Raw genomic sequence first — 42,157 nt, forward strand, 5'->3', positions numbered from 1 at the left:
TATAACAGTGATTGTTTTATCCATCTTGTCAGATACGACACGTCCAACAAGGGTTCTACGTTGATTACGTTCCATTATTAGAATTTCTCCTTTCCCAATCTATTATTTCATTTCAGATTGCACTGTTTTGATACGTGCAATTTGTTTTTTAACTTCGTTTAAGCGAGCAGTTTGATCAAGTTGACCCGCTGCAGCTTGAAAACGAAGGTCGAAAAGTTCTTTCTTGAGTTCGTTTTCTTTTTTAGCAAGCTCTTCTTGAGACAAGCCACGAAGCTCAGCAACAAACTTTTTGATTTCTTCAAGTTTCATGTCTTCTCCTTATTCTGCTTCGCGTTTCACGAATTTAACTTTAACTGGTAATTTGTGTCCAGCAAGACGGAATGCTTCACGTGCAACTTCTTCAGATACACCGGCAATTTCGAACATTACTTTACCACGTTTAACTGGCGATACCCAACCTTCAGGTGCACCTTTACCAGAACCCATACGAACCCCGATAGCTTTAGCAGTGTAAGATTTGTGAGGGAAGATTTTGATCCAAACTTTACCACCACGTTTCATGTAACGCGTCATAGCGATACGGGCAGCTTCGATTTGGCGGTTTGTGATCCATGAGCTAGTTGTAGCTTGAAGACCGTATTCACCGAATGATACTTCTTTTCCACCTTTTGCTTCACCGCGCATTTTTCCACGGAACTCACGACGGTGTTTAACACGTTTAGGTACTAACATATGTTATTTGCCTCCTTTAGTGTTTTTACGAGCTGGAAGAACTTCACCACGATAGATCCAAACTTTAACACCAAGTTTACCATATGTAGTGTCTGCTTCTTCCCAAGCGTAATCGATATCAGCACGAAGTGTATGAAGAGGAACAGTTCCTTCTGAATAACCTTCTGCACGAGCGATATCAGCACCGTTCAAACGACCTGAAACTTGGGTTTTGATCCCTTTAGCTCCAGCACGCATTGTACGTTGGATAGCTTGTTTTTGTGCACGACGGAAAGCAACACGTTGCTCTAATTGACGAGCAATGTTTTCACCAACGAGGTGAGCATCAAGATCTGGTGATTTGATTTCAATAATGTTGATGTGTACTTGTTTTCCAGTTAATTTATTAAGTTGAGCACGAAGCGCATCAACGTTTGCTCCACCTTTACCGATAACCATACCTGGTTTTGCAGTGTGAAGTGAAACAATAACTTTGTTGATAGCACGTTCAATTTCGATAGTTGAAACTGAAGCTTCTGCTAATTCTTTTTGAACGAATTTACGGATTGAAAGATCTTCATGAAGGTAATCCGCGTATTCTTTTTCAGCATACCATTTCGCATCCCAGTCACGGATGATACCGACACGCATACCAATTGGATGTACTTTTTGACCCACGATTTTACCTCCTTATTTTTCTGATACAACTACAGTTACGTGAGTTGTACGTTTGTTGATTGGTGAAGCTGAACCTTTCGCACGTGGACGGAAACGTTTCATTGTTGGTCCTTCGTTTGCGAATGTTTCAGATACTACCAAGTTAGCTTTTTCCAAACCAAAGTTGTTTTCTGCGTTTGCAATTGCTGAGTTAAGAGTTTTCTCAATAACACGAGCTGCTTTGTTTGGAGTGAATTTTAAGATTGCGATTGCGTCAGCAACGTTCTTACCGCGGATAAGATCAAGTACTAAACGTGTTTTACGAGGTGAAACACGCACTGTACGAGCCATTGCTTTAGCTGAAGTAATTTCTGCCATTGTGTCCTCCTCCTATTAACGACGTGTTTTCTTGTCGTCAGCTGCGTGACCTTTGTAAGTACGAGTTGGTGCAAATTCACCAAGTTTGTGACCTACCATGTCTTCTTGGATGTAAACAGGTACATGTTTACGTCCATCATAAACTGCGATTGTATATCCGATGAAACTTGGGAAAATCGTTGAACGACGTGACCAAGTTTTAATTACTTTTTTCTTTTCGTCTTTAGCTTGAGCTTCAACTTTTTTCATTAAATGCTCATCGACGAAAGGTCCTTTTTTAAGACTACGTCCCATTTTGTAGTTTTCTCCTTTAAATGATGTACCACAACGGCTTGCCTAGAAGGCTACCGAGTTGGCGGAAGGTTAATAAGATTTTAGCTAATCGATTATTTAGCGTTACGACGACGTACGATAAGTTTGTCTGATTTAGCTTTCTTATTACGAGTTTTAAGACCAAGAGCTGGTTTGCCCCATGGTGTCATTGGTGATTTACGTCCAACTGGTGCTTTACCTTCACCACCACCGTGTGGGTGATCGTTAGGGTTCATTACAGAACCACGAACTGTTGGGCGGATACCTTTCCAACGGTTACGTCCAGCTTTACCAATGCTAACAAGCGATTGTTGTTCGTTACCAACTGAACCGATTGTTGCACGACAAGTTCCAAGAATCATACGAACTTCGCCTGATTGAAGACGAACAAGAACGTATTTACCTTCTTGACCAAGTACTTGAGCAGAAGCTCCAGCAGCACGGACAAGTTCTCCACCTTTACCAGGTTTCAACTCGATGTTGTGAATAACTGTACCAACAGGGATGTTAGCAAGTGGTAATGCATTACCAATTTTGATGTCTGCTTCTGGTCCAGAAACGATACGTTGACCTACTTCAAGACCTTTAGGTGCAATGATGTAAGCTTTAACACCATCAGTATAGTTTACTAATGCAATGTTAGCAGTACGGTTTGGATCATATTCGATAGTTTTAACAACTGCTTCAACGCCATCTTTGTTACGTTTGAAGTCAATTACACGGTAATGACGTTTGTGACCGCCACCTTGATGACGAACAGTGATGCGACCATTGTTGTTACGACCAGCTTTGTTTTTAAGAGAAACAAGCAATGATTTCTCAGGTGTGCTTGTTGTGATTTCAGCGAAATCCAAAGAAGTCATGTTACGACGGCCATTTGTCGTTGGTTTATAAACTTTAATACCCACGTTATTTCCTCCTTAGATTATTCAGCTTCAGCTGCGTACAACTCGATTGCTTTAGAATCAGCTGTAAGAGTGATGATAGCTTTTTTTGTTTTAGAAGTGAAACCTGTATAACGACCAACGCGTTTAGCTTTTGGTTTAACGTTAACAGTGTTCACGCTAGCAACTTTAACTCCTTCAAACGCAGCTTCAACAGCTTGTTTGATTAAAAGTTTATGTGCACGTGTATCAACTTCAAATGTATATTTGCCTTCTTCAAGAGCAATCATAGATTTTTCAGTGATAACTGGTTTTTTAATTACGTCGTACAAATTCATTATGCAAGAACCTCCTCAATTGTAGAGATTGCTTCTTTAGTAACAAGAAGTTTATCGCTATTTACAATATCAAGAACACTTGCAGTTGTTGCAGTAGCAACTTTAACGTTTGGAAGGTTGCGAGCAGATAATGCTGCAAATTCATTTCCTTCTTCAACGATAACAAGTACTTTTGAATCGATACTTAGCGCTGAAAGAACTTTTGCAAATTCAGCAGTTTTTGGCGCTGCAAATGAAAGGCCTTCTACAGCTACAAATTTATCATCAGCAACTTTTGCTGAGTAAACTGATTTCAAAGCAAGGCGACGAACTTTTTGTGGAAGTTTATATCCGTATGAACGAGGAGTTGGTCCGAAGACAACACCACCACCACGCCATTGTGGTGAACGGATAGAACCTTGACGAGCACGTCCAGTTCCTTTTTGACGCCATGGTTTGCGTCCGCCACCTGATACTGCTGAACGGTTTTTAACCGCGTGAGTACCTTGACGAAGGCTAGCACGTTGGCTGATTACAACATCAAAGACAACTGATTCGTTTGGTTCGATACCGAAGATAGCGTCGTTTAATTCAACTGAACTAACTTCTTTACCAGTTTGGTCAAATAGTTTTACGTTTGCCATTTTAACTGTTTTCTCCTTTCTGATTATTTAGCAGCTTTAACTGCTGATTTGATAGTGATAAGAGATTTCTTAGCACCTGGTACGTTACCTTTAATAAGGATAACGTTCTTTTCTGGGATAACTTGTACAATTTCAAGATTTTGAATTGTTACACGGTTTCCACCCATACGTCCTGCCAAGTGTTTGTTTTTGAAAACACGGTTAGGCGCAACAGGTCCCATTGAACCTGGACGACGGTGGTAACGAGAACCATGGGCCATAGGGCCGCGTGATTGACCGTGGCGTTTGATAACACCTTGGAAACCTTTACCTTTTGAAGTACCCGTTACATCAACGACATCTCCAACTCCGAATGATTCTACAGTAATTTCTGATCCAACTTCTAAGCCTTCAATGTTTTTGAATTCACGAATGAAGCGCTTAGGAGCAGTGTTAGCTTTCGCTACATGGCCTTTGGCAGGTTTGTTGCTCAATACTTCGCGTTTGTCATCAAAACCAATTTGTACTGCTTCGTAACCGTCTGTTTCAACAGTTTTAACTTGAAGCACAACGTTTGGAGTCGCTTCGATGACAGTTACAGGGATAAATTCGCCTGATTCAGTGAAGATTTGAGTCATTCCCACTTTTTTCCCTAAGATTCCTTTTGTCATGAGAAAATATTTCCTTTTCTTATTTTTTTCAAAAAGTTTTTTATGAGCGTTTTTCGTGCTCAAAAAAGTTTTTTACGAGCGTTTTTTGTGCTCAGAAATCAAATTATAATTTGATTTCTACGTTTACACCACTTGGAAGATCCAATTTCATAAGAGCGTCAACAGTCTTTTGAGTTGGGTTCACGATGTCGATAAGACGTTTGTGAGTACGCATCTCAAATTGTTCGCGAGAATCTTTATATTTGTGAGTCGCACGAATAATTGTGTAAAGACTACGTTCTGTTGGAAGTGGAACTGGTCCAGCTACAGTAGCACCTGTACGTGTTGCAGTTTCAACGATTTTTTCTGCCGCTGTGTCAAGTGTACGGTGTTCGTACGCTTTCAAACGGATACGGATTTTTTTATTTGCCATCTTTTCTCCTCTCGTCTATTTACGATAATAGGCTAGCTCCCCGAGAAAACCAACACGTGTTGCGTGGCAATGCAACCGAGCGTGTCGCAACCTCTCGTATCATAGCTACAGCTGTAATTTTTACAGCACCATAGTATAATAACAAATTTGTATTCCCATTGCAAGTCTTTCTGCAAAATAATTTAAAAAAATTTCACCCTATAGTGAAATTTTTCTTTTCTTATTATAAGCGCTTTTGAGAATCAACCACCGAGTTAAATTATCTAGGGCTGTCGCCAACCAAACCCCTTCCAAACCAAGCTTGAGCAGGACACCCAGAAAGTAACCAGCTAGAATCCGAATTAACCACATACCAATACTAGTCGCATAGAATGGTAGCCTTGCATTCCCCAAACCTTGCCAAAGAGACGTATAGACTAAAGTCCCTGACGTAGCAGGTACACTAATCAGGGAAAAGAGCAAGACCACTTTTGCTGCTTCAATGGCTTCAATATTATTAGTAAAACCAGCAATCAACCAAGGACTTGAAATAAAAACGAGGAAACTAAAACAAAACATGAGTAGCGTTGAAAGAAGAAAGGACTCTTTAATAAGTTTATCTATTTCCTGATGTTCTTGCCTACCCAAGTGGTTAGCCACTAGAATAACTGTTGCAGTTGAAATCCCTAATCCCGGCATATAATTAAATTGACTGATGGTCTCACCAATAGCATTCCCGGCTAAAACTTTTTCACCAAAATGAATGACAATCATTAAAATCAATAAATCACCTAGACGCATCATCAAACGTTCACCCGCAGCTGGAAGACTTAAAGAAAGAATTTCTGGATCCAATTTAAAACGCATCTTAGTCATAATTCTTTTAATAGGAAGAAACTTAACTAAAATAACAATACCAATCAGACGAGCTAAGACTGTCGACCCAGCCACACCAAGGACTCCCAAGTGAAACACTTGAATCGAAGTAAGGGAAAAAACGGCATTCAAAAAAGTCGTCAGAAAACTGACATGCATGGGCAACTTGCTGTAACCACGCGCCCGAAGAATGGCCCCAAAAGTCGTCAAAAGCCCCAGACTAAAAATCAGACCCCCAACAATCAGCAAATAGCCGTAAGCCTCAGCTACAACCTCCGGACCTGCACCAAGAGCAAAAAGCAAGGGGCAGCCAAAGACAATACTAAAAAAACCCAAAATTAGTGACAAGAAAAGCGTCACCATCAAGGCGTCGGCCATATAGCCCAACTCTTTTTCGTCATCCCTCTCCCCAATACTTCTGGCTAGGAGGCTGGAAATAGCTGAGCTGAGAGCAATAAACAGGGCTTGGTAAACCGTAATCAGGTTATTGGCAATAGTCACGCCTGAAACCGCTAACAATGAGATTTGTGCAACTAAAAAGTTATCAACAAATCCCATCAGCATTTGCAAGACATTCTCAACCATGGCCGGCAAGGCCAGACTTAAAATCTTCTTTCTATTTAATAATTTCATATCAACCAAAGAAAGGAGCCAAAGGCTCCTTTTTATACTCCTAAATAGTTCTCAACGGCTGCTTGCATCTGATCGCTTGCAACTGCTGTCTTATGTAAAACAGGCGCTTCCTGCAGACCATCTAGCGCTGCTGGAATAGCAACCTTAGATAGCTCCTGCAATTCTGCAACAGCCTGGAAGTCATCAGCAATTTGTTGGCCCTTAATGGCTTCCACCACCACTCTCGGGAATTTATATGGGCTTGCAGTAGACACAATTACCGTTGGCTTAAGATTACCAGATTCTTGTCGGTAACGACGATAAACTGCCGAAGCGACAGCCGTATGAGGATCTAAGACATAAGCGTCAGATTCATAAACAGCCTTGATTTCTGCTTCCGTTTCTGCTTCACTGGCAAAACCTGCTGCAAAGAGGTCTAATATCTCAGGACGAACTGCCTCTAAGTGGTATTCTCCCTTAGCCCCTAAGTCCGCCATCAAAGCTTTAGTCTTAGCAGCATCATTACCCACCAAATGGAAAATCAAGCGTTCCAAGTTTGAGGAAACCAAAATGTCCATGGACGGACTGCTGGTCACCTTGAAGTCGCGCTTCTTATCGTAGACCTGGTTAGCAAAGAAGTCAGTCAGAACATTGTTTTCGTTAGAAGCACAGATGAGCTTAGCCACCGGAAGGCCTATTTCTTTAGCATAATAAGCTGCTAAAATATTCCCGAAGTTACCAGTTGGAACCGTGATATTAATCAAGTCCCCATCAGCAATGCTGCGCTTTTTCACCAATTGGGCGTAGGCATAAACATAGTAAACAACCTGAGGAATTAACCGCCCGATATTCATGGAGTTAGCCGAAGACAATTGCATTCCATTAGCTAACAATTTGTCCGCCAAGAGCTTGTCATTGAACATGCGCTTAACATCTGTTTGGGCATCATCAAAATTACCATCGATAGCCACAACATGCGTGTTAGCCCCTTTTTGTGTTGTCATCTGCAACTCTTGAATCTTGCTGACACCATCTTTAGGGTAGAAAACTATAATCTCAGTCCCAGGAACATCCGCAAAACCAGCCATTGCTGCCTTACCAGTGTCCCCAGAAGTAGCTGTCAAAATAACAATCTTATTAGTAACACCCTGTTTCTTAGCCGCTGTCGTTAAAAGATGAGGCAGAATAGATAAAGCCATATCCTTAAAGGCAATCGTTGCCCCATGGAATAATTCTAAATTATAATAATCCTTAAGTTCTACAAGAGGTGCAATGACCTTAGTATCAAACTTCTCATCATAAGCTTGCGCAATACAATGGTCCAATTCTTCATCCGTAAAATCATCAAAGAAAGCTGACATGACCAACTTAGCAATCTCTTGATAAGTTGCATCCTTCAAACGGTTAAAATCCAAGTCAATATTAGGCATTGAAAGCGGCGTAAAGAGACCACCATCACTGGCCAAACCACTTAAAATAGCCTGACTGGCACTAACACGATTCTCAGCATCACGAGTTGATTGGTAAATAATTCCCATAAATATTCCTCATCCTTGCATGTCTTTTTGATATTGTACCACAAAATAAGCAGAGCTGGAAAGGCGAGCTCAAAAAAAGAGTAGCTCTTTAAATAGAACTACTCCATAGGATCTTAATTGACCCAGTTAGAATCCACTCCTGCTAGGCTAATCCAGACCAAAGCTAACAAGTCATAAATTCTTTCAGCCATCGCTTTTTATCCTCCTAAAGCTAACCTTTAATGTCAATTTTATTATATTACGTCACATCTGTCTTGTAAAGATGAAAAATGGAAATTCCTTTAATAAAATAGAAGTGATCGAAATATTAGAAATACAAAATAGAAATGCCCAGAATAAGGAAACTGGGCATTTCATATTACAGAAACAATTTTAGGTGATTGAATAGGTCTTATTTAAGACGACCTGGTCTTTCAGCATAACCATAGTAAGCATCAGCCATGATTTCTTTCATATCAGCAACTAATGGCAAGCGTGGGTTAGCAGGTGAACATTGGTCTTCATAAGCAAGAAGAGCAATTTCATTTAAGCTATCCATCCATTCTTTTTCATCGATACCTTGATCTTTAAAGTTCATCTTGATACCAACTTTAGTACCCAAGTCATAGATGGCTTGTGCATATGAAGCAACTGCTTCTTCTGGAGTTGAGCAAGGTAAACCTAACATACGAGCGATATCTTGGTATTTTTCATCAGCTTTCCAGTAGTTGTATTTAGGCCAAGTAGCTGTTTTAGCTGGACGAGTACCATTGTAACGAACCACATATGGAAGAAGGATAGCATTGGTACGACCGTGAATAGTGTGGTGTACCCCGCCAATTTTATGCGCCATTGAGTGGCTCATTCCGAGGAAAGCATTAGCAAAGGCCATACCCGCCATGGTTGATGCATTATGCATTTTTTCACGAGATTCGAAATCAGCTTCTTTAACAGAACGTTCTAAGTTTTCAAAGACAATCTTAATAGCTTGAAGAGCAAGTCCGTCAGTAAAGTCGTTAGCTAATTGAGAAACGTAAGCTTCAGTCGCGTGAGTCAAGACATCCATACCAGTATCAGCAGCGATAAAGCCTGGAACTGTAAGTACTAATGATGGGTCAACAATGGCAATTGTTGGTGTCAATGAGTAGTCAGCGATTGGGTATTTACGGTTGTTTTTCTTATCAGAGATAACTGCAAAAGGTGTTACTTCAGAACCAGTACCTGATGTTGTAGGGATAGCAATGAATTTTGTTTTCTTACCAAGTTCAGGGAATTTGAAGGCACGTTTACGGATATCCATGAATTTTTGAACGAGGTCACGGAAGTCAACTTCTGGTTGTTCGTAGAATAACCACATCACTTTAGCAGCATCCATTGGAGAACCACCACCAAGTGCAATGATTGTATCTGGTTCAAATGAACGCATTAATTCAGTACCTTTTTGAACAGTTGTGATATCTGGATCAGGCTCAACATCTGCAAAAATTTGGTAAACAACTTTGTTACGACGAAAGTCTAATTGTTCAATAATTTTATTCAAGAAACCAAGTTCAACCATGGCATGGTCAGTAACGATCATAACACGTTCAACATCACGAGCTTTTTGTAAGTATTGAATAGAATCACGTTCGAAGTATGTTTTTGAAGGAACTTTAAACCATTGCATATTATTTCTACGTCTTCCTACTTTTTTGATATTTAAGAGGTTGATAGCACTAACGTTATCACCTACAGAGTTACGTCCATATGAACCACATCCTAATGTTAATGATGGGATAAATGCATTATAAACGTCACCAATACCACCAAATGTTGAAGGTGAATTCCAAATGATACGCATTGCTTTCATTTCAGTACCGAAACGTTTAGCAAGTTCTTCATCTTTAGTATGGATCGCAGCTGAGTGACCAAGTCCGTTAAATTCAACCATTTGACGCGCTTTTGTAAGACCATCTTCAGTTGAATCAGCTTTAAGAACAGCAATGACTGGAGAAAGTTTTTCACGTGTTAACGGTTCTTTAACACCAACTTCAGCACATTCAGCAGCTAAGATATTAGTTCCTTCTGGAACTGTAAAGCCAGCTTGTTCAGCAATCCAAGTTGCTGGTTTACCAACAATGTCAGCATTCAATTTAGCACCAGCACAGTTTTTGCTGTTAGCTTTCGCACCAAAACAGAATTCTTCAAGAAGGGCTTTCTCTTTTTTATTAACAAAGTAAGTTTTATATGATTTGAATTCTTCAACAAATTCATTGTAGATTTCTTTATCAATGATAACAGCTTGTTCAGAAGCACAAACCATTCCATTATCAAATGATTTAGACATAACGATGTCATGAGCCGCTTGTCGGATATCAGCTGATTTTTCTACGTAAGCAGGAACGTTACCAGCACCAACCCCAAGGGCAGGTTTACCACAAGAGTAAGCTGCACGAACCATTGCATTACCACCAGTAGCAAGGATAGTTGCAATACCATCATGGTTCATCAAGGCTCCAGTTGCTTCCATTGAAGGTTTTGTAATCCATTGGATACAGTTTTCAGGAGCACCAGCGGCAATCGCTGCATCGCGAACAATTTGAGCTGCGTGAGCTGAAGATTCTTGAGCTGATGGGTGGAAACCAAAGACAATTGGATTACGTGTTTTCAAAGCAATCAATGATTTAAAGATTGCTGTTGATGTTGGGTTTGTTGTTGGTGTAACCCCACAGATAACGCCGACAGGTTCAGCAATTAAGGTTAAACCAGTTGTATCATCTTCTTCAATAATACCTACAGTTTTTGTATGACGCATGTTGTTAACAACGTGTTCACAAGCAAATAAGTTTTTAGTTGCTTTATCCTCAAAGACTCCACGTCCAGTTTCTTCAAAAGCATGCATTGCAAGAATACCGTGAGCATCTAAAGCAGCAACAGAAGCTTTAGCAACAATATAGTCAACTTGTTCTTGATTTAATTGACGAAATTCTTCTAAGGCAACAAGACCTTTTTGAACAAGCTCATCAACATGTTTTTGAGCTTCTTCCATTTTTTGTTCTGGTGTTAATTTAGCTTCAACCATTAATATTTTCTCCTTAAAAGTAACTTGTTAAAAGTTTCACAATTTATTTACATGATTTATTATAACATAAATCGAAAGTTTGTAAATAGTTTCACAAGAAAATTGTGAACTTTTTTTCAAACTTTTTTGTGCAAAAAAATAAGACCCTTTAAAGGCCTTATTTTGCGTGCTTTTTAGCAGCTTTTTCAATAGACGATTTAATAGTATTTACATAGAGATCTGCTCCCTTTGTATCTGCATCGCTATAATGGACCCCATCAGTTCCAACCCAAATATCTGGATTTGAAACAGCAACTTGATACCAGTCAGCAATCGTCACATAAGAATATTTCTTAGCCAAACGCAATTCATAATTCCGAACTTCTGCTACCTGAGCCAAGTTATTAGCGTTGTATGGTGACACAATAATCAAACGACTACCTTTTGGTAAATCTTTAATAAACTCTTGCAAGTCTGACTTGTAATTATCAAGCGAGTTAACCCCTACAGCTAATACTGTTGTTTTGGATAAAGAATTGCTCTTTATACGATTGTCATAAATCTCATATGCAAGCGAGAAATTACGACTAACGGCAGCATCAAGCTGCGCTGCTGGCATAATTTTAGCGAAAGCCGCTTGCGATCTCAAGGCAACAGAGTCCCCAATAATGCTGACATCACTAAGCGCATTAGCATCCCCCGCAGCCAGCGTATGGGTCCGGTTGATATTGCTTTGACTTTGTTGCAAGCCACCAACCAACAAATCTGTTTCAAACTTGCCGACAGCTGGAGCTGTCATTGACCGACCCAACATTAAGATGAAGAGAGCCAAAACAGCCAATGCCATCCATTTTAAGTAGGGTGTCAAATCCAACTTCAAACCAAAGAGATTTGGTTTCTTACCCGCAATCAGTGGCTCTGCCACATAATAAGAAATGGAAGCAAATAAGAATGAGAAGAAGGTGGTTAAAATCACCGCAAGCCAGTTAGGCATTAATTGACTAAAAATAATATAGAAAGGCCAATGGAAGAGGTAAACCCCATAACTGACATCCGCAATATAAGTTATGACTTTTGGCTCTTCTAACTCAGGTGTTTGGTCATTTAAAACACGCGCCGCATAAATCATCACTGCCGTAAAGAGACTGGCTAAAACAAAACCAAAAAGGTATGTAAAGAGATGATCAAAATTCAAGGTTAGAGTTAAGAGGAAGAGAAGGGCGAAGGCACCAGCCATAAAGCCAATCACATATTTTTTAGGCCAGAGACGCACATTTTTTTGGAAACGGATAGTCGTATCCTTGATCCCAGAAATAGTAGCAAACATGGCACCAATGAAGAAAGGAAAAACGTGAGCAATACTTGAAAAGTAAATTAATGAGAAGTTATTAACCAAAAATGCTCTTACAAACATGGTTAAGAAACTAATGACAAAGAAGGCACTTGAAACAATAAAGAGCATACCTCTAAATTGTTTATCGCTCTGTTGACGTTGCCCTAAATACCAAACCAAGAGACCCCATAAAATATAAAAATGAACCTCAATGGCTAAACTCCAAGTATGAACAAAGAGGTGGGGAATAAACTGACTCTCATAACTAGAGCCGGTTAAAATCTCATAGAAGTTGGTCGTAAAACCAAGTGTCGCCGCAATCTGGTGACCAATACTAGCTACAAAGTCGCTCTTAACCAAAAAGGTAAAGGGTATAACTAGGAGGACCATTAAAACAAGAGGCGGAACAATCCTGTAAAAACGTCTACGGTAGAAACCTAGAAGATCAATCTTATTATTTTTAGCATATTCATCAATTAATAAGGCCGTAATCAGGAAACCAGAAAAAGTGAAGAAGACATCAACCCCAATGAAGCCACCTGGAAAACTATTCTTAAAAAAGTGATAGAGTAAAACTAAAAGTAGTCCCGTTACCCTAATAAAAGAAAACCATTTTATTCTCATTTTTGATAAATCCCCTGCTTAAAGGTTCCTTTATAAACCTTACTATTATTTGCATTTAAAGTGCCTTTACCGTCAACCTGACCCTTTTTAAATTGACCCTTATAAGACCAACCGCTACTTGCCTTATAAGTCCCTTGACCATTAAACTGACCATCACGGAAGTTGCCGACATAAGTGTCACCATTAGCAAAAACCAATTTCCCTTTGCCATTCATCCGGTGATTAACAACAGCACCATTATACTTAATCTTACCATGATCAAAACTCAAAGCTGCCTGTGATTGATGTTTAAGGGTCAATACAGATAAACCACAAACCACCAACACAATAAGAGTCACAATTTCAAGTTGGACTCTGGTAATCTTTATATTCTTAAAAAATGTCCTGATATTTTCCATGACTACTTTCAACTCAAATCTTTATTATTTTTAATCTTACTTAACCAATTCTGACAACCCTCAGTTACCAAGGCATAGGTTTCCTCAAAATCGCCCGTGTACCAAGGATCTGGAACCCCATTCTCGTTGAAGAGAAAGATTTTCTCATCCCAGCGACCAGCTGAAAGAGCCAACAAATCACTGACATTATTCTGGTCCATACCAAGCACTAAATCAAAGTACTCCATATCCTCCAGACTAATCTGCTGTGAGGTCTTACTACTATTATAGGGAATAGCATAGCGCCGCAGAATATTTTGGGTACCATGATGAATCGGATTCCCGTGTTCCCAATTGGAAGTGCCACGGCTTTCAATTAGTAAATTTTCTTGAAGATCTAGTGATTTCATTACAAATTCTGCCATTGTCGAACGACAAATGTTACCTAGACAAACAAAACAAACTTTTTTCATTCCTAAACACCTCCTTTTCATTATAACAGAATATCGGCAAAGCACCGAAAAATCCCCTTATTATTTTCAATTTTTTCCAAAAAAAGAGAGCAAAATAAAACTTCTTACTTTCTTACTTTTTAAAGTATTTTTCAGAAATTAGAACAAAAAAGCCCACCATTAGCCATCTTATGCAGAATAACAAAAAAAGCTTTATTTTTTCTTAAGTAATTTGTAAAATTGGATTATTTTATTTAATCTTATGAAGTCAAAAGAACTCATATAATTCTGACAAAGATAAAAAAGAAGCTGAGTTAAACTCAACTTCCTAAATTGATAGCTAAAAAAAACTAAGCTACTGATTTCCGTTTAAGTTATCTTATGAACACGATCTAAAATTATTGACTGTTATACGGATAATGCAGATGGTCGTAAGCTTTTTGCGTAGCCACCCGACCCGTCCGCGTCCTCATAATGAAACCTTTTTGAATCAAATATGGTTCATACATATCTTCAACCGTGTCACGTTCTTCAGCGATATTGACCGAAAGTGTTCCTAAACCAACTGGGCCACCATTATACATTTCAATCATAGTTCTTAAGATTTTCTGATCGACATAATCTAGTCCTTCATGATCGACATCCAACATGGCTAAAGCCTTATCCGTAATCTCTTTGGTGATGACACCATCACCCATAATTTGAGCATAGTCACGCACACGTTTTAAAAGACGGTTAGCAATACGGGGAGTGCCACGACTACGGCGAGCCAATTCATGAGCCGCTTCTTGAATAATTTCCATCTCAAAAATATCAGAAGTCCGTTCAATGATTTCCGTTAAATCATCAACTTGGTAATATTCCATATGACCTGTGATTCCAAAACGGGCCCGTAAAGGATTAGATAACATCCCTGCACGAGTTGTTGCCCCAATTAAGGTAAAAGGTGGCAATTCTAGATGGACACTACGGCTAGTATCACCTGCACCAATCATAATATCAATATAGAAATCTTCCATGGCACTGTAAAGCACTTCTTCAACTGCCATAGGCATGCGGTGAATCTCATCAATAAAAAGGACATCACCTGGTTCTAGGTCATTTAAAATAGCAACCAAGTCCCCAGACTTTTCAATGGCCGGGCCTGATGTCTGTTTCAAATTAACGCCCAATTCATTGGCAATAACAAATGCCATGGTTGTTTTCCCCAAACCTGGAGGGCCAAAAAGGAGAACGTGATCCAATGATTCATCACGCATCTTTGCAGCTTCAATAAAGATGGACAGCTGGTCCTTGACCTTATCCTGTCCAATGTATTCTCTTAAATATTGCGGGCGTAAAGTTCTTTCTACCAGTTCTTCATCACCCATTACATCGTTATCTAAAATTCTAGTCATGCCCTTATTATAGCACAAAGCTAGGGACCATTCATCCGATAGACCACCAATCTTTTTCAATCATGGTTGTAGCTGCTTTAGCCAATAAGATTGCCAGTAAAAGTAGGGTGTATTTGTATTTTTTGAACATAAGGTTCCTCCTTTATTTTTTTAACATTATACCGACTAAGGCAAAAAAATAACATGACATCAATGTCATGTTACTGAGCTTGGTCATTATCCCAACTTTCTTTTAAGCGTTGGACCAGATAAGCATCCGTCAAGGTCTTAGCATAAATGATCGACTGACGATAATAATAAGCAGCTTTTCGACTATCCTTCATAAAGAATAAACAATAACGCCATTCATACATATAATAGATGGGCATGCGTTGGAAGTCTTGCGTAATGGTCATAATACGCCGGCAAACATCTAATAAGCGTCGAATTTTTTGATACTCTTTCAACTCTAAGCCAACGTATATAGACGTTAAAAGAACATTATTAAGTAAGAAAAGATCCTTGAAATCCAATTCTTCCTCTAATTTCAAGAGTTTGCTTGTAAAGCAATTAAAAATAGCTAAATCAAAAAGTTCTTCCTGAAAGTTGGAGACCAGACCACAAGTTAAATAGAGGTCAATCAGGAAAATATCATTCAGGCTAAAGCCCTTTTTCTTTCGAATTTGAGCGATGTATTCCTGTAAAAGCTCCTTACCATAATTAATATCCCCACTCTGATAGACATCAAAACGTGATTGCAAGAGATCAATGATCAATTTCTCTTCCTCAGGCAAATGATCGTAGTAATTCTCAAAAATATCATCAAATTGAGCCTCTCTTTTTGAAAGACTTTGCTCATTCATATAAGTTGGCTGACGGAGGATACAATACTTTAATTCTTTATAGCGTTTGGGCAAAACCAGTTGGTCAGGATCAATTAATTCGGAAACAGGTAGAGCTAGTTGTTTGGCGATAAATTGGACCTTGGCAAGGGTTGGTATGGATTGACTTTTTTCAATACGGGCCAGTTGACGAGTAGACAGCTGAGATTCATCCCCGCAAAGCGCTTCGCGGGTTAAGCCCCTATCTGTCCTAAGTTTACGGATCTTTTCCCCAAGTTGCTGCATTCAGAACTCCTAATCATTTTTTTATCTAATTATAACATTTTTGACATCTTTTGTTAATTTTAAAAGAAACAAAAAAAATAAGGACTCATCCTTATTTTTTATAAACCTAAACGGTTAAAGATATCATCGACACGTTGTGTGTAATAAACAGGGTTGAAGAGTTCGTCGATTTCTTCTTGGGTTAGACGAGAAGTCACTTCTTCATCAGCTTCTAAAAGGGGTTTAAAGTCCACTTGGTTATCCCATGAGTAAGCTGTTTTTGGTTGAACTAAGTCATAAGCACCTTCACGAGTCATGCCTTTTTCAATCAATTTCAGCATAACACGTTGGCTGAAAATAAGACCAAAGGTAGAGCCCATGTTGCGGATCATATTTTCTGGGAAGACCGTTAAGTTTTTAACGATATTGCCAAAACGGTTAAGCATGTAGTTAATGAGAATGGTTGTATCTGGAGTAATAATCCGTTCTGCAGAAGAATGAGAAATATCACGTTCATGCCATAAAGGAACATTTTCATATGCTGTGATCATATGACCACGGATAACACGCGCCAAACCTGTCATATTTTCAGAACCGATTGGGTTACGTTTATGTGGCATGGCTGAGCTACCTTTTTGCCCTTTGGCAAAGAACTCTTCCACTTCACGTTGTTCAGATTTTTGTAACCCACGGATTTCAGTCGCCATGCGTTCAATAGAAGTTGCGATGCTTGCTAGAACCGCAAAGTATTCGGCATGTAAATCACGAGGTAAGACCTGTGTAGAAATTTCTTGGGGGCGGATGCCAAGCTTACCACAAACATATTCTTCCACAAATGGAGGAATATTGGCAAAATTGCCTACGGCGCCAGAGATTTTACCAGCCTCAACCCCAGCAGCAGCACGTTCGAAACGCTCTTGATTACGCTTCATCTCGCTATACCAAGTCGCCAGCTTAAGCCCAAAGGTCGTTGGTTCCGCATGTACACCGTGAGTACGACCCATCATGATCGTCATCTTATGCTCACGTGCCTTATCAGCCACGATCTGCGTAAAGTTCTCAAGGTCGCGACGAATAATATCATTAGCTTGTTTGTAGAGGTAACCATAAGCCGTATCAACAACGTCCGTTGACGTCAAACCATAGTGAACCCACTTACGCTCATCACCCAGGGTTTCTGAAACCGCACGAGTGAAAGCCACCACATCATGACGGGTTTCTTTTTCAATTTCAAGAATCCGATCCACATCAAAGTCGGCATTAGCACGAATCTTAGCCACATCCTCTTTCGGAATCTCACCAAGCTCAGCCCAAGCCTCATCTGCGAGGATTTCCACCTCTAACCAAGCACGGTATTTATTTTCTTCACTCCAAATGTTCGCCATCTCAGGGCGTGAATAACGTTCTAACATCTTTTCTCCTTAATTAAAATCGATTCCTTTACCAAACTCCTCAACCTCATCAGGCACATCACTAAACAGCGTCATATGTCCCATCTTGCGGTTTTGTTTCGCTTCTAGTTTACCATAAAGATGAAGGTGGGCGCTAGGGTTTTCTTGGACATAGGCTTGCGCTTTGTCCACATGTTGACCTAAGACATTAAGCATGACCGCTGGAGCGTGCAAAGTAATGGCTGGCAGCGGCAAACCGAGCACACCCAGAATATGAGTGTCGAACTGTGAGAAATCACAAGCTTCGATAGAATAGTGACCAGAATTATGCGGTCTTGGGGCAATCTCGTTGACAATAATGTCATCTTTGCTGGCAAACATTTCCACACAAAGGGTTCCTGCTAGATTCAACTCCTTAGCAATCTCCAAGGCCATGGCCTTAGCCTTTTCTGCTAGGCCTTCTGAAATGCGGGCTGGAACAATGGTCTTAGACAAAATATTATTTCTGTGGATGTTTTCTTGGACTGGGAAGACCGTAAATTCTTTCTGGTTACCTGAGACGATAACAGACACTTCAAGATCGAAATTAACGAACTCTTCCAAGACACAGTCAGCAGCGTCAGCTAATTTTCTAGCCTTAGGAAGATCAGCTTCAGACTTAATCACGATTTGGCCGTGACCATCATAGCCACCAGTTGCTGTTTTAAGGACATGGTTTTTAGTCAAGTCAATGTCATCCAAGTCAGTTGCAGATTTAATCACTTTATAAGGCGCTACTTTAACACTTGCTTTGTTGGCAAGAAAGTCTTTTTCAGTGATGCGATTTTGAGAGATTCGTAAAAGGTCTGTCCCTTGTGGTAATTGACCATCATTAATAACAGCATCTAAACCATCAGCATCAACATTTTCAAATTCATACGTGAGGACGTCACAACGGTCTGCCAACTGGCGAAGCGCATCAACATCATCATAAGGCGCCACAATGACTTCACTGACACGTGATGATGGGCAATCAGCAGCCGGATTCAAAGTAATCACCTTATGCCCCTTGTAAATGGCCGAAATTGCCATCATTTGACCTAGTTGACCGCCACCAATAATTCCAATTGTTTTAGTTGAGTTCATCTGTCATAGCCTCCGCAAGTTTACCTTGTTCCAATTGGAAATCAGCTAATGCCTGAGCAATTTTTGGGTCTTCAATAGAAAGGATTCGCAAGGCTGTCAATGCTGCATTGGTAGCCCCTGCTTCACCAATAGCCATAGTTGCAACAGGAACGCCACCTGGCATTTGCACAATGGAGTATAGGGAATCAAGACCACTCAAAGCACGTGACTTCACAGGCACACCAATAACCGGCAAGGTTGTTTTAGCAGCTACCATTCCAGGCAGATGCGCTGCACCTCCCGCACCTGCAATAATAATCTTGATACCACGGCCACGCGCTTCTTCAGCATGCTTGAACATCAAGTCAGGTGTCCGATGAGCAGAAACCACTTTTTTCTCATAGGCAATGCCAAATTTATCCAAGACTTCTGCTGCTTTTTGCATGGTTGCCCAATCAGAACTAGACCCCATGATGATGGATACAATTGCTTCCATTTTCTCTCCTTAATATAAATCATTGATTCTTTTTTGCTTGCGCTTTTTAATATTTCAATTTGATGATAAATTCAAATAAATTAACAAACCAACTCCAATTATTATTTCAAAGCTTTGCTTCCGATGTCGTTACGGTAAAAGAGGCCTGGCCGTTTTTGTTTATCCAGTTCTTGGTAAATTCTGGTTTGCGCAGCTGAGACGTCGTCAGCTGTGGTGACCAACATGTAAACCCGACCGCCATTGGACAGCAGTGCTTGGCCATCCGCCGAAAACTTAGCGCCGGCATAGTAAGTCACAATCTCGCCCTCGCTTTTAGCTGGCAAAACAACACCTTTATCATAGGCTAATGGGTAACCTTCTGAGGCTACCACGACACCCAGAGTAAGTCCTTCTTCTAACCAAGTGATTGTGGTCTCCTTTTGATCAAGAATGTCTGTAATGTTTTGGGCAAAGTTTGAGGTGAGGCGAGGAAGAATAATCTGCGTTTCCGGATCACCGAAGCGAGCATTAAATTCAATAACTTTTGGACCCTCATCCGTCAAAATCAGACCCGCATAAAGGATTCCAAGGTAAGGTCGCCCTTCTGCAATCATACCATTAAGGACTGGTTTAACAATAGTTTCCACAGCTTGATCAACCACATCTTGTGAAATGTGCGGTACTGGCGCATATGCTCCCATTCCGCCTGTATTTGGACCCTTGTCACCATCATAGGCCCGCTTATGGTCTTGGGCTGTCGGCATCATATAGAACTTGTCGCCATTAACGAAAGCAAAGAGTGAAAATTCCTCACCCTCAAGAAACTCTTCAATAACCACTCTGGCACCAGAATCGCCAAATTTATTGTCTAGAAGCATCTCATGAGCAGCTTCTACTGCCTGATCAACCGTTTCAGCCACAACAACACCCTTACCAAGAGCCAAACCGTCAGCCTTAACAACGATTGGTGCGCCTTTTTCTAGGATGTAGGCCTTAGCTTCTTGGAAGTCGGAGAATGTGCCATAGGCTGCTGTCGGAACTTGGTACTTAACCATGATTTCTTTGGCAAAATCCTTAGACCACTCAAGCTCCGCTGCTAAACGGCTTGGACCAAAAGCTTTCAAGCCGGCTGTGTTAAAATCATCAACAATCCCAGCTGCCAAGGCATCATCTGGACCAATAAAAGTCCAAGCAATATCATGTTCTTGCGCAAAGGCAATCAATTTTGAATGTTCGGAAATAGCAATGTCGACCAATTGTAAACCATCTAAGGTCATGCCATCATTACCAGGAGCAACAAATACAGTCTCAACCCCATCAGACTCTAACAATTTTTTAGCAATAGCATGTTCACGGCCACCAGAACCAACAACTAAAAGTTTCATATTTTTACAGGAATCAAAGCTAATGACTTCAATTCAAATCCTTTCATTGACGAATTATACATTATCATTATAACATATATGTTCGGAAATTTAAAAAAGATATCCTAAATTAATCGGATATCTTTTAGCAAATGCGCTATTTCCCGATTTTTATTGACAACTTATTTACAATTGGAATTTTTAGCAAATAAGTCATCAAGAATTTGATTACAGCATAAGCAAAGGCTAGTTGGAAAATCAGCACTAGATGACAAGCTTGAACTATCATTCTTGAATTTCCCATCAGATATTGAATAGAAACAAGTATTCCAATTAGAATGACGTTAACTTGACTCATACCATTAAATATTTTTTTCATTTTTTGATTCCTTTCAATTTCCTTTTATTCTAGCTCTTTCCATCTAGAATAAAATGTCAAAAAGGAAAAGAGTCTCAGGGATAAGAAAGTAAGAGTAATAGCATTTAACAGACTTATTTAAGATAATAGCGAAAGGTAACTCATCAGGTAATCACATAAAAAAATAATAAAGAGTCTCAGCCAACTGCCATCCTTGAAAATTTTTTTCGAATTATAATATAAGCCTAAAAAAAGAGTTGACTCAGCCAGTCGATCTGATAATCCGATTGGTCATTAATATTGTGAATGCTAATAAAAAGCATACCAAAAGTCACGAAACAACTATAAACTTAAAACTTTTTTGCAATTGAATTGATTTAAAACTATTTTTCATATGATAATACTTTACCTTGGTGATTACCATAATACATACTCTCGCCTCTATCAATTCAGTTTTTAGGAGCTTGCTCACTTTTTGACCGAGACAAAAAAACCATATTATCGAATAATTGAGGTAAGAAAAAGTTAATCAGACATTTTTGCTATTTTCACTGACAAAAGTTTTTGTTATGATGTCTTTGTATAACTTATAGAAAGGAGGAATGAAGTTACAATGAATTCCCACTCTCCAAAATCACTTTTTTATCTCTGTCTCTTCTTTACCTTACTATTTTGGACGCTTAGCTTTTTTCACTTAAAGCAATGGCTGGTTTTCGCATCATTGACTTTCATCTCTTCCTTAACCCTGTTATTATATGGCAAAAACAACAAATGATACTCTTTTCTAAAAAACAACTGTTTTGATGGCAGTTGTTTCTTTTTTTTTCGAATAGATAGGTAAGGAGGTAAAAAATAGTGGAGTTGCTAAAAGAAAGGAGAGATAAGCAACGGAAATAATTACTTTAGTCAACTCCCAGCTAATGTCAAAAAAGAATAGAAAGGAAAAAATGATGCATAAACTCATTAAAACAACAACCCTTACTCTACTGGCTTCCTTCATGGTCAATTCTTCACTTCCGGCTGTCATGGCAGAGCAGACAGCTCAACCAAAAATAGAAACCACAAGTCAAGGTCAAGAATGGCTTCCCATTTCTGACTTAGAAGGTAACCTGACCCAACCAAAACCTGACGCTAAAATGCTGGAAAAGGCCAAAGCCTTGGAAGACTATTTTTATGTTAAGAAGACCGGAGCGATCGGCTTACGTGGAGATGCTAAAGAACTTGCAAGATTACTCAATATTTCTGAAGCAGATGCTCAACTTTACTATGAAGCTGTCAAAGAACTCCCAAACACATATATGAGAGGACCTGTTGGTATTCGCTTCAACCTCGGTCCCAAAGTACGTGGTATGTCCGGCTGGGCGGCAGGTGCTTTCGCAGCTGGTTATGCCGGTTGGTACTTAAAGCAGTTTGCGGTGAATCCTGCTACTGCTGGCTTTGCGGCCGTTATTTCAGGTGCCATTGGTTGGGCCGTAAAAACTGCTGTTGAAAGTCACAAGACAACAACTCTAGCTGTTGTCTATGTTCCTGGTGTAGATTTGGTTTACACCGTAAATGTTCCCTAAGTAAAATCACGATTTCTTGAGTCACTTTAGTTCCCATAAAATTACCCTGCTTTTTTGGCAGGGTTTTCTTATTTTTTTCGAATAGATAGTTAAGGAGGATTGAAAATGAAAACAACACAGTATTGGCGACTTTGTCGCACACTATTTCTTAGCCTTTTGGCTCTCATAACCTTGATGACTAGTCATCAGGCTAAGGCTAACGTCCATGGGGATGATTACCCCCTGGCTTGGAAAAAAGGCGCTGGCAGTGACCACTGGGGGATGATTCTTCGGCAATGCACCTCTTTTGTGGCCCACCGCCTGGAAAAGGTTAACGGGTTTACTCTGCCCATTGGCTATGGAAATGCGGAATCCTGGGGAACAATTGCCAAGCAGAAAGGCTACTTGGTCGACCATAATCCTAAGGTGGGTTCTGTGGCTTGGTTTGATAAAGGCGTGGCCTTCTCACATAAACAGTATGGGCATGTCGCTTGGGTAGCTGAGGTTAAGGGTGACAGGGTGACCCTAGAAGAATACAATTTTAATGCCGGCCAAGGGCCGGAACAATACAACTGCAGAAAGATTCGCCGGAAACAAGCCTCAGGCTATATTCATTTCAAGGATCTAACAGCTGATACTAGCAGTGAATCAAGTTCCAAGCGCAGCCAGACCTCAAGTCTGGCATCAAGTGGCTCCTATACTTTTAAGGCCAAAACAGGTGTAAAGGCTGATCCGATTTTCAAAAGTGCAGACCTAGACAGCTACCCTGTTGGCGGAGTCGTATTCTATGACCGGGTTTTGGAAGCGGACGGCTATCGCTGGCTGTCTTATATTGGCGGTTCTGGCAATCGGCGTTACGTGGCCATTGAAAAGTTGACAAAAAAAGCCACAGATAAAAGTTTCAAAGTCGGAGATAGCATCACTTTTAGGGGGCCTTTTCAAGTCAGCCAAAACCACGGTTGGATGGTTTCAAGTAATAGTTTAGCGGGTGGACCTGCGACCCAACTCAATTGGCTAGACCCAAGGCCCCTTCTTGAAAGCAACAAGCAGGGTCATAAATCCGGGGACCAAGTTCTTTACCCAGGTGACTACTTCACTATCCCAGGAAAATACAAGATTCTACAAGTAGACCAAAAAACCAAAGGCCTAAAAATCAAAATTGGACAAAAAGAAACTTGGGTAAATTGGGATCAAGTCAAGCAATCTTAAAACAAAACCCTAGCCAATTCTAAATGGCTAGGGTTTTAGGGTATAGGAGGTTTATGAAAAGAAGATTTTAGGGGTCCTATTTCTAGAATGACTCTAGTTTACTAGAGAGTCCTTAAGAATAGCTTAAAGATTCCTTTCACAAACCTTAAAGTTAAAATTAATGTCTGAAGTGGCGAACTCCTGTAAAAATCATGGTGATACCATGTTTATTTGCTGCATCAATGGATTCTTGGTCACGAACTGAGCCACCAGGTTGAATAATAGCTTTGATGCCAGCTGCTGCAATTTCTTCAATGTTATCCGCAAATGGGAAAAAGGCATCACTAGCCAAGGCTGCTCCTTCTAGACGATCCTTAGCTTGCTCAATAGCAATACGAACAGAAGCTACACGGTTTGTTTGACCAGGTCCAACACCAAGAGTCATATGATTATTGGCGATCAAGATACCATTTGACTTCACGTACTTGATGGCGCGCCAAGCAAATTCCAAGGCTTCTTTTTCTTCTGGGCTTGGTTGACGATCGGTAACAACTTCCCAAGCCTCTGCTTTTTCCTCAACAACATCCTGATTTTGAACCAGCATACCACCGACAACACCTGTGTATTCCGCCTCAATCTCAGAAGCATCTTGCCCTTCAAATGGCAATTGGAGGATACGAAGGTTTTTCTTCTTGTTTGTGAGAATGGCTAGCGCTTCATCAGAATAGCTTGGTGCAATGATGATCTCAAGGAAGATAGGGTGCATTTTCTCAGCTGTCGCTTTGTCAACTTCTCTGTTAAGAACAACAATTCCACCAAAGATAGAAACAGAATCTGCCTCATAGGCATAGTCCCAAGCTTTTTCGATAGTGTCAGCTTGGCCGATGCCACATGGATTCATGTGTTTAAGAGCTACGACTGTTGGGCGCTCTTTGAAGTCACGGATAATGCGGATAGCCGCGTCAGCGTCACGAATGTTATTGAAAGATAATTCTTTCCCATTCAATTGTTTAGCTGAAGCTATAGAATAATCCGTTGGCAAGGCTTTTTGATAGAAGTCAGCCCCTTGTTGTGGATTTTCACCATAGCGCATTTCTTGTTTCAAGTCGTAAGTGAGGGTTAATTTTTCTGGTTTTGTTTCACCCACTTGGGCAGTGAAATATTCGGCAATCAAGGCATCATAAGCTGCGGTGTGGCGGAAAACTTTAGCTGCCAAAGCCTGACGCGTTTCGTATTTGGTTTCCCCGATTTCTTTTAATTCTGCTAGCACGGGCGCATAGTCAACTGGGTCGACAATAACGGTTACGCTGGCATGGTTTTTGGCTGCCGAGCGCAGCATTGATGGACCACCGATGTCGATATTTTCAACTGCTGAAGCATAAGTGACGTCTGGTTTTAAGATGGTTTCTTTGAATGGGTAAAGGTTAACCACAACCAAATCAATCAATTCAATGGCATTATCTTTAGCTGCTTGTAAGTGGGTATCCAAATCGCGACGAGCTAGAAGACCCCCATGAATGTTGGGATGAAGGGTTTTGACACGGCCATCCATCATTTCTGGGAAACCTGTCACATCATCAATGGCGACGGTATCAAGACCTGCTGCATCAAGGGCAGTCTTAGTCCCACCTGTTGAGATAATATCCCAACCAAGGCTTTTTAATTCTTGGGCAAAGTCTACAATGCCCGCTTTATCTGAAACTGAAATCAGTGCACGTTTTGTCATCGTTCTTCCTTTTCTCTCTATATCTCAAAGTTTTCACATGATGTGAATAACTCATTTTTAACCATTTTATTTCTGACAATCACTTGTCTGATTGCTCCCCTAAAAGTTCTTTGATGACCTCCGGATAAAGCTTATATTCTGCTTCATGGATTCTGGCTTCAAAGCTTTCAATACTATCTTCTTGCAGGCGTGGGACACGGACTTGTTTGATAATTTGCCCAGTATCAACACCACTGTCCACCCAATGAATGGTTACACCTGACTGATCAACACCTGCATTCCAAGCATCCTCGATGCCATGGGCACCTGGAAATTCTGGTAGATAGGCTGGATGAATGTTGATGATTTTACCTTGGTAGGCTTCTAACAAGGTTGGTCCGACAATTTTCATGTAGCCTGCTAAACAAACCAAGTCAATACCATGTTCATCCAACATTTGGACAATTTTTTCTTCATAGGCTTGCTTGTTGGCAAACTCTTTGAGCTCAAAAGCGACAGCTTGAACACCTAGCTTGTTGGCACGCTCTAAGACATAGGCATCGCGATGGTCTGAAAAGACCAAGGCTACCTGGAACTGCTCGGCAATGACCTGAAAATTCGACCCATTACCAGAGGCAAAGACGGCTATTTTTTTGCTCATTTGATGATAACACTCTTATCTTCTTTTTTAATGATTCGGCCAATTTCATAAACAGGTTCATCAAGCAATTCTTTAACACGCGCCACATGCTCTGGTTTAACCGCTAGCATGAGTCCAATACCCATATTAAAGATTTCGAACATTTCTTCATGTTTGATGTCGCCATATTTTTCCAAGGCTTTGAAGATTGGTAAAACAGGTACTTGAGCCTCATCAATTTCAGCTGCTAAATGGTCCGCAAACATCCGTGGCACATTTTCAATAAAGCCACCACCAGTGATGTGGGCAATGCCGTTAACCAATTTTTCTTTGACCAAGGGAAGAACAGCTTTCACATAGATGCGAGTTGGTTCTAATAGGACTTCTTTTAAAGCTTTGCCTTCAAGTTCAGGTAAGATAGCTTGGCCTTCATAGTCAGCAAATACACGACGTACAAGGGAGTAGCCGTTAGAATGAATACCGCTAGAAGCAAGGCCTAAAAGGATATCACCTTCAGCAACTTTTGAGCCATCAATAATTTCTGATTTCTCAGCCACACCGACTGCAAATCCAGCTAAATCGTAGTCGTCTTCACCATACATGCCTGGCATTTCGGCTGTTTCACCACCAATAAGGGCAGCGCCAGCTTGGACACAACCTTCAGCAACACCAGCCACGACCTGTTCTAATTTGGCTGGTTCATTTTTACCAGTTGCAATATAGTCTAAGAAGTAAAGAGGTTCTGCTCCGGCAGCAATAATATCATTAACACACATGGCCACACAATCTTGTCCGATGGTGTCATGTTTATCATATTTGATGGCTAACATCAGTTTGGTTCCAACACCGTCAGTGCCAGAAATCAAAACCGGTTCTTTAACACCTGTTTTCGAAAGGTCAAACATGCCACCGAAGCCACCTAGAGCTCCCATAACACCCGCACGTTCCGTCCGAGCTACATGTTTTTTAATCCGTTCTACAACTTCATAACCCGCTTCAACATCAACACCAGATTGAGCATAAGCATTTTTTTCAGTCATTTGATTTTTCCTTTTCCTTTAAACAAATCTTGATTAGAGAGGCAACTCGAGAAAATAAAGTCGCTAGTTCTTTGTTTCGATCTAGTGGTATCTTTAGGCAAATCGCATAATAGCGATTGCCGCCTTGTGATAAGGGCGTTTACTCCCAATCACTTAACATCATCAATAAAGAAACTTGTTTTTTCTTCTAAGCTCTTGACGTAAGCTTCTTCATAATCATAGAGGGGCGTTGGATACTCGCCATCAAAATAGGCAACACAGAGGCCGCCATTTGGGGCGTCTGTTTCAAGTCCAATAGATTCAATTAAGCCATCTAATGAGAGGTAAGTTAAACTATCTGCGCCGATAATCTTGCAGACTTCTTCGGCACTATGGTTGGCTGAAATCAATTCTCGACGTGTTTGAATATCAATCCCGTAAAAACATGGGTATTTCAACTCTGGACTGCCGATTGCCACGTGAACTTCTTTGGCACCTGCCTCCCTCAGTAAGCTGACGATGCGACGTGACGTTGTTCCGCGAACGATGGAATCGTCAATCATGACCACGCGCTTGTCTTTAACCACGCCTGAAACAGCTGAAAGTTTCATACGAACGCCTTGTTCCCGTAATTCCTGAGTTGGCTGGATAAAGGTTCTTTGAGTGTATTGATTCTTCACCAGTCCCATCTCATTTGGCAATCCTGATTCTTCTGCAAAGCCCATGGCTGCGGATAAAGAAGAATTAGGGACACCAATCACGATATCAGCTTCATGATGGAATTCCTGCGCTAGCCGTTTCCCCATCTTCTTACGCGCTGTATGGACGTTTACGCCATAAATGGTTGAGTCTGGCCGTGCAAAGTAGACGTACTCCATAGAACAAATAGCTAACTGTGTATCAGTTGTGTAGGTGTCAATTGTAATACCATTATCATCAATGGTGATCAATTCACCTGGCATGACATCACGTACCCATTTTGCACCGATAACTTCAAAGGCACATGTTTCACTGGAAATAATCCAAGCACCATTTGACATTTGCCCAATGGATAAGGGTCTGAATCCATTGGGATCAAGAGCCGCAATTAATTTATCTTCTGTCATCAAGAGATAAGCAAATCCACCTTTAACGGTATTTAGGGCCTCTTTAACTTTGCCAATATATTCTGGATGATGGCTACGACGGATCAAATGCATGAGAATTTCAGTATCTGAAGAGGCATTGAAGATTGCCCCTTCATGTTCTAATTCTTTTTTTAGTGAAATAGCATTAGTCAAATTCCCATTATGGCAAAGACCAAACTGAGCATCTGTAAAGTTATAGAGGAAAGGCTGGATATTGTTTATGGATGCTGTTCCAGCTGTCGCATAACGAACGTGTCCGATAGCTGCATTGCCGGTTAATTTATCTAAGTCAGCTTGATTTTTAAAGACGTCGGAGAGAAGTCCTATATCGCGATGCTGATGGAGCTTACCATTGTTATTAGCAACAATGCCTGCCCCTTCTTGACCCCGGTGTTGTAAACTATGGAGTCCAAAATAAGTGACTTGGGCTGCTTGGGGATGACCCCAAATCCCGAAGACACCACACTCTTCATTGAGTGATTTTACTTCGTATGTCATCTTAACCTCGTTTGTATTAGAATTTTTCAAATCTTATTTTCCAGTAAAGTAAGCTACCGCTGCGGCAAATAAGCCTTGATCTTTTTGTCCTGGAATATTTTGGAAGAGACCCTCTTCATAACGTTCTGAATGACCCATTTTCCCAATAATTTGACCATTTAGGCTGGTAAGGCCTTCAATAGCATGGCTTGAGCCATTTGGATTGTATTTGGAATCCATGCTTGGTTTACCCTCAAAATCAACGTACTGACTGAAGATTTGACCATTATCACGGAGAGCCGCAAATTCTTGATCAGTGACCACAAATTTACCTTCACCATGTGACACTGGAATAGCATGAATATCACCGACAGAAACTTTTGAAAGCCATGGGGAATTGGTATTCGCAATCCGTGTTTCTACCATCTTGGCAACGTGCTGGTTAGCATCATTGTAAAAGAGTGTCGGACTCGTTTCACTGGCAGAATCAAAGTTTCCATAAGGAAGAAGTCCTGACTTAACCAAAGCTTGGAAGCCATTGCAGATACCAATAATCAGTCCACCTTTAGCAATAAAGGTATCAATGGCTGCACGGACCTTAGCGTTAAGGAGAATGTTAACAATAAATTTAGCAGAACCATCAGGTTCATCAGCTGCTGAGAAGCCACCGGCGAAGAAGATAATGTTAGCTTCTTCAATATTTGCCACCATGGTATCGACAGAAGCAACAATTGCTTCTTCATTCAAGGTTACAAATGCTACCATGTTGACTTTTGCCCCTTCTTTTTCGAAGGCTTTGGCTGAATCATATTCTGAGTTTGTTCCTGGGAAGACTGGAATGTAAACCGTTGGTTGAGCAATACTTTCAGTTGCTTTAATGACTTGTTTATTGTTGACTTCTGGGACTTGCGCTAGCTCTTGGGACTGAGTGAATGCTGTGGGATAGATATCTTCTAATTTGCCCTCAAAGGCCTCAAGAAGCTCTGCTCCTGGCATCTCAAGTCCGTTGACTGTTAAGGTAAAGTCTGGGATGGTGTAGCCTAGTTTTTCTGCGCCAGCGATTTCTTCGGTAGAAGTGAAGACAAAGCCACCTAATTGGCCTGAAAGACTGTCAGCTAGGTTGTCATGGGTGATTTGCGCACCGATTTGGTTACCGAAAGTCATTAGTGCTAGACTTTCCATGAGTCCGCCATATTTGATAGCAGATGCTGCAGTAATTTGGTGTTCTTTTTGGATTTTTTCAAAGTTTTGGAAGTTAGCCTTGATGCTTGTGAAGTCAATATCTTCAGAAATGGCTTGACCTGATAGATAGTAAATATACTGTCCAGCTGCTTTAAATTCTGGAGATAATACCTTATCAACATTAGCTGTTGTCACACCAAAGGCAACAAGTGTTGGTGGAACGGTGATATCTTCAAAAGTTCCAGACATGGAGTCTTTACCACCAATTGATGGCAAGCCTAGTTGAGTTTGAGCTTCGACAGAACCAAGTAAAGCTGCAAGAGGTTGACCAAAGTTTTCAGCCAATTTATCCATACGTTGGAAATACTCTTGATAAGAGAAACGGGCCTTGCTCCAGTTGGCACCAGTAGCAACTAAACGTGCAGTTGCTTCAATAACAGCATAAGCTGCTCCGTGATAAGGTGACCATTCCGCAATATAAGGGTTGTAACCTTGAGCCATAACTGAAGCTGTCTTCGTAACACCATTTTGAACTGGTAATTTTTGAACAGAACTTTCGGTTGGTGTCATTTGGTAACGACCACCTAAAGGATGATTAACGGTTGAACGACCTACAGAGCTATCAAAAATGGTTTGGAGACCTTTTTGTGAAGCATGGTTTAATTCTGATAATAAGGCTTTTGTATCAGCTAATACCGTTTCTTGCGATGTTTTACGTTGAGCTGGTAAAGCGACGTTTTTATCAACAACTTTAGCATCAACCACAACACGAACGCCATTAGTATCAAGGAATGAGCGTTCAATATCAACAATAGTTTGACCATTCCAAGTCATCACTAAATTGGCTTTTTCTGTCACCTTAGCAACAATAACCGCTTCAATATTTTCTAAATGACAAGCTTCAATAAAGGCTGCTGCATCTTCTGGAGCAACAACAACAGACATCCTTTCTTGTGATTCAGAGATGGCTATTTCAGTTCCGTTTAAGCCTTGGTATTTCAAAGGCACTTTGTCTAAATCGATTTCTAAACCGTCAGCAAGTTCACCGATAGCCACACAGACACCACCAGCACCAAAGTCATTAGATTTCTTGATTAAACGTGTCACTTGACCATTACGGAAAAGACGTTGAATCTTACGTTCTTCAATGGCATTCCCTTTTTGGACTTCTGCACCAGCTGTTTCAACAGATTCAACAGTTTGTACTTTAGAAGAACCTGTGGCACCTCCGACACCGTCACGACCTGTTTTACCACCTAAAAGGATAACAAGGTCACCAGCTAGGGGTTTTTCCCGAACTACATTAGCTTTAGGAGCTGCACCAACAACAGCACCCAACTCCATGCGTTTAGCCACAAAGCCTGGGTGGAAATATTCCTTAACATATGTAGTTGCTAGACCGATTTGGTTTCCGTATGAAGAATAGCCGTGCGCCGCAGTTTTTGAAATGACTTGTTGCGGTAATTTACCCTTACGTGTCTCCGAAAGCGGCATGGTGATATCGCCTGCGCCCGAAATACGCATGGCTTGATATACAAATGACCGACCCGATAATGGATCGCGGATGGCACCACCAATACAGGTCGCTGCACCACCAAAAGGTTCAATCTCAGTTGGATGGTTATGGGTTTCGTTTTTGAACATCAATAACCAAGGCTCTTTAACACCATTAACATCAACTTCAATTTCAATCGAACAAGCATTGATTTCATCTGAAACTTCCATGTCATCAAGACGGCCGTTAGCTCGCTCGTAACGACCAAAAATAGTCGCCATATCCATCAATGTTTGTGGCTTTTCAGAACGTCCTAATTCTGACCGCATAGCCAAGTACTTATCATAAGTTTCCTGCAACTGCTTTTCAAAACGAGAACCCGAAAAATCAATAGCTTTTAATTCTGTTTCAAAGGTTGTATGACGGCAATGGTCAGACCAGTAGGTATCAAGAACTTTTAATTCTGTTTCCGTTGGCACGCGCCCAATACCCTTGTAATAGTCTTGGATGAAGAGAAGATCATCCACTTCCATGGCCAAGCCTTCTTTAACTTTATAAGCAGCAAAATCCTCTGCAGTATAAGAAGTGAAGAAATCTAAATTTGGAATGCTTTTATCAGACTCTGAAAAATCATGGTATTGAATACCTTGACTAATGTCTTTAAAACGAGAGTCCACAGGATTAAGCAAGTAAGCCTTAATAGCCGCCAAGTCGTCTTCTGCAATGTCTTTATTAACTAAGAATAGCTGCGCTGTATTGACGATGACATCTGAAGAACCACCTAAAAGTAGAATAGCTTCCTGAGAGCTGGCTGCGCGTTGATCAAATTGCCCAGGTAGGGATTCAATGGCGAAAAAGGCATAATCCACTAAATCTGCCATCACATCTTCTTCAACTAAGATATTATCAGTCACTTGCTCAGCAAAAATTTGCTTCTCTGCCTTATCCATGAGTTGCTCACTTAACTGAAAAACATCGTAAACCTGAATAAGTCTTAATGTTTTTAAAGAAGCAACTTGTAAATTATGTTTTAATTCTTTAACTAATGATTCTGACTTGATTTGAAAATCAGCTTTTTTCTCAACAAAAATCCGTTTATCCATTTTTTATCCTTTTGTACTTTTTTCGTTAGCTATCAATTAATTTGCAGCTCTTAACTTATCCAATACCTCTTGGTAGACATCTGTTAAACTGCCTAAATCACGTCTAAAGACATCCTTGTCCATATGGTTACCTTGGGCATCCCAAAGACGACAGTTATCAGGAGAAAACTCATCTGCTAAGATAATATGACCTTCTTTATCAAAACCAAACTCTAATTTGAAGTCGATCAAGCGGAGATCAATCTCTTTAAACCATTGGCTGAGAAGCTCATTAACACGTCTGGTCTCTGCTTTGATATAGGCGATATCTTGAGGACTAGCAATTTTTAAAAATTGAATATGTTCCTCATTAATAAAAGGATCGTCTAGTTCGTCTTTTTTATAGTAGAATTCAATAATTGGTTCTTCTAATTGAAGCCCTTCTTCAACACCAAAGCGTTTTGAGAAAGAACCCGCTGTTACATTACGAAGAACAACTTCTAAAGGAATAATAGTGACTTTTTTATTAAGTTGTTCTGTTTCCGAAATTTGCTTAATAAAGTGTGTTTTAACGCCGGCTTGGTTTAATTTTTCAAAAATTAAAGATGAAATCTGATTATTTAAAACTCCCTTGCCTGAGATTGTCTCTTTACGAGCACCATTCAACATAGTCGCTTGATCCTTGTAAACGGATTTAATAACATCCTGATCCTCAGTAGCATAGATGTCCTTAGCTTTCCCGGAATAAATTAGGTTCTTGTTCATTAATTGTTCGCCTTTCATATACTTTCGAATAAAGAATAACATATATAAGGATAATATTCAACGTTTTGTCGACAATTAACAAAAATGTAATTTTAAACGTTCGGTTTTTATTTCTGTTTACTCATTTTCTTCCCAGAAAATGAGCAAATTGGATAACAAAAAAGAGGCATGCCCCTTTTAGGCATTACCCCTTTATTCTTATTTTGCCAATCGGCCTTCAAGATAATCAATCAGATTACTGATTTTTGTTAAATCTTCAACATCCTCATCAGGTATACTAATATTAAAAACATCCTCAACATTAATAATAAATTCTGTTAATTCAATGGAATCAACTGCGATATCATCTTTCAAGCTTGTTTCTTCTGTCAGAACGAAATCTTTTGTATCATCCTGTTCAATCATTATTTCTTGTAATTTTACTAAAATAGCTTCTCTAGTCATTGCTACTAGTCTCCTTAGAAAATTCTTCTACTAATTGTCCAACCACATCAGTTTCTAACATGGAACTAATTTGTTTAATGGTATAGAAAATGGATTTGGCATCACTGGAACCATGCGATTTTACAACTGGTGCTTTGAGGCCGAAGAGTACCGCTCCACCAGCTCCGGAGTAATCCAGTGAATTCTTCATGTCCATCAAGCTGTCCTTCAATAGAAGGGCTCCCAACTTAGCTTTAATGCCACCACCTTTGATGGATGTTTTTAACTGCTTCATAATACTTAGTGCTGTTCCTTCGATGGATTTAAGCACGGCATTTCCGGTAAAACCATCCGCAACAACGACGTCCGCTACTCCGCCCATGAGGTCACGAGCTTCGATATTTCCAATAAAGTTAAGGCTTGGGTCTGCCACCAATAGGTCATAAGTTTCTTTACGAAGCGGGTCACCTTTGGTTTCTTCTGTTCCATTATTGAGGAGACCGACTCGTGGTTGAGCGATGCCTCTAAGGTTTTTTGCATAAAAAGAGCCTAATATAGCGTATTGATGCAAGTGAGATGCTGTATTTTCAGCATTTGCTCCTAGGTCAAGCATGTCAAACCCTTGTTGATTATTTGTTGGTAAGGTTGATAATAGACCTGGTCGGTCTACACCTTTAATACGACCAACAACAAAGAGTCCTGCTGCTAATAAGGCACCTGTATTTCCAGCTGAGAGCACAGCTTGCGCCTGACCTTCTTTAACAGCTTTGGCAGCTAAGACCATTGAAGCGTTTTTCTTTCGTCGAATAGCTTTAGCCGGTTCATCATCAGAGTTGATTTTTTCATCGGTATGAACAATCGTTACACGGTCTGATGGGGTTAAATAAGTTTTTATTTTTTCCTGATCTCCATACAATTGAATCTGAATATCAGAAAAACTTTCTATAGCTTTATTTACACCTTCTACAATAGCTTTGGGTGCATTGTCTCCACCCATGGCATCAACAGCGATAATTTTCATGTGATTGCAACTCCTTTTACCTTCCATTAGCTTGGAATAACGACCTTATTATAGCATAAAGTCATATCATTTCACAGTAGCTAGGTGTGTATCTGATACCTGAAAAAGCTTATTCTATGCAAAAGTGCTCGCCGATTCCAATCGACTAACTCTTCAAAGGTTATTTTGAAGGATCATTGGATTTCATAATCTGACCCCATTGGTCTAAGTCATCAATAAATTTTTTGCTCTTTAAATGAATACCAACATAGTCTTCATAAAGTTCATCAATGAACTGTCTTAGTTTAGCCTTCATTTCAGGCTTTAAAGAGATGATTTTTAAGTCATCAAAATGGACATTTTGAAATTGATCCAATAAATAGAGAACATTCGGATCTAAGTGATTACGATGCGCGTCCTCTTGCAAATGTTGCGGACATAAAGGTCCAGAATACTTATGCGAGAAATCAAATGGCAAGCCAACACGATGACAAAAGACACACTCATGGAAATTCAAACGAACACCAAAGCGTTCCAAGATTTGAATTTCAAAAATATTGGTCACAATTTCATAATCTAAGCCTTCTTCCATCAAATCTAGGGTTTTCTTCAGAAAGGCAAAGAGCTGACTGTCAGCCTCATTATCTGGAATGGCAGCATCTGCTAATGACATGACATAGGAAGCATAGGCTAAGCGATAAAGATCCTGGTTAATGTTAGGATAAGTTTCCATAGCGTTGTAATCATCAATATAGGATAGTCCTGTTTGGTTAATCTTCATTAAAAAGTCAGCGACAGTTAAGGGGTGAATAACTGAAGCCACTTTTGATTTACTGGCATGTTTGACAAAGAACATCCGTTTTCCTGCTATTTCAGTAAAAATCTTAACCAATTTATCGTCTTCACGATAGTTTTTATTGTATAGGACCAGTCCAAGACTTTCTTTATTGTCCATAATTTTCCATGAATGCTGTTAGACGAGCCATAGCTTCAACAATAGTTGCCATACTTGCGGCATAAGACAGACGGATGTAGCCTTCTCCGTATTGACCAAAGGCAATTCCTGGGATAAGGGCTAATTTCTCTTTTTTAGCTAAATCTTGACAGAACTTAAAGGAATCTTCTTGACCAAATCCTTCTGGAATTTTAGCAAAGATATAAAAGGCACCATCAGGTCGAATGATTGAAAAGTCAAGTTTAGTCATTTCTTCAATGATGTAATCGCGACGCAAGATGTATTCACGCTTCATTGGGAGTGTATCATTAATTCCCTCAGTTAATGCTTCAATTCCCGCATACTGTGCCATTGTTGTAGCTGCTGTAACGAGATACTGGTGACTCTTTAGTAATTCGTGTGCCAGTAATTCTTTTGCAAAAATAAAGCCGATGCGCCAACCTGTCATGGCATGAGATTTGGACAAACCATTGACTAAGATAGTTTGGTCTGGGAGAAACTCTGCTATTGATACGTGACCTTGGTCAGTGTAGTTAAGTTCGGAATAAACTTCATCCGAAACCACAAAAACCGGGAATTTCTCAAGGACTTTGGCGAATGAGGCCATTTCTTCACGTGAATAGGTAACACCAGTTGGGTTTGTAGGGAAATTTAAGAGTACCGCCTTAACTTTTTCACCTTCAGCAATTAAGGCTTCTTCGAGTGCCTCTGCCGTTAAGATGAAGTTATTAGCTGTTGTATCTATCTCAACAATTTCAGCGCCCGCTAGAGTCACTATGGGCTCGTATCCGGGATATGCTGGTGCTGGCAAGAGAACTTTATCGCCTGCTTCTAGGATGGCTAAGAGAGAGGCTGAGAGGGCTTCAGTGGCACCGATGGTGACCATGATCTCATTCTCAGGATTATAGTCTAAATTATACTTGGTTTTGACAAAGTCACTAGCGGCTTTTCGAAGTGCAGGTAGGCCACTCATTCCTGTATAATGCGACTGATTATCATCAATAGCTTTCTTAGCTGCTTCTTTGACATGATCCGGCGTTGTAAAATCTGGTTCACCTAAAGTCAACTTAATCATTCCTGGTATTTCAGAAATGGACTGATCAAATTGCCTTATGAGCGAAATTTCAATTTTACCAAGTTGTTCGTTAAATCTGTGACTTAAATCCATAATGTGCCTTCCTTTAAATGAATACTACTATTATACCGAAAATCGAAAAAATAACCATAAGATAATAAAAGTCACTAAAACAAAAAAAGTAGTCAAAGACTACTTTTTTTGTTAATCAACTTCAAATAATGGTGATAATGGACGTTTTTCATGAATTCTAATAATAGCTTCACCAATAAGTTCAGCAATAGAAATTTGGTCAATTTTATCAATCAAACGTTCTTCTGGAAGGAAAATAGTGTCTAAAACAACTAATTTCTTAATAGCTGAGTTTTGGATATTGTCTAAAGCAGGTCCTGATAATACTGGGTGCGTACATGATGCATAGACTTCTGTTGCACCAGCTTCAGCAAGAGCATCCGCTGCATGACAAATTGTTCCAGCAGTATCAATCATATCATCGATAAGAATACATTTTTTACCTTCAACATTACCAATAATATTCATAACTTCACTAGTATTCATTTTATTAACACTGCGACGTTTATCAATAATAGCAATTGGTGTATGAAGGAATTGTGCTAATTTACGAGCACGAGTTACCCCACCATGGTCTGGACTTACAACAACAACATCTTGACCAACTAAACCATGACGATCAAAATATTCAGCAATTAATGGAGCACCCATTAAGTGATCGACAGGAATATCAAAGAAACCTTGAATCTGAGCCGCGTGTAAATCAACTGTTAGTAAACGATCAACACCCGCAACTTCTAACATATTAGCGACCAGTTTTGATGTAATAGGCTCGCGAGAACGAGCTTTACGGTCTTGACGTGCATATCCATAATAAGGCATAACTACACTGACTGTTTCAGCACTAGCACGTTTTAAAGCATCTACCATGATAAGGATTTCCATCAAATTATCATTAACAGGTGAACTGGTAGATTGTAAAATGAACACATGGTGTCCTCGAATAGATTCCTCAATATTAACTTGAATTTCACCGTCTGAAAATTGACGAACGGTTGACTTTCCAAGTGAAATACCCATTGAATCAGCAACTTTTTCCGCTAGTTCCTTGTTTGACGATAGGGCAAACAACTTTAAATCAGAATAAGACATTTTTTCCTCCAAACTTTTAATCCTTTACCATTTTAACCCTTTTCAAGGATTTTTTCAATTCTTTTAGTAATAGTAGACACTAAAAAAGACCAGCTAAGCTGGTCACTCATATTAATTTGGATAAATATATACGGCTGAACCTTGGTAAGTAGCAGTTGGGTTGAACCATCCACGGTAGTTACCAATTGATTGAATTCCGTTATAGTTACTTTCCATAACTTGAATCTTAGTTGAGCTTTCTACGGCTGTTACATAAGCAACGTGTCCGTATCCACCACCAGTCCATACTGCAACTGATCCAACTACTGGAGTTGAACCTACAGAATAACCTGCTGCAGCTGCGCTAGAAGCCCATTGTCCACCATTACCCCAGTAATTACCAACCCAAGGAGCTAATGATTTAACACCCCAAGTACATTGACCAACTGGGTAAGTATTAGCAGCGCTATAAGTTTGTTTTGGAGTTGTAGAAACTGTTCTTGTTACTGTAGAAGCAACAGGTGCAGTTGAAGTCGCTGGTTTAGCTGATGCAACTGGAGCTGTGCTTGCTGCTGGTGCAGTTGAAGTAGCTGGAGCTGTGCTTGCTGCTGGTGCAGTTGAAGTAGCTGGAGCTGTGCTTGCTGCCGGTGCAGTTGAAGCCGCTGGAGCTGTGCTTGCTGCTGGTGCAGTTGATTCAGCTGTTGCTTGTGATTGAGCAAGTTCTGCTTGAGCTTTTGCAACTGATTCTGCTTGAGCTTTTGCTTCTGCTTGAGCTTTTGCTTGTGCAGCTGCTTCAGCTGCAGCTTTTTCAGCTGCTACGCGTTCTGCTTCAGCTTTTTGACCTTGAAGGTTTGTTTTCTCAGCTTGCGCACTTGCCATTTGTTCTGATAATGTAATTTTAGCAACTTCTAAATTAGCTTTTTGAGTTTCCAACGAAACTTTATTTGCTGCAATAGTTTCCATATTAGCAGCTACTGTATTAATAGCTTCTTGGTTCTCAGTTTGTTTTACTTCAAGTGATTCTTTATCAGATTTTTGTTGGTTTAACATTTTTGCATTCGCAGTTACAACTTCACGAATTGCAGCAATACGATTAATAGCATCTGAAATTGATTTAGAATTTAATAAAGTATTGATGTAACTTGTTGTTGTGTTACCACGTTGAGCACTGCGAGCTTGTTTTTTCAAAGCTTCGTTACGAGCAACAATCTTACTTGAAAGTGATTGAATTTCTTTTCCTAATTTTTCAGATTTTGCTTGTAACTCATTGTTTTGTGCAGTTAATGTATCTTGCTCAGTTTGCAATGAACCAATTTGTGTTTGTAATGTTGTAACTTGTTCTTGTGCAGCAGTTTGCTCTGCTGTAAGATTGGAAATAATTGTATCTTGCGCAGCAATTTTGGCATCAAAATCGTCCGCTTGAACAATTGAAGCTGCTCCAAGGGTTACACCACTTACAAGAACTGCTGATAAAATTCTCTTTTTCATTATAGTAAACTACTCCTTTTCGATAAGACATCATATATTGTACCAAAAAAAAGCCCAATTAATGTTACGCATTTGTTACAGTTATGTGTAATAATTAATAAAAAAATTTAGTCATTTATTTAAAAAATGTTACAAAAAATGCGTGCTTGTAAAGTGTTAACAGAAAGTCTGTAAATAATAGTTAAAAGAATTTTAAATGAATAAAATCAAAAAATATAAGATTAAACTCTACTTCATCTTAAATGATAAAATAAAAAAAGCCCCTTAGGGCTATAAAAACGGAGAATAAGGGATTCGAACCCTTGCGCCAGTTACCCGACCTAACGATTTAGCAAACCGTCCTCTTCAGCCTCTTGAGTAATTCTCCATATTAATTAAATGGGCACGAGTGGACTCGAACCACCGACCTCACGCTTATCAGGCGTGCGCTCTAACCACCTGAGCTACGCGCCCATGCTATTTATAGCATGGTAACTATAAAGCGGGTGACGAGAATCGAACTCGCGACAACAGCTTGGAAGGCTGTAGTTTTACCACTAAACTACACCCGCATTTAAGAAAAATGGCGCGAGACGGAATCGAACCGCCGACACATGGAGCTTCAATCCATTGCTCTACCAACTGAGCTACCGAGCCATGTATACAAAACATTGTATATTGCGGGAGCAGGATTTGAACCTACGACCTTCGGGTTATGAGCCCGACGAGCTACCTAGCTGCTCCATCCCGCGATAAGTAAAAAGGAGGATGTGGGATTCGAACCCACGCACGCTTTTACACGCCTGACGGTTTTCAAGACCGTTCCCTTCAGCCGGACTTGGGTAATCCTCCACGATATATGGACCTTGTAGGACTCGAACCTACGACCGCTCGGTTATGAGCCGAGTGCTCTAACCAGTTGAGCTAAAGGTCCAAAGTCATCCATATAAAAACAATAGCGGCGAAGGGGATCGAACCCCCGACCTTCCGGGTATGAACCGGACGCTCTAGCCATCTGAGCTACACCGCCATAATCGGGAAGACAGGATTCGAACCTGCGACACCTTGGTCCCAAACCAAGTACTCTACCAAGCTGAGCTACTTCCCGAACTAATGCACCCTAGAGGAGTCGAACCTCTAACCGCCTGATTCGTAGTCAGGTACTCTATCCAGTTGAGCTAAGGGTGCTTATTATTAAATTAGTAATGCCGAGGACCGGAATCGAACCGGTACGATGAAAACCATCGCAGGATTTTAAGTCCTGTGCGTCTGCCAGTTCCGCCACCCCGGCCTATCTAAAGCGAACGACGGGATTCGAACCCGCGACCCCCACCTTGGCAAGGTGGTGTTCTACCACTGAACTACGTTCGCAATTATTCTATTTTAATGCCGGCTACATGATTTGAACACGCGACCCTCTGATTACAAATCAGATGCTCTACCAACTGAGCTAANACGCGGCGTTGCTCGGTCAGGGTTCCCCCCATTGCCGAAGATTCCCTACTGCTGCCTCCCGTAGGAGTCTGGGCCGTGTCTCAGTCCCAGTGTGGCCGATCACCCTCTCAGGTCGGCTATGTATCGTCGCCTTGGTGAGCCGTTACCTCACCAACTAGCTAATACAACGCAGGTCCATCTCATAGTGGAGCAGTTGCCCCTTTTAAATTAAGTACATGTGTACTCTATTGTCATGCGGTATTAGCTATCGTTTCCAATAGTTATCCCCCGCTATGAGGTAGGTTACCTACGCGTTACTCACCCGTTCGCAACTCCTTGGTCTAGTGCAAGCACCAGACCTCAGCGTTCTACTTGCATGTATTAGGCACGCCGCCAGCGTTCGTCCTGAGCCAGGATCAAACTCTCATTTTAGTTTGAACTTACTCGTTCTTTTTCTGTCGCTGACAGATTTATTGTTTTTTTTACTTCATTGACGGATAATATGCTTCTTAACATATCACCCTCACATTTGGTTTTTCTTGTCTTATTCAGTTCTCAAAGGTCTTTTCTCTATTAAAAAATAAAGAATATCGGGAAGACAGGATTCGAACCTGCGACACCTTGGTCCCAAACCAAGTACTCTACCAAGCTGAGCTACTTCCCGAACTAATGCACCCTAGAGGAGTCGAACCTCTAACCGCCTGATTCGTAGTCAGGTACTCTATCCAGTTGAGCTAAGGGTGCTTATTATTAAATTAGTAATGCCGAGGACCGGAATCGAACCGGTACGATGAAAACCATCGCAGGATTTTAAGTCCTGTGCGTCTGCCAGTTCCGCCACCCCGGCCTATCTAAAGCGAACGACGGGATTCGAACCCGCGACCCCCACCTTGGCAAGGTGGTGTTCTACCACTGAACTACGTTCGCAATTATTCTATTTTAATGCCGGCTACATGATTTGAACACGCGACCCTCTGATTACAAATCAGATGCTCTACCAACTGAGCTAAGCCGGCTAAAGTTTTATGCGGGTTAAGGGACTTGAACCCCCACGCCGTTAAGCGCCAGATCCTAAATCTGGTGCGTCTGCCAATTCCGCCAAACCCGCTTTGATGACCCGTACTGGGCTCGAACCAGTGACCCATTGATTAAAAGTCAATTGCTCTACCAACTGAGCTAACGAGTCTTATCATCATTTAATGTTTTTAATTGATTTTCTTCAATCCACAACTTTTGAAAGGCCTCAGGGCTTTCAAAACGGTCCCGACGGGAATCGAACCCGCGATCTTCGCCGTGACAGGGCGACGTGATAACCGCTACACTACGGGACCTTTTTTCTTACTTATGGGAGTTAACGGGTTCGAACCGCTGACCCTCTGCTTGTAAGGCAGATGCTCTCCCAGCTGAGCTAAACTCCCATTGAGTGTTCCTAAGCTAAGCGACTTCCGTATCTAACAGGGGGCAACCCCCAACTACTTCAGGCGTTC

General features: G+C 40.5%; 39 protein-coding genes, 20 tRNA genes and 1 other annotated feature (1 of these 60 cut by a window edge). Of the genes, 2 read left to right on the forward strand and 57 right to left on the reverse strand.

From position 1 onward, the window contains the following. The 25 genes from rpsQ to A9Q68_RS05555 all read right to left on the reverse strand — a co-directional run. Window positions 1-75, reverse strand: the 5' portion of a protein-coding gene (gene rpsQ, locus A9Q68_RS05440) for a 30S ribosomal protein S17 (protein ID WP_071793663.1). Its footprint begins 186 nt before the window's first position; the window shows 75 of its 261 coding nt (coding positions 1-75); it begins with the start codon at window positions 73-75; its stop codon lies beyond the left edge, outside the window. A gap of 27 nt (window positions 76-102) precedes the next feature. Next, window positions 103-309, reverse strand: a complete 207-nt coding sequence (gene rpmC / locus A9Q68_RS05445) for a 50S ribosomal protein L29 (protein WP_003103481.1) — start codon at window positions 307-309, stop codon at window positions 103-105. 9 nt (window positions 310-318) lie between these two features. Beyond that, the gene (gene rplP, locus A9Q68_RS05450) at window positions 319-732 is read right to left on the reverse strand and encodes a 50S ribosomal protein L16 (protein WP_003086024.1); all 414 of its coding nucleotides are present in this window, start codon (window positions 730-732) and stop codon (window positions 319-321) included. Between the two features lie 3 nt (window positions 733-735). After that, entirely contained in the window at window positions 736-1,389 is a 654-nt protein-coding gene (rpsC, locus tag A9Q68_RS05455) for a 30S ribosomal protein S3 (RefSeq protein ID WP_071793664.1), read from the reverse strand. A gap of 12 nt (window positions 1,390-1,401) precedes the next feature. Beyond that, window positions 1,402-1,746, reverse strand: coding sequence for a 50S ribosomal protein L22 (gene rplV, locus A9Q68_RS05460; RefSeq protein ID WP_000818141.1), 345 nt, complete (start codon window positions 1,744-1,746; stop codon window positions 1,402-1,404). A gap of 15 nt (window positions 1,747-1,761) precedes the next feature. Next, window positions 1,762-2,040, reverse strand: a complete 279-nt coding sequence (rpsS, locus tag A9Q68_RS05465) for a 30S ribosomal protein S19 (RefSeq protein WP_008087547.1) — start codon at window positions 2,038-2,040, stop codon at window positions 1,762-1,764. Between the two features lie 92 nt (window positions 2,041-2,132). Next, window positions 2,133-2,966 (reverse strand): 50S ribosomal protein L2, encoded by an 834-nt coding sequence (gene rplB, locus A9Q68_RS05470; RefSeq protein ID WP_071793665.1) that lies wholly within the window; start codon window positions 2,964-2,966, stop codon window positions 2,133-2,135. A gap of 17 nt (window positions 2,967-2,983) precedes the next feature. After that, window positions 2,984-3,280, reverse strand: a complete 297-nt coding sequence (locus tag A9Q68_RS05475; RefSeq protein WP_071793666.1) for a 50S ribosomal protein L23 — start codon at window positions 3,278-3,280, stop codon at window positions 2,984-2,986. Next, the gene (gene rplD / locus A9Q68_RS05480) at window positions 3,280-3,903 is read right to left on the reverse strand and encodes a 50S ribosomal protein L4 (RefSeq protein ID WP_071793667.1); all 624 of its coding nucleotides are present in this window, start codon (window positions 3,901-3,903) and stop codon (window positions 3,280-3,282) included. The genes A9Q68_RS05475 and rplD overlap by 1 nt, the downstream gene beginning before the upstream one ends. 23 nt (window positions 3,904-3,926) lie before the next feature. Continuing rightward, window positions 3,927-4,553: a 50S ribosomal protein L3 gene (rplC, locus tag A9Q68_RS05485; protein WP_071793668.1), complete on the reverse strand. Its 627-nt coding sequence runs from the start codon at window positions 4,551-4,553 to the stop codon at window positions 3,927-3,929. A 103-nt stretch (window positions 4,554-4,656) separates the two neighbouring features. Further along, window positions 4,657-4,965, reverse strand: a complete 309-nt coding sequence (gene rpsJ, locus A9Q68_RS05490; RefSeq protein ID WP_003046044.1) for a 30S ribosomal protein S10 — start codon at window positions 4,963-4,965, stop codon at window positions 4,657-4,659. A gap of 198 nt (window positions 4,966-5,163) precedes the next feature. Then, the gene (locus tag A9Q68_RS05495; protein ID WP_071793669.1) at window positions 5,164-6,453 is read right to left on the reverse strand and encodes an MATE family efflux transporter; all 1,290 of its coding nucleotides are present in this window, start codon (window positions 6,451-6,453) and stop codon (window positions 5,164-5,166) included. Between the two features lie 32 nt (window positions 6,454-6,485). Further along, window positions 6,486-7,970, reverse strand: a complete 1,485-nt coding sequence (gene thrC / locus A9Q68_RS05500; protein WP_071793670.1) for a threonine synthase — start codon at window positions 7,968-7,970, stop codon at window positions 6,486-6,488. 391 nt (window positions 7,971-8,361) lie between these two features. After that, window positions 8,362-11,010 carry a bifunctional acetaldehyde-CoA/alcohol dehydrogenase gene (gene adhE, locus A9Q68_RS05505; RefSeq protein ID WP_071793671.1) on the reverse strand — a complete coding sequence of 883 codons (2,649 nt, stop codon included), beginning with the start codon at window positions 11,008-11,010 and terminating at the stop codon, window positions 8,362-8,364. Between the two features lie 157 nt (window positions 11,011-11,167). After that, window positions 11,168-12,946, reverse strand: coding sequence for an acyltransferase family protein (locus A9Q68_RS05510; RefSeq protein WP_071793672.1), 1,779 nt, complete (start codon window positions 12,944-12,946; stop codon window positions 11,168-11,170). Beyond that, window positions 12,943-13,344, reverse strand: coding sequence for an MORN repeat-containing protein (locus tag A9Q68_RS05515; RefSeq protein WP_071793734.1), 402 nt, complete (start codon window positions 13,342-13,344; stop codon window positions 12,943-12,945). Before A9Q68_RS05515 ends, A9Q68_RS05510 begins: the two co-directional genes overlap by 4 nt. Window positions 13,345-13,352: 8 nt before the next feature. Next, the gene (locus A9Q68_RS05520; protein ID WP_071793673.1) at window positions 13,353-13,796 is read right to left on the reverse strand and encodes a low molecular weight protein-tyrosine-phosphatase; all 444 of its coding nucleotides are present in this window, start codon (window positions 13,794-13,796) and stop codon (window positions 13,353-13,355) included. Between the two features lie 377 nt (window positions 13,797-14,173). Continuing rightward, window positions 14,174-15,172, reverse strand: a complete 999-nt coding sequence (ruvB, locus tag A9Q68_RS05525; protein WP_071793674.1) for a Holliday junction branch migration DNA helicase RuvB — start codon at window positions 15,170-15,172, stop codon at window positions 14,174-14,176. A 31-nt stretch (window positions 15,173-15,203) separates the two neighbouring features. Beyond that, a complete protein-coding gene (locus tag A9Q68_RS10885) occupies window positions 15,204-15,302 on the reverse strand; it encodes a quorum-sensing system DWW-type pheromone (RefSeq protein ID WP_206281793.1) in 99 nt (32 codons plus the stop codon). Between the two features lie 70 nt (window positions 15,303-15,372). Beyond that, window positions 15,373-16,278: a helix-turn-helix domain-containing protein gene (locus A9Q68_RS05530; protein WP_071793675.1), complete on the reverse strand. Its 906-nt coding sequence runs from the start codon at window positions 16,276-16,278 to the stop codon at window positions 15,373-15,375. A gap of 98 nt (window positions 16,279-16,376) precedes the next feature. Further along, window positions 16,377-17,669, reverse strand: a complete 1,293-nt coding sequence (purB, locus tag A9Q68_RS05535) for an adenylosuccinate lyase (RefSeq protein ID WP_071793676.1) — start codon at window positions 17,667-17,669, stop codon at window positions 16,377-16,379. A gap of 9 nt (window positions 17,670-17,678) precedes the next feature. Beyond that, complete coding sequence (gene purK / locus A9Q68_RS05540; protein WP_071793677.1) at window positions 17,679-18,773, reverse strand: 5-(carboxyamino)imidazole ribonucleotide synthase; 1,095 nt, start codon at window positions 18,771-18,773, stop codon at window positions 17,679-17,681. Beyond that, window positions 18,760-19,248, reverse strand: coding sequence for a 5-(carboxyamino)imidazole ribonucleotide mutase (gene purE / locus A9Q68_RS05545; RefSeq protein ID WP_071793678.1), 489 nt, complete (start codon window positions 19,246-19,248; stop codon window positions 18,760-18,762). Before purE ends, purK begins: the two co-directional genes overlap by 14 nt. A 101-nt stretch (window positions 19,249-19,349) precedes the next feature. After that, window positions 19,350-20,612 carry a phosphoribosylamine--glycine ligase gene (gene purD, locus A9Q68_RS05550; protein ID WP_071793679.1) on the reverse strand — a complete coding sequence of 421 codons (1,263 nt, stop codon included), beginning with the start codon at window positions 20,610-20,612 and terminating at the stop codon, window positions 19,350-19,352. A 136-nt stretch (window positions 20,613-20,748) separates the two neighbouring features. Then, window positions 20,749-20,970: a hypothetical protein gene (locus A9Q68_RS05555; RefSeq protein WP_071793680.1), complete on the reverse strand. Its 222-nt coding sequence runs from the start codon at window positions 20,968-20,970 to the stop codon at window positions 20,749-20,751. 929 nt (window positions 20,971-21,899) lie between these two features. Between A9Q68_RS05555 and A9Q68_RS05565 the strand changes: the two genes are divergently transcribed. Next, window positions 21,900-22,514 carry a hypothetical protein gene (locus A9Q68_RS05565; RefSeq protein WP_071793682.1) on the forward strand — a complete coding sequence of 205 codons (615 nt, stop codon included), beginning with the start codon at window positions 21,900-21,902 and terminating at the stop codon, window positions 22,512-22,514. A 105-nt stretch (window positions 22,515-22,619) separates the two neighbouring features. Next, window positions 22,620-23,702, forward strand: coding sequence for a peptidoglycan hydrolase ScrM (gene scrM, locus A9Q68_RS05570; RefSeq protein ID WP_071793683.1), 1,083 nt, complete (start codon window positions 22,620-22,622; stop codon window positions 23,700-23,702). Window positions 23,703-23,859: 157 nt separating this feature from the next. Here scrM and purH read toward each other — a convergent pair whose 3' ends face one another. The 32 genes from purH to A9Q68_RS05735 form a co-directional block, all read right to left on the reverse strand. Continuing rightward, window positions 23,860-25,407, reverse strand: coding sequence for a bifunctional phosphoribosylaminoimidazolecarboxamide formyltransferase/IMP cyclohydrolase (gene purH / locus A9Q68_RS05575; protein ID WP_071793684.1), 1,548 nt, complete (start codon window positions 25,405-25,407; stop codon window positions 23,860-23,862). A 79-nt stretch (window positions 25,408-25,486) separates the two neighbouring features. Next, the gene (gene purN / locus A9Q68_RS05580; protein WP_071793685.1) at window positions 25,487-26,047 is read right to left on the reverse strand and encodes a phosphoribosylglycinamide formyltransferase; all 561 of its coding nucleotides are present in this window, start codon (window positions 26,045-26,047) and stop codon (window positions 25,487-25,489) included. Continuing rightward, a complete protein-coding gene (purM, locus tag A9Q68_RS05585) occupies window positions 26,044-27,066 on the reverse strand; it encodes a phosphoribosylformylglycinamidine cyclo-ligase (RefSeq protein ID WP_071793686.1) in 1,023 nt (340 codons plus the stop codon). The genes purN and purM overlap by 4 nt, the downstream gene beginning before the upstream one ends. A gap of 149 nt (window positions 27,067-27,215) precedes the next feature. Continuing rightward, window positions 27,216-28,670, reverse strand: a complete 1,455-nt coding sequence (purF, locus tag A9Q68_RS05590; protein ID WP_071793687.1) for an amidophosphoribosyltransferase — start codon at window positions 28,668-28,670, stop codon at window positions 27,216-27,218. Window positions 28,671-28,703: 33 nt separating this feature from the next. Then, entirely contained in the window at window positions 28,704-32,429 is a 3,726-nt protein-coding gene (locus tag A9Q68_RS05595) for a phosphoribosylformylglycinamidine synthase (protein ID WP_071793688.1), read from the reverse strand. 36 nt (window positions 32,430-32,465) lie between these two features. Beyond that, window positions 32,466-33,173 carry a phosphoribosylaminoimidazolesuccinocarboxamide synthase gene (purC, locus tag A9Q68_RS05600; protein ID WP_071793689.1) on the reverse strand — a complete coding sequence of 236 codons (708 nt, stop codon included), beginning with the start codon at window positions 33,171-33,173 and terminating at the stop codon, window positions 32,466-32,468. Window positions 33,174-33,371: 198 nt separating this feature from the next. Next, window positions 33,372-33,617 carry a phosphopantetheine-binding protein gene (locus tag A9Q68_RS05605; RefSeq protein ID WP_071793690.1) on the reverse strand — a complete coding sequence of 82 codons (246 nt, stop codon included), beginning with the start codon at window positions 33,615-33,617 and terminating at the stop codon, window positions 33,372-33,374. Next, window positions 33,610-34,617, reverse strand: a complete 1,008-nt coding sequence (gene plsX, locus A9Q68_RS05610) for a phosphate acyltransferase PlsX (protein ID WP_071793691.1) — start codon at window positions 34,615-34,617, stop codon at window positions 33,610-33,612. Before plsX ends, A9Q68_RS05605 begins: the two co-directional genes overlap by 8 nt. 160 nt (window positions 34,618-34,777) lie before the next feature. Further along, the gene (gene recO, locus A9Q68_RS05615; protein ID WP_071793692.1) at window positions 34,778-35,551 is read right to left on the reverse strand and encodes a DNA repair protein RecO; all 774 of its coding nucleotides are present in this window, start codon (window positions 35,549-35,551) and stop codon (window positions 34,778-34,780) included. Further along, window positions 35,541-36,719 (reverse strand): pyridoxal phosphate-dependent aminotransferase, encoded by a 1,179-nt coding sequence (locus A9Q68_RS05620; RefSeq protein WP_071793693.1) that lies wholly within the window; start codon window positions 36,717-36,719, stop codon window positions 35,541-35,543. The genes recO and A9Q68_RS05620 overlap by 11 nt, the downstream gene beginning before the upstream one ends. 111 nt (window positions 36,720-36,830) lie before the next feature. Then, window positions 36,831-37,790, reverse strand: a complete 960-nt coding sequence (locus A9Q68_RS05625) for a ribose-phosphate diphosphokinase (RefSeq protein ID WP_071793694.1) — start codon at window positions 37,788-37,790, stop codon at window positions 36,831-36,833. Window positions 37,791-37,901: 111 nt separating this feature from the next. Beyond that, window positions 37,902-39,257: a CHAP domain-containing protein gene (locus tag A9Q68_RS05630; protein ID WP_071793695.1), complete on the reverse strand. Its 1,356-nt coding sequence runs from the start codon at window positions 39,255-39,257 to the stop codon at window positions 37,902-37,904. Window positions 39,258-39,536: 279 nt separating this feature from the next. After that, window positions 39,537-39,624 (reverse strand) — tRNA-Ser (locus A9Q68_RS05635). Window positions 39,625-39,636: 12 nt separating this feature from the next. Next, window positions 39,637-39,710: transfer RNA gene (locus A9Q68_RS05640), tRNA-Ile, on the reverse strand. A 27-nt stretch (window positions 39,711-39,737) separates the two neighbouring features. Continuing rightward, window positions 39,738-39,808: transfer RNA gene (locus A9Q68_RS05645), tRNA-Gly, on the reverse strand. A gap of 12 nt (window positions 39,809-39,820) precedes the next feature. After that, window positions 39,821-39,893, reverse strand: a tRNA-Phe gene (locus tag A9Q68_RS05650). Between the two features lie 21 nt (window positions 39,894-39,914). After that, a tRNA-Met gene (locus A9Q68_RS05655) sits at window positions 39,915-39,988 on the reverse strand. A 10-nt stretch (window positions 39,989-39,998) separates the two neighbouring features. Then, a tRNA-Ser gene (locus A9Q68_RS05660) sits at window positions 39,999-40,088 on the reverse strand. An 8-nt stretch (window positions 40,089-40,096) separates the two neighbouring features. After that, window positions 40,097-40,170 (reverse strand) — tRNA-Ile (locus A9Q68_RS05665). A gap of 22 nt (window positions 40,171-40,192) precedes the next feature. After that, window positions 40,193-40,266 (reverse strand) — tRNA-Met (locus tag A9Q68_RS05670). Between the two features lie 4 nt (window positions 40,267-40,270). After that, window positions 40,271-40,344 (reverse strand) — tRNA-Pro (locus A9Q68_RS05675). Between the two features lie 6 nt (window positions 40,345-40,350). After that, a tRNA-Arg gene (locus A9Q68_RS05680) sits at window positions 40,351-40,424 on the reverse strand. Between the two features lie 18 nt (window positions 40,425-40,442). Continuing rightward, window positions 40,443-40,527: transfer RNA gene (locus A9Q68_RS05685), tRNA-Leu, on the reverse strand. A gap of 47 nt (window positions 40,528-40,574) precedes the next feature. Continuing rightward, window positions 40,575-41,102 (reverse strand) — a sequence feature (16S ribosomal RNA rRNA prediction is too short). 158 nt (window positions 41,103-41,260) lie between these two features. Further along, a tRNA-Pro gene (locus A9Q68_RS05695) sits at window positions 41,261-41,334 on the reverse strand. 6 nt (window positions 41,335-41,340) lie between these two features. After that, window positions 41,341-41,414: transfer RNA gene (locus A9Q68_RS05700), tRNA-Arg, on the reverse strand. Between the two features lie 18 nt (window positions 41,415-41,432). Next, window positions 41,433-41,517 (reverse strand) — tRNA-Leu (locus A9Q68_RS05705). Window positions 41,518-41,525: 8 nt separating this feature from the next. Continuing rightward, window positions 41,526-41,597, reverse strand: a tRNA-Gly gene (locus A9Q68_RS05710). A 16-nt stretch (window positions 41,598-41,613) separates the two neighbouring features. Further along, a tRNA-Thr gene (locus A9Q68_RS05715) sits at window positions 41,614-41,686 on the reverse strand. A 10-nt stretch (window positions 41,687-41,696) separates the two neighbouring features. Next, window positions 41,697-41,778 (reverse strand) — tRNA-Leu (locus A9Q68_RS05720). Window positions 41,779-41,783: 5 nt separating this feature from the next. Next, window positions 41,784-41,856 (reverse strand) — tRNA-Lys (locus tag A9Q68_RS05725). Window positions 41,857-41,928: 72 nt separating this feature from the next. Next, a tRNA-Asp gene (locus tag A9Q68_RS05730) sits at window positions 41,929-42,001 on the reverse strand. Window positions 42,002-42,015: 14 nt separating this feature from the next. Continuing rightward, window positions 42,016-42,088 (reverse strand) — tRNA-Val (locus A9Q68_RS05735). Window positions 42,089-42,157: the final 69 nt, after the last annotated feature.

The sequence above is a fragment of the Streptococcus bovimastitidis genome (assembly GCF_001885095.1).
Taxonomy (GTDB): Bacteria; Bacillota; Bacilli; order Lactobacillales; family Streptococcaceae; genus Streptococcus; species Streptococcus bovimastitidis.

What these genes read in the sequence shown, in the direction of transcription:
- A9Q68_RS05625 (WP_071793694.1), bottom strand. Translation starts at nt 37,790, where the DNA reads ATGTCTTATTCTGATTTAAAGTTGTTTGCCCTATCGTCAAACAAGGAA.
- purF (WP_071793687.1), bottom strand. Translation starts at nt 28,670, where the DNA reads ATGACATACGAAGTAAAATCACTCAATGAAGAGTGTGGTGTCTTCGGG.
- plsX (WP_071793691.1), bottom strand. Translation starts at nt 34,617, where the DNA reads ATGAAAATTATCGCTGTTGATGCCATGGGTGGAGACAATGCACCCAAA.
- purC (WP_071793689.1), bottom strand. Translation starts at nt 33,173, where the DNA reads ATGAACAAGAACCTAATTTATTCCGGGAAAGCTAAGGACATCTATGCT.
- purK (WP_071793677.1), bottom strand. Translation starts at nt 18,773, where the DNA reads ATGAACTCAACTAAAACAATTGGAATTATTGGTGGCGGTCAACTAGGT.
- A9Q68_RS05630 (WP_071793695.1), bottom strand. Translation starts at nt 39,257, where the DNA reads ATGAAAAAGAGAATTTTATCAGCAGTTCTTGTAAGTGGTGTAACCCTT.
- purB (WP_071793676.1), bottom strand. Translation starts at nt 17,669, where the DNA reads ATGTTAGAACGTTATTCACGCCCTGAGATGGCGAACATTTGGAGTGAA.
- rplP (WP_003086024.1), bottom strand. Translation starts at nt 732, where the DNA reads ATGTTAGTACCTAAACGTGTTAAACACCGTCGTGAGTTCCGTGGAAAA.
- A9Q68_RS05520 (WP_071793673.1), bottom strand. Translation starts at nt 13,796, where the DNA reads ATGAAAAAAGTTTGTTTTGTTTGTCTAGGTAACATTTGTCGTTCGACA.
- A9Q68_RS05510 (WP_071793672.1), bottom strand. Translation starts at nt 12,946, where the DNA reads ATGAGAATAAAATGGTTTTCTTTTATTAGGGTAACGGGACTACTTTTA.
- rpsS (WP_008087547.1), bottom strand. Translation starts at nt 2,040, where the DNA reads ATGGGACGTAGTCTTAAAAAAGGACCTTTCGTCGATGAGCATTTAATG.
- A9Q68_RS05530 (WP_071793675.1), bottom strand. Translation starts at nt 16,278, where the DNA reads ATGCAGCAACTTGGGGAAAAGATCCGTAAACTTAGGACAGATAGGGGC.
- ruvB (WP_071793674.1), bottom strand. Translation starts at nt 15,172, where the DNA reads ATGACTAGAATTTTAGATAACGATGTAATGGGTGATGAAGAACTGGTA.
- rplC (WP_071793668.1), bottom strand. Translation starts at nt 4,553, where the DNA reads ATGACAAAAGGAATCTTAGGGAAAAAAGTGGGAATGACTCAAATCTTC.
- rplV (WP_000818141.1), bottom strand. Translation starts at nt 1,746, where the DNA reads ATGGCAGAAATTACTTCAGCTAAAGCAATGGCTCGTACAGTGCGTGTT.
- rpmC (WP_003103481.1), bottom strand. Translation starts at nt 309, where the DNA reads ATGAAACTTGAAGAAATCAAAAAGTTTGTTGCTGAGCTTCGTGGCTTG.
- purN (WP_071793685.1), bottom strand. Translation starts at nt 26,047, where the DNA reads ATGAGCAAAAAAATAGCCGTCTTTGCCTCTGGTAATGGGTCGAATTTT.
- A9Q68_RS05605 (WP_071793690.1), bottom strand. Translation starts at nt 33,617, where the DNA reads ATGACTAGAGAAGCTATTTTAGTAAAATTACAAGAAATAATGATTGAA.
- recO (WP_071793692.1), bottom strand. Translation starts at nt 35,551, where the DNA reads ATGGACAATAAAGAAAGTCTTGGACTGGTCCTATACAATAAAAACTAT.
- A9Q68_RS05595 (WP_071793688.1), bottom strand. Translation starts at nt 32,429, where the DNA reads ATGGATAAACGGATTTTTGTTGAGAAAAAAGCTGATTTTCAAATCAAG.
- A9Q68_RS05475 (WP_071793666.1), bottom strand. Translation starts at nt 3,280, where the DNA reads ATGAATTTGTACGACGTAATTAAAAAACCAGTTATCACTGAAAAATCT.
- A9Q68_RS10885 (WP_206281793.1), bottom strand. Translation starts at nt 15,302, where the DNA reads ATGTTCAAAAAATACAAATACACCCTACTTTTACTGGCAATCTTATTG.
- scrM (WP_071793683.1), top strand. Translation starts at nt 22,620, where the DNA reads ATGAAAACAACACAGTATTGGCGACTTTGTCGCACACTATTTCTTAGC.
- purM (WP_071793686.1), bottom strand. Translation starts at nt 27,066, where the DNA reads ATGACTGAAAAAAATGCTTATGCTCAATCTGGTGTTGATGTTGAAGCG.
- A9Q68_RS05565 (WP_071793682.1), top strand. Translation starts at nt 21,900, where the DNA reads ATGCATAAACTCATTAAAACAACAACCCTTACTCTACTGGCTTCCTTC.
- A9Q68_RS05495 (WP_071793669.1), bottom strand. Translation starts at nt 6,453, where the DNA reads ATGAAATTATTAAATAGAAAGAAGATTTTAAGTCTGGCCTTGCCGGCC.
- purD (WP_071793679.1), bottom strand. Translation starts at nt 20,612, where the DNA reads ATGAAACTTTTAGTTGTTGGTTCTGGTGGCCGTGAACATGCTATTGCT.
- purE (WP_071793678.1), bottom strand. Translation starts at nt 19,248, where the DNA reads ATGGAAGCAATTGTATCCATCATCATGGGGTCTAGTTCTGATTGGGCA.
- A9Q68_RS05620 (WP_071793693.1), bottom strand. Translation starts at nt 36,719, where the DNA reads ATGGATTTAAGTCACAGATTTAACGAACAACTTGGTAAAATTGAAATT.
- adhE (WP_071793671.1), bottom strand. Translation starts at nt 11,010, where the DNA reads ATGGTTGAAGCTAAATTAACACCAGAACAAAAAATGGAAGAAGCTCAA.
- A9Q68_RS05555 (WP_071793680.1), bottom strand. Translation starts at nt 20,970, where the DNA reads ATGAAAAAAATATTTAATGGTATGAGTCAAGTTAACGTCATTCTAATT.
- rplD (WP_071793667.1), bottom strand. Translation starts at nt 3,903, where the DNA reads ATGGCAAACGTAAAACTATTTGACCAAACTGGTAAAGAAGTTAGTTCA.
- rpsJ (WP_003046044.1), bottom strand. Translation starts at nt 4,965, where the DNA reads ATGGCAAATAAAAAAATCCGTATCCGTTTGAAAGCGTACGAACACCGT.
- purH (WP_071793684.1), bottom strand. Translation starts at nt 25,407, where the DNA reads ATGACAAAACGTGCACTGATTTCAGTTTCAGATAAAGCGGGCATTGTA.
- A9Q68_RS05515 (WP_071793734.1), bottom strand. Translation starts at nt 13,344, where the DNA reads ATGGAAAATATCAGGACATTTTTTAAGAATATAAAGATTACCAGAGTC.
- thrC (WP_071793670.1), bottom strand. Translation starts at nt 7,970, where the DNA reads ATGGGAATTATTTACCAATCAACTCGTGATGCTGAGAATCGTGTTAGT.